50 protein-coding genes and 1 tRNA gene are annotated in these 56,833 nt (G+C 61.9%); 28 read left to right on the forward strand and 23 right to left on the reverse strand.

The window, feature by feature from the left end; genetic code table 11:
• Nucleotides 1–28: 28 nt before the first annotated feature.
• The 3 genes from TR61_RS04345 to recA all read right to left on the reverse strand — a co-directional run bounded on the left by TR61_RS04345 (nucleotide 29) and on the right by recA (nucleotide 4,189).
• Nucleotides 29–316, reverse strand: coding sequence for a DUF1330 domain-containing protein (locus tag TR61_RS04345; protein WP_050928355.1), 288 nt, complete (start codon nucleotides 314–316; stop codon nucleotides 29–31).
• Nucleotides 317–318: 2 nt separating this feature from the next.
• Complete coding sequence (gene alaS / locus TR61_RS04350) at nucleotides 319–2,973, reverse strand: alanine--tRNA ligase (RefSeq protein WP_050928357.1); 2,655 nt, start codon at nucleotides 2,971–2,973, stop codon at nucleotides 319–321.
• Between the two features lie 145 nt (nucleotides 2,974–3,118).
• Complete coding sequence (gene recA / locus TR61_RS04355) at nucleotides 3,119–4,189, reverse strand: recombinase RecA (RefSeq protein ID WP_050928360.1); 1,071 nt, start codon at nucleotides 4,187–4,189, stop codon at nucleotides 3,119–3,121.
• Between the two features lie 195 nt (nucleotides 4,190–4,384).
• Between recA and TR61_RS04360 the strand changes: the two genes are divergently transcribed.
• Nucleotides 4,385–4,981, forward strand: a complete 597-nt coding sequence (locus tag TR61_RS04360) for a sulfotransferase family 2 domain-containing protein (RefSeq protein ID WP_050928363.1) — start codon at nucleotides 4,385–4,387, stop codon at nucleotides 4,979–4,981.
• Here the strand turns inward: TR61_RS04360 and TR61_RS04365 are convergent.
• The 3 genes from TR61_RS04365 to guaB all read right to left on the reverse strand — a co-directional run bounded on the left by TR61_RS04365 (nucleotide 4,978) and on the right by guaB (nucleotide 9,984).
• Nucleotides 4,978–7,284 carry an ATP-binding response regulator gene (locus TR61_RS04365; RefSeq protein WP_050928365.1) on the reverse strand — a complete coding sequence of 769 codons (2,307 nt, stop codon included), beginning with the start codon at nucleotides 7,282–7,284 and terminating at the stop codon, nucleotides 4,978–4,980. The two genes, TR61_RS04360 and TR61_RS04365, sit on opposite strands and share 4 nt — an antisense overlap.
• Nucleotides 7,285–7,381: 97 nt before the next feature.
• Entirely contained in the window at nucleotides 7,382–8,536 is a 1,155-nt protein-coding gene (locus TR61_RS04370) for an RsmB/NOP family class I SAM-dependent RNA methyltransferase (protein WP_050928367.1), read from the reverse strand.
• Nucleotides 8,536–9,984, reverse strand: a complete 1,449-nt coding sequence (gene guaB, locus TR61_RS04375) for an IMP dehydrogenase (protein WP_050928369.1) — start codon at nucleotides 9,982–9,984, stop codon at nucleotides 8,536–8,538. The genes TR61_RS04370 and guaB overlap by 1 nt, the downstream gene beginning before the upstream one ends.
• A gap of 165 nt (nucleotides 9,985–10,149) precedes the next feature.
• Between guaB and TR61_RS04380 the strand changes: the two genes are divergently transcribed.
• From TR61_RS04380 to TR61_RS04400, 5 genes are all read left to right on the forward strand, one after another.
• Nucleotides 10,150–10,590, forward strand: coding sequence for a hypothetical protein (locus TR61_RS04380; RefSeq protein WP_050928370.1), 441 nt, complete (start codon nucleotides 10,150–10,152; stop codon nucleotides 10,588–10,590).
• 236 nt (nucleotides 10,591–10,826) lie between these two features.
• Nucleotides 10,827–12,875, forward strand: coding sequence for an ASKHA domain-containing protein (locus TR61_RS04385; RefSeq protein WP_050928371.1), 2,049 nt, complete (start codon nucleotides 10,827–10,829; stop codon nucleotides 12,873–12,875).
• Nucleotides 12,876–12,934: 59 nt separating this feature from the next.
• Nucleotides 12,935–13,777: a class I SAM-dependent methyltransferase gene (locus TR61_RS04390; protein WP_050928373.1), complete on the forward strand. Its 843-nt coding sequence runs from the start codon at nucleotides 12,935–12,937 to the stop codon at nucleotides 13,775–13,777.
• Entirely contained in the window at nucleotides 13,774–14,340 is a 567-nt protein-coding gene (locus tag TR61_RS04395; protein WP_050928376.1) for a carboxymuconolactone decarboxylase family protein, read from the forward strand. Before TR61_RS04390 ends, TR61_RS04395 begins: the two co-directional genes overlap by 4 nt.
• 19 nt (nucleotides 14,341–14,359) lie before the next feature.
• Complete coding sequence (locus tag TR61_RS04400; protein WP_050928379.1) at nucleotides 14,360–14,734, forward strand: hypothetical protein; 375 nt, start codon at nucleotides 14,360–14,362, stop codon at nucleotides 14,732–14,734.
• Here TR61_RS04400 and TR61_RS04405 read toward each other — a convergent pair.
• A complete protein-coding gene (locus TR61_RS04405; RefSeq protein WP_050928381.1) occupies nucleotides 14,731–15,315 on the reverse strand; it encodes a hypothetical protein in 585 nt (194 codons plus the stop codon). The genes TR61_RS04400 and TR61_RS04405 overlap by 4 nt on opposite strands.
• Nucleotides 15,316–15,349: 34 nt before the next feature.
• On the reverse strand, nucleotides 15,350–16,012 hold the full coding sequence (locus TR61_RS04410; protein ID WP_157440820.1) for a hypothetical protein: 663 nt from the start codon (nucleotides 16,010–16,012) through the stop codon (nucleotides 15,350–15,352).
• Nucleotides 16,013–16,331: 319 nt separating this feature from the next.
• On the opposite strand from TR61_RS04410, the gene TR61_RS04415 reads away from it, so the two are divergent.
• Nucleotides 16,332–16,405, forward strand: a tRNA-Gly gene (locus TR61_RS04415).
• Between the two features lie 28 nt (nucleotides 16,406–16,433).
• Here TR61_RS04415 and TR61_RS04420 read toward each other — a convergent pair.
• From TR61_RS04420 to TR61_RS04445, 6 genes are all read right to left on the reverse strand, one after another.
• On the reverse strand, nucleotides 16,434–17,273 hold the full coding sequence (locus TR61_RS04420; RefSeq protein WP_172676931.1) for a hypothetical protein: 840 nt from the start codon (nucleotides 17,271–17,273) through the stop codon (nucleotides 16,434–16,436).
• Nucleotides 17,274–17,382: 109 nt separating this feature from the next.
• The gene (locus tag TR61_RS04425) at nucleotides 17,383–18,363 is read right to left on the reverse strand and encodes a 2-dehydropantoate 2-reductase (RefSeq protein ID WP_050928387.1); all 981 of its coding nucleotides are present in this window, start codon (nucleotides 18,361–18,363) and stop codon (nucleotides 17,383–17,385) included.
• Between the two features lie 115 nt (nucleotides 18,364–18,478).
• A complete protein-coding gene (locus TR61_RS04430; protein WP_050928389.1) occupies nucleotides 18,479–20,008 on the reverse strand; it encodes an acyl--CoA ligase in 1,530 nt (509 codons plus the stop codon).
• Between the two features lie 32 nt (nucleotides 20,009–20,040).
• On the reverse strand, nucleotides 20,041–21,561 hold the full coding sequence (locus TR61_RS04435; RefSeq protein ID WP_050928390.1) for a tripartite tricarboxylate transporter permease: 1,521 nt from the start codon (nucleotides 21,559–21,561) through the stop codon (nucleotides 20,041–20,043).
• A gap of 12 nt (nucleotides 21,562–21,573) precedes the next feature.
• A complete protein-coding gene (locus TR61_RS04440) occupies nucleotides 21,574–22,062 on the reverse strand; it encodes a tripartite tricarboxylate transporter TctB family protein (protein WP_157440821.1) in 489 nt (162 codons plus the stop codon).
• A gap of 96 nt (nucleotides 22,063–22,158) precedes the next feature.
• Nucleotides 22,159–23,142 (reverse strand): tripartite tricarboxylate transporter substrate binding protein, encoded by a 984-nt coding sequence (locus TR61_RS04445; protein ID WP_050928393.1) that lies wholly within the window; start codon nucleotides 23,140–23,142, stop codon nucleotides 22,159–22,161.
• 166 nt (nucleotides 23,143–23,308) lie between these two features.
• Here TR61_RS04445 and TR61_RS04450 point away from each other — a divergent pair, with 166 nt between their 5' ends.
• Both TR61_RS04450 and TR61_RS04455 read left to right on the forward strand, forming a co-directional pair.
• Nucleotides 23,309–24,715 (forward strand): helix-turn-helix domain-containing protein, encoded by a 1,407-nt coding sequence (locus TR61_RS04450; protein WP_050928396.1) that lies wholly within the window; start codon nucleotides 23,309–23,311, stop codon nucleotides 24,713–24,715.
• A gap of 56 nt (nucleotides 24,716–24,771) precedes the next feature.
• Nucleotides 24,772–25,854: a pyridoxal phosphate-dependent aminotransferase gene (locus TR61_RS04455; protein WP_050928398.1), complete on the forward strand. Its 1,083-nt coding sequence runs from the start codon at nucleotides 24,772–24,774 to the stop codon at nucleotides 25,852–25,854.
• A 15-nt stretch (nucleotides 25,855–25,869) separates the two neighbouring features.
• Here the strand turns inward: TR61_RS04455 and TR61_RS04460 are convergent, their stop codons facing one another.
• Both TR61_RS04460 and TR61_RS04465 read right to left on the reverse strand, forming a co-directional pair.
• On the reverse strand, nucleotides 25,870–26,850 hold the full coding sequence (locus tag TR61_RS04460) for a 3-hydroxybutyryl-CoA dehydrogenase (RefSeq protein WP_050928400.1): 981 nt from the start codon (nucleotides 26,848–26,850) through the stop codon (nucleotides 25,870–25,872).
• Nucleotide 26,851: 1 nt separating this feature from the next.
• Nucleotides 26,852–27,931 carry an NAD/NADP-dependent octopine/nopaline dehydrogenase family protein gene (locus TR61_RS04465; protein WP_050928536.1) on the reverse strand — a complete coding sequence of 360 codons (1,080 nt, stop codon included), beginning with the start codon at nucleotides 27,929–27,931 and terminating at the stop codon, nucleotides 26,852–26,854.
• Between the two features lie 233 nt (nucleotides 27,932–28,164).
• Between TR61_RS04465 and dctP the strand changes: the two genes are divergently transcribed.
• From dctP to TR61_RS04480, 3 genes are all read left to right on the forward strand, one after another.
• The gene (dctP, locus tag TR61_RS04470) at nucleotides 28,165–29,202 is read left to right on the forward strand and encodes a TRAP transporter substrate-binding protein DctP (protein WP_082181844.1); all 1,038 of its coding nucleotides are present in this window, start codon (nucleotides 28,165–28,167) and stop codon (nucleotides 29,200–29,202) included.
• Nucleotides 29,203–29,291: 89 nt separating this feature from the next.
• A complete protein-coding gene (locus TR61_RS04475; protein ID WP_050928402.1) occupies nucleotides 29,292–29,792 on the forward strand; it encodes a TRAP transporter small permease in 501 nt (166 codons plus the stop codon).
• A gap of 11 nt (nucleotides 29,793–29,803) precedes the next feature.
• Nucleotides 29,804–31,141 (forward strand): TRAP transporter large permease, encoded by a 1,338-nt coding sequence (locus TR61_RS04480; RefSeq protein ID WP_050928404.1) that lies wholly within the window; start codon nucleotides 29,804–29,806, stop codon nucleotides 31,139–31,141.
• Between the two features lie 55 nt (nucleotides 31,142–31,196).
• Here the strand turns inward: TR61_RS04480 and TR61_RS04485 are convergent, their stop codons facing one another.
• From TR61_RS04485 to TR61_RS04500, 4 genes are all read right to left on the reverse strand, one after another.
• Nucleotides 31,197–31,970: an aspartate/glutamate racemase family protein gene (locus TR61_RS04485; RefSeq protein ID WP_050928407.1), complete on the reverse strand. Its 774-nt coding sequence runs from the start codon at nucleotides 31,968–31,970 to the stop codon at nucleotides 31,197–31,199.
• A 73-nt stretch (nucleotides 31,971–32,043) separates the two neighbouring features.
• Nucleotides 32,044–33,591, reverse strand: a complete 1,548-nt coding sequence (locus tag TR61_RS04490) for an indolepyruvate oxidoreductase subunit beta family protein (protein ID WP_082181845.1) — start codon at nucleotides 33,589–33,591, stop codon at nucleotides 32,044–32,046.
• Nucleotides 33,588–35,738 (reverse strand): thiamine pyrophosphate-dependent enzyme, encoded by a 2,151-nt coding sequence (locus TR61_RS04495; protein WP_050928410.1) that lies wholly within the window; start codon nucleotides 35,736–35,738, stop codon nucleotides 33,588–33,590. The genes TR61_RS04490 and TR61_RS04495 overlap by 4 nt, the downstream gene beginning before the upstream one ends.
• A gap of 21 nt (nucleotides 35,739–35,759) precedes the next feature.
• Nucleotides 35,760–36,257 (reverse strand): MarR family winged helix-turn-helix transcriptional regulator, encoded by a 498-nt coding sequence (locus TR61_RS04500; protein ID WP_050928412.1) that lies wholly within the window; start codon nucleotides 36,255–36,257, stop codon nucleotides 35,760–35,762.
• A 137-nt stretch (nucleotides 36,258–36,394) separates the two neighbouring features.
• On the opposite strand from TR61_RS04500, the gene TR61_RS04505 reads away from it, so the two are divergent.
• Nucleotides 36,395–37,330 (forward strand): 2-hydroxyacid dehydrogenase, encoded by a 936-nt coding sequence (locus tag TR61_RS04505; RefSeq protein WP_050928414.1) that lies wholly within the window; start codon nucleotides 36,395–36,397, stop codon nucleotides 37,328–37,330.
• 18 nt (nucleotides 37,331–37,348) lie between these two features.
• On the opposite strand, the gene TR61_RS04510 is transcribed toward TR61_RS04505, so the two are convergent.
• Nucleotides 37,349–37,816 (reverse strand): MarR family winged helix-turn-helix transcriptional regulator, encoded by a 468-nt coding sequence (locus TR61_RS04510; RefSeq protein WP_050928417.1) that lies wholly within the window; start codon nucleotides 37,814–37,816, stop codon nucleotides 37,349–37,351.
• Nucleotides 37,817–37,896: 80 nt separating this feature from the next.
• Between TR61_RS04510 and TR61_RS04515 the strand changes: the two genes are divergently transcribed.
• From TR61_RS04515 to TR61_RS04565, 11 genes are all read left to right on the forward strand, one after another.
• Entirely contained in the window at nucleotides 37,897–38,835 is a 939-nt protein-coding gene (locus TR61_RS04515) for a PDR/VanB family oxidoreductase (protein WP_050928419.1), read from the forward strand.
• 21 nt (nucleotides 38,836–38,856) lie between these two features.
• Nucleotides 38,857–40,191, forward strand: coding sequence for an aromatic ring-hydroxylating dioxygenase subunit alpha (locus TR61_RS04520; RefSeq protein ID WP_050928422.1), 1,335 nt, complete (start codon nucleotides 38,857–38,859; stop codon nucleotides 40,189–40,191).
• Complete coding sequence (locus tag TR61_RS04525; protein WP_050928423.1) at nucleotides 40,188–40,670, forward strand: aromatic-ring-hydroxylating dioxygenase subunit beta; 483 nt, start codon at nucleotides 40,188–40,190, stop codon at nucleotides 40,668–40,670. The genes TR61_RS04520 and TR61_RS04525 overlap by 4 nt, the downstream gene beginning before the upstream one ends.
• Nucleotides 40,667–42,289, forward strand: coding sequence for an AMP-binding protein (locus tag TR61_RS04530; RefSeq protein WP_216595361.1), 1,623 nt, complete (start codon nucleotides 40,667–40,669; stop codon nucleotides 42,287–42,289). The genes TR61_RS04525 and TR61_RS04530 overlap by 4 nt, the downstream gene beginning before the upstream one ends.
• Nucleotides 42,289–43,458, forward strand: coding sequence for a thiolase family protein (locus tag TR61_RS04535; RefSeq protein ID WP_050928425.1), 1,170 nt, complete (start codon nucleotides 42,289–42,291; stop codon nucleotides 43,456–43,458). Before TR61_RS04530 ends, TR61_RS04535 begins: the two co-directional genes overlap by 1 nt.
• Entirely contained in the window at nucleotides 43,455–44,708 is a 1,254-nt protein-coding gene (locus tag TR61_RS04540; RefSeq protein ID WP_050928428.1) for an SDR family NAD(P)-dependent oxidoreductase, read from the forward strand. Before TR61_RS04535 ends, TR61_RS04540 begins: the two co-directional genes overlap by 4 nt.
• Complete coding sequence (locus tag TR61_RS04545) at nucleotides 44,705–45,478, forward strand: cyclase family protein (protein ID WP_050928432.1); 774 nt, start codon at nucleotides 44,705–44,707, stop codon at nucleotides 45,476–45,478. Before TR61_RS04540 ends, TR61_RS04545 begins: the two co-directional genes overlap by 4 nt.
• A complete protein-coding gene (locus TR61_RS04550; protein ID WP_050928434.1) occupies nucleotides 45,475–46,191 on the forward strand; it encodes an SDR family NAD(P)-dependent oxidoreductase in 717 nt (238 codons plus the stop codon). Before TR61_RS04545 ends, TR61_RS04550 begins: the two co-directional genes overlap by 4 nt.
• 117 nt (nucleotides 46,192–46,308) lie before the next feature.
• The gene (locus tag TR61_RS04555) at nucleotides 46,309–47,337 is read left to right on the forward strand and encodes a TRAP transporter substrate-binding protein (RefSeq protein WP_050928436.1); all 1,029 of its coding nucleotides are present in this window, start codon (nucleotides 46,309–46,311) and stop codon (nucleotides 47,335–47,337) included.
• Between the two features lie 6 nt (nucleotides 47,338–47,343).
• A complete protein-coding gene (locus tag TR61_RS04560) occupies nucleotides 47,344–47,865 on the forward strand; it encodes a TRAP transporter small permease (RefSeq protein WP_050928438.1) in 522 nt (173 codons plus the stop codon).
• Nucleotide 47,866: 1 nt separating this feature from the next.
• Nucleotides 47,867–49,159 carry a TRAP transporter large permease gene (locus tag TR61_RS04565; RefSeq protein ID WP_050928440.1) on the forward strand — a complete coding sequence of 431 codons (1,293 nt, stop codon included), beginning with the start codon at nucleotides 47,867–47,869 and terminating at the stop codon, nucleotides 49,157–49,159.
• A 64-nt stretch (nucleotides 49,160–49,223) separates the two neighbouring features.
• Here the strand turns inward: TR61_RS04565 and TR61_RS04570 are convergent, their stop codons facing one another.
• Nucleotides 49,224–49,982 (reverse strand): 2-keto-4-pentenoate hydratase, encoded by a 759-nt coding sequence (locus tag TR61_RS04570; RefSeq protein WP_172676932.1) that lies wholly within the window; start codon nucleotides 49,980–49,982, stop codon nucleotides 49,224–49,226.
• 76 nt (nucleotides 49,983–50,058) lie between these two features.
• Between TR61_RS04570 and TR61_RS04575 the strand changes: the two genes are divergently transcribed.
• The 3 genes from TR61_RS04575 to TR61_RS04585 are packed head-to-tail and all read left to right on the forward strand — an operon-like array spanning nucleotide 50,059 to nucleotide 53,337.
• The gene (locus TR61_RS04575; protein ID WP_050928444.1) at nucleotides 50,059–51,780 is read left to right on the forward strand and encodes a dihydroxy-acid dehydratase; all 1,722 of its coding nucleotides are present in this window, start codon (nucleotides 50,059–50,061) and stop codon (nucleotides 51,778–51,780) included.
• The gene (locus TR61_RS04580) at nucleotides 51,773–52,639 is read left to right on the forward strand and encodes an NAD(P)-dependent oxidoreductase (protein WP_050928447.1); all 867 of its coding nucleotides are present in this window, start codon (nucleotides 51,773–51,775) and stop codon (nucleotides 52,637–52,639) included. The genes TR61_RS04575 and TR61_RS04580 overlap by 8 nt, the downstream gene beginning before the upstream one ends.
• A complete protein-coding gene (locus TR61_RS04585; protein ID WP_050928449.1) occupies nucleotides 52,636–53,337 on the forward strand; it encodes an arylmalonate decarboxylase in 702 nt (233 codons plus the stop codon). The genes TR61_RS04580 and TR61_RS04585 overlap by 4 nt, the downstream gene beginning before the upstream one ends.
• Nucleotides 53,338–53,397: 60 nt before the next feature.
• Here TR61_RS04585 and TR61_RS04590 read toward each other — a convergent pair whose 3' ends face one another.
• The gene (locus TR61_RS04590; protein ID WP_050928451.1) at nucleotides 53,398–54,270 is read right to left on the reverse strand and encodes an NAD(P)-dependent oxidoreductase; all 873 of its coding nucleotides are present in this window, start codon (nucleotides 54,268–54,270) and stop codon (nucleotides 53,398–53,400) included.
• Nucleotides 54,271–54,353: 83 nt separating this feature from the next.
• On the opposite strand from TR61_RS04590, the gene TR61_RS04595 reads away from it, so the two are divergent.
• A complete protein-coding gene (locus TR61_RS04595) occupies nucleotides 54,354–56,819 on the forward strand; it encodes a penicillin acylase family protein (RefSeq protein WP_050928453.1) in 2,466 nt (821 codons plus the stop codon).
• The last annotated feature ends 14 nt before the right edge of the window (nucleotides 56,820–56,833 follow it).

Consider the following 56,833-nt stretch of genomic DNA (forward strand, 5'->3'; position numbering starts at 1 on the left):
ATTTAGGGCAAGAAGAAGCTGTGGAGGCTTATTCGCTGGTTTCCACGATCAGCAACTCTCGTTCCGAGGCATCGCGGGCGTGGTTCAAGGCGCGCTGGTAAGTATCTGAGTTGTAACAGGTTTCCGCCGCCTCGACCGAAGGGAATCGCGCCACCACGTTGCGCGGGCGCGCCTGGCCTTCCAGTTGAACGAAGCGCCCACCCCGCGCGATGAAGACGCCGCCATGTTCGGCAATGGCCTCGGTCGCGAGGGCTGCGTATTTCGCATAGGCCGCCTCGTCCGTGACGGTCACATGTGCAATCCAGAGTGCGCCCATTCTTACCCCTCCAAAACCTGTTCGGCGGCCTTGATTGCCGCATCTGCATTGGCCGCGTCCTTGCCGCCGCCCTGCGCCATGTCAGGCCGACCACCGCCGCCCTTGCCGCCAAGCTGGGCCACAGCCGCTTTGACCAGATCAACAGCCGAGACGCGGTCTGTCAAATCCTGCGTGACACCTGCGGCAACGGCGGCCTTGCCGCCTGCGTCAGCGATCAGGAGGACTGCGCCCGTGCCGAGGCGGGTTTTATGTTCGTCGATCAGCGCGGGAAGATCCTTGCCCGTAACGCCAGAGAGCACCTGAGCAATGAGCTTTACGCCATTGATTTCCCTGGCATCTGGTTGCGACGCAGCACCACCTGCCATGGCGAGTTCACGGCGGAGCTGGGCCACCTCGTTCGACAGCGCCTTGCGTTCGTCCATCAACGCCTTGATCCGGTCCGGCACATCGGCGGGTTGGGCTTTGAGGGTCGAGGCGACCTCGGCCATAGTGCGTCCCTGTTGCGCGAGATAGTCAAAGGCGGCCGCACCGGTCAGCGCCTCGATCCGGCGGACGCCGGCGCTGGATGCGCTGTCGCCCAGTGTTACGAACACACCGATATCGCCGGTCTGGCGCACATGGGTGCCGCCGCAAAGCTCGATCGAATAGGTCTGGCCGTCATTGCCTTTGCCCGAGCCCGCTTGCCGGCCCATCGACACCACGCGCACTTCATCGCCGTATTTCTCACCAAAGAGCGCCTGAGCGCCGATCTCGCGCGCGTCATCGGGGGTCATGATCCGGGTCTCGACGGGCGCGTTCTGGCGGATATAGGCGTTCACTTCGGCCTCGACCTGCGCCAGTTCGGCAGGATCCAGCGCCTTGGTATGGCTGAAATCAAAGCGGAGGCGGTCGTCTGCATTGAGCGAGCCGCGTTGGGCCACGTGATCACCCAGGGCTGCGCGCAGGGCTTCGTGCAAGAGGTGCGTCGCGGAGTGGTTGGCGCGGATGGCGGTGCGGCGGGTGTGATCCACCTCCAGCACGGCAGCGTCGCCTTTGGTGAGTGTGCCTTGGGTCACTTCGCCGAAATGGATGAAGACGCCGGCGGCTTTGCGGGTGTCCGTGATGGTCACCGTCGCGCTGTCGGTTTTCAACGTGCCGCTGTCGCCGACCTGGCCACCGGATTCGGCGTAGAATGGCGTCTGGTTCAGGGCGATCTGGATGCTGCCGCCTTGCGCGGCGCTGTCGGTCAGCGCGCCGTCCTTGACCAGCGCGACGATCTGGCCTTCGGCGGTTTCGGTGTCATAGCCCAGGAAATCGGTGGTCCCGGACTCTTCGGCGACGTCGAACCAGACGGTTGCATCGGCTGCTTCGCCCGATCCGGCCCAGGCCGCGCGGGCCTTGGCTTTTTGTTCGGCCATAGCGGCGTCGAACCCGTCGGTATCGACTGCGCGGCCCTTTTCTCGCAGGGCGTCCTGCGTCAGGTCCAGCGGGAAGCCGTAGGTGTCATAGAGCTTGAACGCCGCTTCACCGGGGAGATTGGCACCCTCGGGAAGGTCGGCCAATTCGTCGTCGAGCAGCTTGAGGCCGCGATCCAGCGTCTGTTTGAACCGGGTTTCTTCCAGCTTCAGCGTCTCTTCAATCAGCGCCTTGGCCCGGCCCAGTTCCGGATAGGCCGCGCCCATCTGGCCCACCAGCGCGGGCACCAGACGGTGCATCAGCGGATCTTTCGCGCCCAGCAGATGCGCATGCCGCATGGCGCGGCGCATGATGCGGCGCAGGACATAGCCGCGCCCGTCATTGGAAGGCATCACGCCATCGGCGATCAGGAAGGACGTGGAACGCAAGTGATCCGCAATCACCCGGTGATGGGTCTTGCCCGGCCCGTCCGGATCGGTGGAGGTCGCGTCAGCCGACGCCTCGATCAGCGAGCGGATCAGGTCGGTGGCATAGTTGTCATTCGTGCCTTGCAAAAGCGCCGCAACCCGTTCGATGCCCATACCGGTGTCGATGGATTGCGCGGCAAGATCGCGGCGAGTGCCGTCTTCGAACTGCTCGAACTGCATGAAGACGAGGTTCCAGATCTCGACAAACCGGTCGCCATCTTCTTCCGGAGAGCCCGGAGGGCCGCCCCAGTATTGCTCCCCATGGTCATAGAAGATCTCGGTACAGGGGCCACAGGGGCCGGTGGGACCCATCATCCAGAAATTGTCATTGGTGGCGATGCGGATAATCCGGCTTTCCGGCACGCCGGTTTTCTTCCAGATGTCCACCGCTTCGTCATCGGTGTGGTAGACCGTGACCAGCAGCTTGTCCTTGGGGATATCAAGCTCACGCGTGATCAGTTCCCAGGCATAGGGGATCGCCTCGGCTTTGAAGTAATCGCCAAAGCTGAAATTGCCCAACATCTCGAAAAACGTGTGGTGGCGCGCGGTATAGCCCACATTGTCGAGGTCGTTGTGCTTGCCCCCTGCCCGCACGCATTTCTGCGCGGTCGTCGCGCGGGTGTAGTCGCGGTGTTCGACCCCCGTGAACAGGTTCTTGAACTGCACCATGCCCGAGTTGGTGAACATCAGCGTCGGGTCATTGCGCGGCACCAGGGGCGAGCTGTCGACCACCTCATGCCCGTTCTTGGCGAAGTAGTTCAGGAAGGTGGACCGGATATCATTCAATGAAGGCATGGGGCGTGACCTTGGACGGCATTTTCGGTTCGACGTGAAATAGCCTTATGGGTGCGGGCTGTCCACAGGGGGAATGGGTTGGAAACGCGACAGGGCGACCAAAGGGCCGCCCTGCTGTGTGAATCGCTGCCGATAGGGGCGCGGATCACGCCTCGAGAATGTCGTCGGCATCCTCGCCGGGATGGTCCATGTCGAATTCCAGTCCGTGAGCCGCCCGGATCTTGTCTTCGATATCGAGCGCGATAGCGGGATTGTCTTTAAGGAATTGCTTCGCGTTTTCGCGGCCCTGCCCGATCCGTTCGTCACCATAGGAGAACCAGGCGCCGGATTTTTCGACCACGCCGGCTTTGACGCCCAGGTCCAGCAGTTCCCCGGTTTTGGAGATGCCTTCGCCATACATGATGTCGAATTCCACCTGTTTGAACGGCGGCGCGACCTTGTTTTTGACCACTTTCACGCGGGTCTGGTTGCCGACAACCTCATCACGGTCCTTGATCGCGCCGATGCGGCGAATATCCAGACGGACGGAGGAATAGAATTTCAGCGCGTTGCCGCCGGTGGTGGTTTCGGGGCTGCCGAACATCACGCCGATCTTCATGCGGATCTGGTTGATGAAGATCACCATGCAGTTCGAACGGCTAATGGAGCCGGTCAGCTTGCGCATCGCCTGGCTCATCAGGCGGGCTTGCACGCCGACCGAGCTGTCGCCCATATCGCCTTCCAGTTCGGATTTGGGTGTCAGCGCCGCAACCGAATCGACGATGACCATGTTCACCGCGCCCGAGCGCACCAGCGTGTCGGTAATCTCAAGCGCCTGTTCGCCGGTGTCGGGCTGGGAGATCAGAAGCTCATCCAGATCGACGCCCAGCTTGCGGGCATATTGCGGATCCAGCGCGTGTTCGGCATCGACGAAAGCGCAGACGCCACCTTTTTTCTGCTGTTCGGCCACGCAATGCAGCGTCAGCGTGGTTTTACCTGACGATTCAGGGCCATAGATCTCGACAATGCGGCCCATGGGCAGGCCGCCGATACCCAGCGCGATGTCCAGACCCAGCGATCCGGTCGAGCTTGCCTCGATCTCCTGAATGGCGTTTTCGCCGCCCAGTTTCATGATGGAGCCCTTGCCGAACTGCCGTTCGATCTGGGCCAGCGCGCTGTCGAGCGCCTTTTGTTTGTCTGCTGATTTCTTGTCGTTCATTGTCAAAAGATCTGCCATTGGCCTGTTGTCCTGTCCTTTATTGTCACAAGGGGCACCCCGCGACAATCGCTGCTTTGTTCACCTCTTGTTCCTTATGAGACCAAAAAGAGAACATTTCAACAAAATTTTCCGCATCTCCACTGTTTCGCACTCTGGTTAAAGAGTAGTTTACGCCCAATGCTTGGCTGGCGGAAAAAGGTGCAAGGCGCGTAAATGCTTGTTTTTATGAAGGAAAGGCTGGTGTTTCTGTCGGTTCCGAAAACCGGGACCACCGCGTTTGAAAGCGCGCTGGCGTCGCGGGCCGATATCGTGGTGTCGAATCCCCCCGAGCTGAAACATGCGCCGCTTTATCGCTATAACCGCTTCTTCCGGCCGATGTTCGAGAAAGGCTGCAAGATCGAGGACATGGAGACGCTTGCGGTGATGCGCGAGCCCATCGACTGGCTGGGCAGTTGGTATCGGTACCGGCAGCGGGATTTCATGAAGGGCAAGCCCAACGCGACCCATGGGATCAGCTTTGACGACTTCGTCCGCGCTTATTGCGCCGAGACGCGGCCCGGGTTCGCCAATGTCGGCAGTCAGGCGAAGTTTCTGGAGGCGCGGCCCAATGGCACAGCCGTCACCCATCTGTTCCGCTACGAGGATCAGGCGCGGCTGATCGGGTTTCTGGAAAACCGGCTGGGGCTGAGGCTGACGCTGGGGCGGGAAAACGTTTCGCCAAAAATGGCGCTGTCGCTGTCGCCGGAGGTCGAGGCGCTGCTGCGATCAACCTGCGCAGAGGAATTTGCGCTTTACGACAGTATCGCCTAGGCGGTGGCGGCCAACTGGTCGTGAACAACATCTGTCAACTGATTGAGAGAAAACGGCTTTTGCAGGAACACCGATTGCGGAATGTGAGAGGACGCGCCGTCAAATGCCCCCTCGGCATAGCCTGACACGAAGACAACGCGCACATCGGGGCGGGCTTCAAGGGCCTTTTTGACCCAGGTGGGCCCGTCCAACCCGGGCATGACGACGTCGGTGACGAAGACATCGACACTCAGCGATCTGTCTTCCAGCGTCTGAAGGGCGGATTCGGCCGAATCCGCTTCGATGACCGTATAGCCACGCAGGCGCAATGCGCGCGAGGCGAAGGCGCGCACGGGCGCCTCATCCTCCACCAGAAGGACAACGCCATTGCCGTGTTTGGGCACGCGGCGCTCTGGCGTGGCGGGCACATCAGGCTGGGCGGGTGTTGCCTGTTTGCGCACCGGGAAGATCAGAAGAAAGGTCGTGCCCTGCCCCTGAACGCTGTCGGCGAAGATGTATCCGCCTGTCTGTTTCACGATGCCATAGGCCGTCGACAAGCCCAGCCCCGTGCCTTCGCCCGTGCGTTTGGTGGTATAGAACGGCTCGAACACCTTTTGCAGCAGATCGGGCGCAATGCCGGTGCCCTGGTCAATCACCTTGACGGAGACATAATCGCCCGGCGGCACGCTGACCCGGTTGCGTTTGAGCGCTTTTTTCAGTTGCAGCGCTTCGGTCACGATGCGGATTTCACCGCCCTCGGGCATGGCGTCGCGGGCGTTCACCACGAGGTTCATCAGCACCTGTTCCAGTTGCCGCTTGTCCGCCCGGATCGCCCCCAGCACGGGATCGTGGCTGAGCGTCAGGGTCACCTTTTCGCCCACCAGACGGTTCAGCAGATGGGTCAGGTCGGACAGCGTGTCACGCACATCAAGGATTTCAGGCCGCAGCGTCTGTTTGCGCGAAAAGGCCAGCAGCTGTCCCACAAGTGAGGCCGCGCGATTGGCGTTTTCGTTGATCTGCATGAGGTCGGCGTAATCCTCATCCCCCTGATCATGGCGCAACAGCAAAAGGTCGCAGTGCCCCGAAATCGCCGTCAGCAGGTTGTTGAAATCATGAGCCACGCCGCCCGCAAGCTGGCCGATGGCCTGCATTTTCTGGCTTTGCACGAATTGCGCTTCGAGGGATTTGAGCTCGGTCGCGTCGTTCAGCACCGCCACAAGCCGGGTTTCCCCCTGTTGCACAATCGCGTTCAGCGTGACCTGCAGGAACATCTCAAGATCCGACCCCTTCAAGCGCAGAACCTCGGATTTCTGAGATTTCCGGCCCGAGGCGGTGTCTTCCAGCCAATCGGCGATCGGGCGGCCCAGCCCTTCCATCAGCTGGGCGATCTGCTGGCCCTTGACATCGGATTTTCCCAGCAGCTGGCGCGCGGCGCTGTTGGCATCCAAAATCTCTCCGTTCAGGTCCAGGTGTAGAAGCGCCACCGGCAGGGTTTCCAGGGTCAGGCTTTCATCCGCGGGGGCCGTTTGCGGCAGCAGGATAATTTCGCGGCGCCCGGCATTCAGGCTGTGTTCCAGCACGCCATAGAATTCGATGCCATTGGCGGTCAGAACCGTGTTCAGCTCGCCCCGGCGGAGAGGGAGATCAGGGAAAATCCGGTGCAGGGCGGTCACCCGTCCACCTGCCATGTCGCGGGCGGCGTCATTCATCGACAGGATCGCACCGGATTTGCTGGCGGTCATGACGGGGATCGGCAACGCCTCTGTCGAGCGGCGCGCGCCGGAGTGTTCCGGAATCGCCTCGATCCGCCAGAGGAACTGGTGATCCTGCAGCTTCTGAACCGACAGCCGAACCGGACCGCCGCGCGTGACGATATCTTCGCGCGCAGAGCCTTTCTGTTCCGCCAGCCCCTGCAGCCGGAAAAGGATCGGCGCGGGATCGGCGAACGTCCCGCGCAGGGTCGCGGTCAGCGTGTCACCGAAGGTGGGCTGGAACTTGAGCCGGGCCGCCGGATTGCCGGAAATAAGCGCGCCGTCGGTATCGGTAACGAAGGACGGGGCCGCGTCATTTTCAAAGAACCGCGCCAGCAAAAAGGCCGCGCGTCTGGCAACCAGGGCACGGGCCGCATCCATTGCAAGCAACCCAATAGCCAGCAGCGCAAGACTGCCGCCCAGTGTCAGTGCCCAGATCGACGATGGAGCCTTATCCCAGAGCAGCGCATAGGTGAGGCATGTCGCAGCCAGGACCGCAATCAGCACAAGCCGCCCGGCCCGAGGCAAACGGGCGGGACGCAAGCTGCGCGCATCGGTCGAAGCCAGGGTCACGGGCCTTCCTCCGGTATACTTGCCCCGAAGAATGACGCCGAAGGGTTAAACGGGGATTAACTGAGATGCAATTCTACTTCAGGTTGCATAACAATAGCTAGACTCTTCTGAGGATGGCGAGGAAAAACCCGTCCCCTCCCCCTGCAAGCGGCCAGCGATGAGAGGCCTCCTGCCGCCAATCCGGCCGATCCGACAAAAAGGCGGCCACACGATCCTCGTTTTCACGGCTCAGCACGGAGCAGGTCGCATAGGCCAGCACCCCGCCAGGCGCCACAAGCGCGGAGGCCGCGCGCAGGATCTGGTCCTGGGTCTGGGTCAGCGCTGTCAGACGCTCGGGCGTCAGGATCCATTTGCCATCGGGCGCGCGCCGCCACGACCCGCTGCCGGAACAAGGCGCGTCACACAAGATCAAGTCATACCGGCTGTTCGGCTCAATCTGCTGCAGGATCGAGACCGCGATACCCGCCCGCGCGGCGCGATCGGGCAAATCGCGCATGCGCTGGGGGTTGGCATCATGAGCGGCAAGCTGCAGATCGGCGCGCGCGCCCATGGCCAGGGTCTTGCCGCCACCGCCCGCGCAGTAATCCAGAACCGTCATGCCCATGGCCAATGGCAGGGCATCGGTTACGGCCTGGCTGGCGGCGTCCTGCAGTTCGAACAGACCGTCACGGAAGGTCGGCGTGTTGCGCAGCTGCCGTGCGCCCTGGGTCACCTCAAGCGCTGTTGGACTGTGGTCATGGGGAATTGCCGTGATGCCGTCGGACTGAAGCCGCGCGATCAGATCCGCACGTGAGGTCTTGCGCAGGTTGGCGCGCAGGAAGACCGGCGCGCGGTTGCGCAGATAGGCGGCACCCTCCTGCGCATGCGCACCGAGGGAACGTTCAAATTCGGGCCAGAGCCAGTCGGGGATATCCCCTGCATCGGCGCCAGCCGCAGGCTCGCGCCCCTGTTCTTCGGCGCTGACCGGAGCGGGGCCATAGCCCGAGCCGTCAAAAAGCGCCTCAAGATCCGCCCCCTGCGCACGGGCCGCGCCGATCATCAGGCCCCTGCCCGTTTCCGACCCGCCCAGCGCGGCAAAGGACCGGCGGCAGCGCAGGGCGTCAAAGACATGGTCGCGGACCGCGGCGCGGTCTTTCGATCCCGCAAATCGCGCCTTGCGGGCCCAACCGGTCAGGGCCTGTTCGGCCGGCTGACCGGCCAGAATGTCATCCAGAAGACCGATGGCCGCCTGAACGCGGGCGGCGGGCGTCATTACATGATCCGGTAATTCGGGCTTTCGCGGGTGATCTGCACGTCATGGACGTGGCTTTCCTTCAACCCGGCGCCGGTGATCTTCACGAACTGGCAATTCTTGCGCATCTCGTCGATGGTGGCGCAGCCGGTATAGCCCATGGCCGCGCGCAGACCGCCCACCAGCTGGTGAATGACCGTCCCGGCAGAGCCCTTATAAGGCACCTGTCCTTCGATCCCTTCGGGCACCAGCTTGTCACTGGCGGCGTCCTTCTGGAAGTAGCGGTCGGCCGAGCCGCGCGCCATCGCGCCCAACGATCCCATACCGCGATAGGATTTGAAGCTGCGGCCTTGATACAGGATCACCTCGCCCGGGCTTTCATCAGTGCCCGCAATCATGGACCCCACCATGGCGCAGGAGGCGCCCGCCGCAATCGCCTTGGCGAAATCGCCCGAGAACTTGATGCCGCCATCAGCAATCACCGGCACGTCACCCGCAGCGGCAGCGCAATCCATGATGGCGGTCAGTTGCGGCACGCCCACACCGGCCACCATCCGCGTGGTGCAGATCGAACCCGGGCCGATCCCCACCTTGATTGCATCGGCACCTGCCCCGATCAGGGCGCGCGTGGCCTCGCCCGTGGCGACGTTACCCGCGACCACTTGTACTTCGTTCGAGAGCTTCTTGGCGCGCTCCACCGCATGCGCCACGCCTTCGGAATGGCCATGGGCGGTGTCGATCACGATCATGTCGACGCCCGCATCCACCAGCGCTTCGGCCCGTTCAAAGCCCGCATCGCCTACGGTCGAGGCCGCAGCCACCCGCAGCCGGCCCAGCTGATCCTTGCAGGCGGTGGGGTTCAGAACAGCCTGTTCGGTGTCCTTCAGCGTCAGAAGACCGGTCAGCTGGCCGTCGGCATTGGTCACGAGCAGCTTTTCAATGCGCCGTTCCTTCATCAGGCTGATCGCCTCGTCCCGGTCGGCGGGTTCGCGCAGGATCGCCAGATCGGTTGAGGTCATCATCACCTTCACCGGCGTGGCATCGTCCGAGGCAAAGCGCATGTCGCGGTTGGTCACAATGCCCATCACGCGGCCCTTGTCATCGACCACGGGGAACCCGGTGACGTTATAGCGTTCCTGCAGAACCTTCGCATCGGCCAGCGTCTGGTCGGGTTTCAGCGTGATCGGATTATAGACGATCCCGCTTTCAAACCGTTTGACGCGGCGGACTTCCCTGGCCTGCTGTTCGATATCCAGATTGCGGTGCACCACGCCGATGCCGCCGGCCTGCGCCATGGCGATGGCCATGCGCGCCTCGGTCACTGTGTCCATGGCCGAGGACAGAAGCGGGATGTTCATCGCGATCTGTCGAGTGACGAATGTGCGTGTATCGGCGGTGCTTGGCAGCACGTTGGAGGCCTGGGGGACCAGCAATACATCATCAAAGGTAAGTGCCTCGCGAATCTCCATGGCTCGACCTCGTCTCGGGAGTTTCATTTGGCAGTTTCCTATTTCACGCCCCCCCCGAAAAGAAAAGAGGCAATTGCCCTCTTTCCCCTGCTGTCGTTAGGATTTGTGAAAGGATGGGAGGCAGATATGCGTGTATGGCATGGGTTGGTGGCTTTATCTTGTGTGATGGGAGCACCGGCCGTCGGCGCGGAAGAGGTGCGATATTACGCCAATGGCTGGCCCATCGCGCTGGTGGAAGCGGCCTGTTCGGGCGATGAGGGCTGTCTGACGCTGTTTGCCAATTGCCCGCCGGGCACGGATGGGACCTGCACGGCGCAGGTGGCCTGGTGCAGCCTGACCGAACATGGGCTGGAGGTGATGCGCAGCTTGTGCGTAAGCCGAACCAGAGGCAGCACGCCGGATATAAGTACAGATGTGATGATGCCGTCGGGCGGGTCCTGGAACATCTCGCGCAATGGCGCAGGGATGGTGCAGGTCAATGCGGAGGATGCGCAGCTGGATGCGGACGGGTGCGTGACCACGCCCTACCCGCCGCGCCGTTATTGCGTGGAGCCTGTCACGGACAAGGAGAGTTTCGAACGCTGGGCGAATGCACCGGATCAATAGGCAGGCCAAAGCACGTTCAGCGCAGAAGATCAGGAGTGGTTTTCGCCCCGGATCGCGTTTGCTTGGGAAGGCTTACCAAGCATGGCCAGGCATCAGGTCCGGGCCCCGGTATTTTTGCGAAAATTCTGGCGCTGCACGGATCATGTGCCGCTTGCGATCATCATTATGACGAGTTTGACATGGTATCGCGCCGTGATCCGTTTATGTAACGCATCCAAAGCTAATCCGGAGCGTCCATGTCCACCGATCCTCTTGTCGTTTTCACCCCATCCGGCAAACGCGGGCATTTCCCCGTTGGCACCCCGATCCTGACGGCGGCGCGCCAATTGGGGGTCGATCTGGATTCCGTCTGCGGCGGGCGGGGGATCTGTTCGAAATGCCAGATCACGCCCAGCTATGGCGAGTTTCCAAAGCATGGCGTGACCGTCCATGACGGGGCGCTGTCGGAATGGAACGCGGTGGAGGAACGCTATAAATCCAAACGCGGGTTGAAAGAGGGCCGCCGCCTGGGCTGCCAAGCCACGGTGCAGGGCGATGTGGTGATCGACGTGCCGCCTGAATCACAGGTGCACCGGCAAGTGGTGCGCAAAGCGGCAAGCGCCCGGGCAATCATGATGGATCCGGCGACCCGGCTTTACTTTGTTGAGGTGGAGGAGCCCGACATGCACTCCCCCACCGGGGATCTTGAGCGGGTGGAGCGTGCGCTGCGTGACCAATGGCAGATTAAGGAGGTCACCGCCGATCTGTCCCTGCTGGCCAAGCTGCAGACCACGCTGCGCAAAGGCAAATGGCAAGTGACCGTGGCGCTTCATGTCGATCATCGCGGCGGCACGCCCCGGGTGATCGACATCTGGCCCGGCCTGCATGAGGGCGGGCTTTATGGACTGGCGATTGATCTGGGATCGACCACGATCGCCGCGCATCTGACCGATCTGGACACGGGCGCAGTGATTGCGTCGTCGGGCCTGATGAACCCCCAGATCCGCTTTGGCGAAGATCTGATGAGCCGCGTGTCCTATGCCATGATGAACCCCGGCGGCGACAAGGAAATGACCCGCGCGGTGCGTGAGGCGATCAATGATCTGACCACCTCGATTGCCGAGGAAGGCAAGATTGACCCCTCGCTGATCGTGGAGACGGTCTTTGTCTGCAACCCCGTGATGCACCACCTGCTGCTGGGTCTGGACCCGGTGGAGCTGGGCCAGGCGCCCTTTGCGCTGACCACGTCGGAATCCATCACCCTGCCCGCGACCGAGATGGATCTGACCAACATGAACCCCCGCGCGCAGGTTTACATCCTGCCCTGCATCGCGGGCCATGTGGGGGCTGATGCGGCGGCTGTGGCGCTGTCGGAAGAGCCCGGCAAATCCAAAGACTTGGTGCTGGTCGTCGATGTGGGCACTAACGCGGAAATCCTTCTGGGCAATACCGAACGCGTTCTGGCCTGTTCGTCGCCCACCGGCCCTGCCTTTGAGGGCGCGCAGATCAGCTCGGGCCAACGGGCGGCCCCGGGTGCCATCGAACGGATTGAAATCGACCCGGTTACCAAAGAACCCCGCTTCCGCGTGATTGGCAGCGATCTGTGGTCCGATGAGGACGGCTTTGCCGAGGCGACAGCGGTCACAGGCATCACCGGCATCTGCGGGTCGGGCATCATCGAAGCGGTGGCCGAGATGCGCATGGCGGGCCTGCTCGATGAAAGCGGGTTGATCGGATCGGCGGCGCAAACGGGCACTGACCGCTCCGTCCCCGAGGGGCGCACCCATGCCTATCTGATCCACGATGCCAGCGCCGAAGGCGGCCCGCGCATCACCGTCACCCAGGGCGATATCCGCGCGATCCAGCTGGCCAAATCCGCGCTTTACGCCGGTGCGCGACTTCTGATGGACGAAATGGGCGTGGACCGGGTGGACCGCGTGGTACTGGCCGGAGCGTTCGGCGCGCATATCTCCACCAAACACGCGATGGTGCTGGGCATGATCCCTGACGCGCCCTTGGACAAGGTCACGTCTGCGGGCAACGCAGCAGGCACCGGCGCACGCATTGCGCTGTGCAATATCAGCGCGCGCACAGAAATCGAACGCGTCGTGCGCGAGATCACCAAGGTCGAAACCGCGATCGAGCCAAAGTTCCAGGAGCATTTCGTCGCCGCCAACGCGATCCCCCACAAAACCGACCCGTTCCCGGATCTGGCCAAGGTGGTCACCCTGCCCCATGTCAGCTTCAACACCGGCGGCGGGGACAGTGCGGATGGTGGCGGCAGACGGCGGCGCAGACGGGCCTGACGCCCCTATACGCCCTGCGCGCAATGCCCTAGCGTGGCCTCACCTGACGGAGGGGCCACATGGACAATCGCGATCAAAAAGACTTCTGGACCGATATCGCCGGGCCCAAATGGGTCGAGCAGCAACAGGCGATGGATGCGCTGATGCAGCCGGTTCTGGACAGCGTGATCGCGCGGGCGGGTCTTGGAACTGGCGCGCACGTTCTGGATATCGGCTGTGGCACCGGTGCCAGCCTTCTGGCGGCGGGCGAGGCCGTTGGACCTGAGGGCCACGTGCTGGGCGCAGATATCTCGGCCCGCCTGCTGGATCTGGCACGAACTCGCACAGCCGATCACCCCCAGATCGCAGTGATGGAGGCCGATGCCGCCACCCATGCCTTCCCCCTTGCTGCCTTCGACCACCTGATCTCCCGCTTCGGGGTGATGTTCTTTGAACGCTCCGAGGCCGCCTTCCAGAACATGGCCCGCGCCCTGACACCCGGCGCAACCCTCAGCTTTGCCGCCTGGGGCGATATCCCGGCCAACCCCTTCTTCACCCACGCCGCCCAAGCCGCCCGCGACGTCCTGGGCCCGATGCCCAAATCCGACCCCGATCTACCCGGCCCTTTCGCCTTCCGCGACCCGGCCCGCATCACAGGGGTCCTGGATGCCGCCGGGTTCTCGAACATCACAGTCGACGTGCAGGACATCCACTTGCGCCCCGCAGGCACGCTTTCCGACCTTGCCACCCAGATGATGGCCATCGGCCCCGCCGAAGCCGCCCTGAAACATTTCGAGGCGGATGAAGCCCAACACGCCGCCGTCCATGCCTCCCTCATGGCCGTCTTCGCCGATTTCCAAACCGACACGGGCCTCGCCATCCCCGCCCGCATCAACTTTGCCACCGCACGGGTGCCCGCATGAAACGCCTCTTCACCTCCCTCCCCGACACCGCGCATTTGGCGGATGTTTTCAAAGCCTTCCCCGCCACCGTCCGCCCGCTGATGGAGTTCCACGACATCCTGATGCGCGGCGAGAGCGATCTGAGCGTGGCCGAACGGGAACTGATCGCGGCCTATGTCTCGGGCCTGAACGCCTGCAGCTTCTGCTTTGGCGCGCATAAACTGATGGCCCGCGCCTTTGGCGTGGACGAGGCCCTGATGGACGCGCTGGTCGCGGACATCGACACCGCCCCGGTCGAGGCCAAACTGCGCCCGCTTCTGGCCTATGTCGCCAAGCTGACCCGCAGCCCGTCCATGCTGATCGAAGCCGATGCGCAAGCGGTCTATGACGCGGGCTGGTCCGAAAGCGCGCTTTATGACGCCATCCAGACCTGCGCGCTTTACAACCTGATGAACCGCATCGTCGAAGGCACGGGCGTCGCCCCCTACCCCGAAATCCCCGAGAACCGGATCGAAGACGAGCTATCGGCCCGCCGCACCCGCACCTATATGGATTTCGGCCGATCCATCGGCGCCATCGACTGAAGAAGGGGGCGAACGTCAGATGACAGACGAAGACTTCGTCAAGCTGGCGATCTTCGCCCTCCCGGACCACATCACAACGACGGCGGCGGCTTGCCTGATGGCGCAGATTTTTAGAGGCGAGCGGCTGACCCCGCGTGAGATCATGGACGTCTGCAAGGCCCTCGGAGTCACTGGCAGCGACAGGACGCCCGCCCTCAACCTCTTGAGTTACACATTCAGCGAAGCATCACGACCGAACCGTCACGTCTTCTGGGACTTATTCAACCTTCCGCGCTCTGTGAGGCCCTTGATCGACCTAAGAGATCGAAACGGCCTCCTAGCTCTAGGTGTTATCCGGATTCTGATTAAGCTCTCTCCAGTCCAAAACTACTCCCGTCAACTGCCGTTCACTTAAGCCGTGTTGCCCGCATTTCTGGAGTTCAAAGTAAAACCAAGCAGATTCAATGAGACCTGCATCGCGAGAAGGATGTGCCACATCCAGATCACTCCAACTAGCACCGAAAACCGGCTCATCCCTCCTAACCAACCTCTGGGAGGTGCGTGTTCAATTACAAGTCTCATTTCTTCGTTGAAACGGACAAGATATCCGAAATAGACCCCATGCAAAGAAAGAGCGGAGCAGAACGCCACCGCCATCACCACAGAAAAGAAGTAGGGTAAAACGGCATACGCTGAAGCGACAAGAAGACCGGGCAAATCACTTGCATCGGTGATAACCCAGTAGTCTTCGTCGTTTGGATCAGCGATTTGTTCTACGGCTCGGTGGAGTTGCCAAAGCACGAATAAGAGAAACAGCGGCGCGACGTGCAATATGAAATTTAGCGGAGCGTTAACCCCAGCAAAGCTCGCATCACTCGCCTTCTTTTCAAACAGATCATTTACGGCTGCCTGCAAGTCAGACCCTTTGTATTTCCCGCCAGTATAAACTGAAAATGATCTAGCTAAGGCGTTTTTGAGTGCGGACGCCGACGTCATAACGCCATCCTCCAAAGGCGCGAATAACGCGGCCTCACCCCCCCCTGCTTTTCTCAATTTGTCCGGTGCTATCCTCAAAAAGCGGGGTCTCAATAAGCCTTTCGGGGAACAAGAGACTTGGCAGGTCTTCTAACCAAGAGATTGGCAGAACGAAAAAGTGCTCTTCTTCATTTTCTGAGTGGACAATAACTCCGGAAAGCTGACCTCGGTAACCAGAAACACAACTTGATGCGTCGAAAAATGTCGCCTTCGCGTTATCAAACAACAGAAATCGCTCACCCGACATAGTAGGAGCAAATGCGCCATACTGACCGTCTATGTCCCGTTGAATCATCAAGACTGCACATTCAATTCTGGGGTGACTCCGGAGTTCCAAAGCTGCGACAGTGCCACCCGGAATTGGATCGTCCGTGAAACCGAGTTCGGCATATTGGGATGCGGTGGGCAGAACGGGCTGGTCGCTCAGGCTGTCTGCTATCCTACGACCCTCGCTAGTGCGTCCGAAAAGATCGTTACGAGATAGCGCGACAGCGTCCATTTTCTCCCAATCCACTAACTCCACCAGCAATTCAGATTTTTCGGAGAATACCTTTATTTGTTGGTGTGACAGCAGCTGATACGAGACAAGAAAGAAAGCCAAAGATAGGACAAGATAGTAGTTTTGCAGCTTCTTTATGCTCGATACGCTCGATCCCAACGCAACACCCCTACCGATTGTATATCCGCGTAGCCCCCACACAAAAGCATACACAGAATCATCTCAAAACGAACGCCATCGGCTAGCAAATGAGACGTTCATTGAAATAAGGCAGATGGTATAGTCAAGGAACCAGCTAGTCGAGTAGCGCGGCTAGTAGATCTCGCCTGGGTTCTCCCTATTGATCCTAGTTTGGACACCCTTGAAGTTCGAGTGTCGGAGGCGTATCGATTATTAAAGCATGTAGTTTCTCATCAGTTTCTCGCAAGACACTAGCTTGAGGAACAACGTGCAATTTTTCCACTGATGTCAGTGGATTGCGGGTATGGTGAAAAGGTATCACGCGAGCTTCCCAAGCTTAAGTTACGGGTTCGATTCCCGTTACCCGCTCCAAAATCCCCAAATGTCCGGTGTTCACCGATCAGCCCAGGATCAGGGCCAGCGGCGCAAGGCTGTCCCGGTCATAGACAATCCAGACCGGCTGGACAGGGTAAACTGCTGTGGCAGGCACATATCCGCATCCGCCGAACGGCAGGCACAGCGCGCGGTCTTTTTCCGTCAGTCCGGTGGGCGCGAACCAGTCTGGCCGGCCCACGGTCAAACGGTCGCCAATCGGCTCCACCGGGTGCGGATCATCATAGGTCGCGGGCGGGGCCAGCGTGAGCACCGCCGCGCTGTCGAGCGGCCAGTAGAGCGCAGGCTCCGCACCCTCCGGCGAGGACGGAAACCCCATGGCAAGGGTGCTTGCACTGCCCGCCACACGCATATCGCGAGCCGATACGGCCTGCGCCAGCACGCGCAAGGCAGACACCGCTTGCGCGCGGTGCGTTGGGTCATCCGGGTCGAACCGCCAGGACCAGTCCCGCGCCGCTTCGACCTTCAGACCGTCCGCCAACAGCTTCTCAAGCGCAGTTTCCGGGTTGGCATCCAACTCCGCCCGAAAGGCCAGTTGATAGGCCAAGGGCAAGTCACCCCCAGGCTCAGGTTCGGTGCGCAGGTTCTCGATGCGGTCCTTCAACGCCTGCCAGCCCGCGTCATGCGCGGTTGAGGTCGCATAGATCACCTCAAGCGCACCGGTCTGATTGTCCTGTGCATAGATCCCGTCTGGCAGGATCAGCAGGCGCGCATCCGCAGGAATGTCCTGCCCGCGCGCGGTGTCGCCTTCCATCAACCGGTAAGACCCGTCCTGCACCTCAAGCCGGAACTGCAGATCGTTATAATCGATCTCTCCAGCTTGCGCTGCAGGGGTCAATGTCGCCATGAAAACGAACGCGGCAAACCGGGTCTTATGCGATGCCATGCGGAGCCTCTGACAAGGGCGAGTTTGCCCGCACCCTAGCAAGAATTGTCCCGCAGTCCAGCCAGCGCCCTTAGCCGTAAAGCCCCGCCACCCGTCCACGTAACTGGATCAGCGACAGCACCGTATCAATCGTAGGCGTCGGCGTGTCGGTCACACGACCCAGCTCCTGCACCGAGCCCACCAGCGCATCGATCTCCATCGGGCGCCCCTGATCCAGATCCTGCAGCATGGACGTCCGGTGCGCGCCCACGGCCGCACCGCCATCAATCCGGCGATCCACGTCGATGGGGAATTTCACGCCCAGCTTTTCGGCAATCTCCTGCGCTTCCACCATCATCCCACGCGCCACGGCCCGCGCGCCGGGATCGGTACACAGCACATCCAGCGTCGCATGGGTCAGCGCCGAGATCGGGTTGAACGACAGGTTCCCCCACAGCTTCACCCAGATCTCATCGCGCAGACGCGGGCGCACAGGCGCTTTCAGCCCGGCGGCACTCAGTGCCTTCGACAAAGCCATGGCGCGGTCTGATTTCGTCCCGTCTGGTTCGCCCAGCGAAAAGCGATTGCCCTCGATATGCTTGATCACACCGGGTTCCGGCACCTCTGCCGCCGGATAGACCACACAGCCCAGAACCCGATCCGGCCCAAACCCGTTCCACTGCGCATCGCCCGGATCGACGGAGGCCAGACGTGTGCCCTCCAACTCCCCACCGATCTTATGGAAATACCACCACGGCACGCCATTCACGCCCGAGACAATCGTCGTCTCCGGCCCGATCAGCGGCTGCATCTTCTCGACCACCGGCGGCACCGAATGCGCCTTAAGCGTGACGATCACGTAATCCTGCGGTCCCAGATCCGCCGGGTTATCCGAAGCCGTCACCGGCACCGTCACCGGATCCGCGCCGTCCTCATGCAGCGTCAGACCCTTCTCCTGCATCGCCGCCAGATGGGGCCCGCGCGCCACAAGGCTCACATCCGCCCCGGCCTGCGCCAGCTTCACCCCCATATAGCCGCCGATGGCGCCCGCCCCGAACACACAGATCTTCATTGGTCTTCCCTTCGCGCAGACGTCACCCTGCCGGGTGCGCCCCCATCTTCTTCTTGCTCAAAATACCGGCCGCCGGAGGCTCCCGCAGTCCACACACGCGCCTCCGCCCGTTGGATCAGGCTGCCGCTTCCACAAGCCCCAGCTTTTCCGCCAGCCCAATGCGCTGCATCTTGCCCGTGGCGCCTTTCGGGATCTCATCGAGAATGATCACCTTCCGCGGCACCTTGAAATCAGCCATGCGTTCAGCAGCAAAGGCGCGGATGTCTTTCTCGGACGCCTCGGCACCTTCGGCCAAGACAACCGCCGCTGCGACTTCTTCCCCCAGCTTGGGATGCGGCAGCGCAAAGGTCACGACCTGCACGATGGCCGGGTGATCCAGCAGCACGCCATCCACCTCCAGAGGGCTGATCTTTTCGCCGCCGCGGTTGATGATCTCTTTCAACCGACCTGTCAGATGCAGATAGCCATCCGCATCAAAGGCCCCCTGATCACCCGTGCGGAACCAGCGATGGCCTTCAGCCTCGAAGAAGTTCTTCTCATTGGCTTCCGGGTTGCCCTCATAGCCCGGTGTCACGTTCGGTCCGGAAATCGCGACCTCGCCCGTGCCGTCCACCAGACGGTTCTCGGTCTCATGGGCGATGCGCACCATGGGGCCCGCCTCTACGCCGACCGAGCCGGGTTTTTGCAGATCCATCCGGTTGCAGCACATCTGATGGGCGGCCTCGGTCATGCCATAGGCCTCGATCACCGGCGCGCCGAAGGTCTCGTTCAGCTGCGTCATCACCTGCGCAGGCAGCGAGGCCGAGGAGGACCGCAAGAAGCGCAGTTTCGTGGCCGCGATCACGTCCGCATTACGGCCCGCGCGCGACAGGATCGCCTGATGCATGGTGGGCACGGCAGTGTACCAGGTCGGTTTGGCCTCGGTCATCCAGCCGAAAAACCGCAGCGCGTCAAAGCCCGGGGCGCACCAAATCGAGGCGCCCGCCGACAGCGACGCGGTGACCGCCGCAACCAGACCGTGGATGTGGAACAAGGGCATCACGTTCAGGCAGCGGTCCTCGGACGTCAGGCTCAGCGAATGCGCGATATTTTCGGCCGAAGCAGCGACGTTTGATTGCAACAACGGCACGATCTTGGGCCGCGACGTGGTGCCCGAGGTGTGCAGGATCAGCGCGATATCATCCGCCGCAGGTGCCGCATCATCCGCCTGCCCCGCTGATCCTTCCGCCGTCAGATCAAACGTACCCGCAGGAGCACCTTCCGGCACCGACAAGCGCAGAACGGTCAGGCCAAACCGCTGGGCCGCAGCCAATGCGGGACCGTCATAGCCATCCTCCAGCAAAATCGCCTTGGCCTTCAGATCTTCGAGGTAGAACGCAAATTCATCCTCGCGGTAAGCCGGGTTAAGCGGTGCGGTAGTGGCCGCCTGCGCGATGGTGACAAAGGCCACGGCCATTTCCGGGCCGTTGGGCAGCACGATCGCCACACGGTCGCCGCGCCCGACGCCTACGGCGTGCAACTGACCCGCGACCTTGGCCGATTGAGCGCGCAGCCCCTCATAGCTCATCCAATCGCGGCCTGGCGCACCGATGGCGGGCGCCTCACCGGGATGAGCGGCCAGCAATGCCTGAATGGTCGTCTCCATCGTCGTCTTCCTTCCTTTATTGGGGTCCCCGATCATTCCGCCGGGGCAACCTTATCTTTGGATATGTTTTTGCGCAGAACCTTCAACAGGGGCAACAGGAAGAACAGAAGCGCGATGGCCATGAAGCTCGCAGAAAGCGGGCGTTCGAAAAAGGCCATAACATTCCCCTGTTCCGAAATCAGCGTCTGGCGGAAGCTTTTTTCCATCAACGGGCCAAGAACTAGCGCCAGAACCAGCGGGGCCAATGGGTAATCGGCCTTGCGCAGCAGATAGCCCGCAACCCCAAAGCCCAGGATCAGCCAGACATCATGCAGTTTCTGGCTGGGCGCATAGCCACCCACAAGGCACAGAACCAGTACCAGCGCACAAAGCACGGTGAAGGGCATCCTGAGCGCCCAGACAAACAGCGGGATCAGCGCCAGATTGATCGCAACGGCCGCGAAATTCGCGGTGTAGAGCGACGAGATCAGGCCCCAGACGAAATCGGGCTGTTCGATGAAGAGCATCGGACCCGGCACCAACCCCCACATCACCATACCGCCCAGCAGCAGTGCGGTGGTCGGCGAGCCGGGAATGCCCAGCGTCAGCATCGGCAAGAGCGATCCGGTGGAGGCCGCGTTGTTGGCCGTCTCGGGAGCCGCGACCCCTTCGATATTGCCCTTCCCGAAGGTCTCGGGCGATTTCGAGGTGGTTTTCGCCATGCCATAAGCCATCAGTGCGGCAGGCGTCGCCCCTGCGGCGGGCAGCATGCCCACGAAAAACCCAAGGAAGGATCCCAGCGACATGGTCTTCCACAGCCGGTTGATGGCTTTCATGCCCAGCCACAGCTCTTTGAAGGTCAGCTTCGCGGGCGTCACGCTGGGCGATTTGCGTTGGGTTTCGATGGTGTAAAGCACCTCCCCCACGCCATAAACGCCGATGGCCAGCACAAGGAAAGAGATGCCGGAATAAAACCCGGGTTCATCGAAGAAGATCAGCCGCGGCTGGCCGGAGATCAGATCAAGGCCGACCGTCGACAGAACCAAACCAAGGCAGATCATGATCAGCGTTTTCAGGACATCATCGCCACCCAGCCCCACGAAAGTGGTAAAGGCCAGGAGGACCAGCGCGAATTCCTCCGCCGGGCCAAAGGCCAGCGCCAGATCGGCCAGCGGGACGGCGAAAACGGTGAAGAGAACCACGGAAATCGTCCCACCAATGAACGACGCCATCGCCGCCGCGATCAGCGCCAGACCCGCCTTGCCCTGTTGCGCCATGGGCCGGCCGTCAAAGGTGGTCGCCACCGCCGTCGACGATCCCGGTATTCCCAACAGAACCGACGAAATCGCCCCGCCATACATCGCGCCATAGTAAATCGCACAGAGCAGAATGATCGCCGAAGACGGCGGCACGATAAAGGTCAGCGGCAGCACAATCGCCACACCATTCACGGACCCCAGCCCCGGCATCGCGCCGATGAAAAGGCCCGCCGTGACCCCAAGGATCACGATCATCAGGTTCAGGGGCGACAGAGAGGTCGCGAACCCGTCAGCAAGAAGTGCAAGAACGTCCATGACCCAGACCTCTTAGAAGAAGGTTGCGTAAAGCGGGATGAAGAGCGGCTCGGTCCAGCCTTTGGGCAGCAGGATCTTGAGCGTGACTTCGAAGAAAAAGAACAGAAAGACCGGCGTCGACAGTGTCAGGATGCCCGTCAGGACCCAACCATGACGGCCATAGATCTTGAGATACCAGAACATGAAGAGCGGGATCGCGATATAGCTGCCCGCGTAGGGCATCAGCGCGATCGTCACCGCCACCGCCACCGTCACGGCAATGACCGATCGCAGAGTGACGTGATCGAAAAACGCCTGCTGGGTGCGGTCCTGCAGGAAGCTGCGCACCAGAACCCCGCCTGCCGCCAGCGCCATGATCAGCGACAGCCAGAACGGAAACGCGCCGCCACCCGGGCCGCCGGTTTCGCCGTTCCACCCGATGGGCAGGGCCACGGCGTCGCTCATGAAATAAAGGCTCATCCCGATGATGGAGAGCGCAATCAGGCGATCAGCAGCTTGCAACGGCTTGCTCCCGGTGAAGTGTGAAAGGGTCAGGAGGCAGAGGGCAGGCTCGATCACACGAACCCGCCCCGCTGCATCAGGAGATCAGGGCCTGCCTCAGGAGCTTTCGCCCATCATGTTCAGGATCTCGGCGTGTTTCTCACGCTCTTCCAGGAAATAGGCCTGCAGCTCATCGCCGCTCAGGAAATCGGCCATCAGGGCTTTTTCCTTGGTATAGGTCTGCCATTCCTCGGTCTGCGACAGCGCGCGGAAGAGCTCGGTGTAATAGGCCACCGCTTCGGCAGGCATGTCCTTGGGGCCTACGAACGAGCGCTGCATCCAATAGACGATGTCATGGCCCAGCTCACGTGCCGTGGGAACATCAGGGAACGCTTCCAGACGTTCGGGTGTGAAAGCCGCGATGGGGCGCGCTTTGCCCGCGTTGTAAAAGCCCATCTGCTCGGAGGGGTTGTTCACGGTCGAATCGATATGGCCGCCCACCAGGTTCTTGGCAACATCTCCGCCGCCCTTGAAGGGGACATAGGTGATTTCGATGTCAAACTCGTTTTCCAGCATCGCGGTAACAAGGCTGTCTTCCTGACCGGTGCCGGTGCCGCCCATTTTCCAGGTGCCGCCCGAGGCTTTGACCGCCGCGACCCAGTCATCCAGCGTTTGGATGTCACTGTCTGCGTTCACCCACAGAACAAAGGTGTCCAGCGCCATGCGGGCGATGGGGGTGAATTCTTCGATATCGACGCCGATATCGGTGCGCAGGGGCGTGGTGTAATAGCTGTTCAGCGTCGCCATGATCTTGTGATCATCGCCGCCATTATCTTTCAGATAGCGCAGCGCCTCGGCCCCCGAACCGCCGCCCTTGTTCACGGGCAGAACCGGCATGGTGGCCAGTTTTTCCTTCTGGATGATCGACTGGAACAGCCGCGCAAGGCGATCCGCGCCACCGCCCTGACCGGCCATGATGACCATTTCGATGGGTTTGTTGGGCGCCCAGTCGGACGCGGCGGCGGGCAGAGCCGCACCTGCAGTGAGCAGAGCGGAAGCGGCCAGCGCCATTGCCGAACGGCGAGTGAAAATGTTGATCATGTGTGTCCTCCCAATGATGCCCACTGCCGAAAGCTGACAAAGAATGCGATCAAACCGGCACTGGTACTGGGGGGTTTTAGCGCCCACGACAGATTATTCCCCCAAAATCGGGTTGCTTAGTAGAAAATTACCTTTACATTATTTACAATTGTAAAGGTGTAATGCCATGAGCAAGACATTTGTCGGTCCGCAGCTGCGCCAGTTGCGCCGCACCCATGGGGAAACCCAAGCCCGCATGGCCGAACGTTTGGGTATCAGCCCGGCCTACGTCAACCTTTTGGAAAGCAATCAAAGATCGCTGTCAGTACAGGTTCTGGTGGCGATCACCGAAACCTATGGCGTGGACTGGCGCGACCTTCTGCGCGAGGGCGAAGAAAACCGCGTGCCCGAGCTGCGCGCGGCGATGCGCGATCCGATCTTTCCCGGCGAGCCGCCGGATGTGCAGGAGCTGCGCGCGGCCCTTGATCATGCGCCGCGCGTGGTCGATCGGTTCCTGCAGCTGTACCAAAGCCACACGGCCCTGACCGACCGGCTGAACCGCATGTCCGGCACCGGCGACGCGATGGATCTGCTGGCCACCTCTCCCGAAACGGCGATCCATGACGTGTTTCGCGACCGCGGGAATTACTTCGACACGCTGGAGCGTGTGGCCGAGGATTTCCGCGGGCGGATCGGGGGCGCGGCGGATGACATGTATGCCTCGATCAAGCGGTTCCTCAGGGTCGAGATGGGCCTGACCGCACAAATCGTGCCGCCCGAACAGATGCGCGATACGCTCCGCCTGTTCGATCGCGACCGCGGGGAAGTCTTGCTGTCGCAAGCCCTGGATCATTCGAACCGCGTCTTTCAGCTGGCCCATGTGCTGGGGCTTCTGGTCTGTTCAGACCATGTCGAAACCATCGTGACCCAATCCGCAATTGCCGATCCCGATGCGCGGGCCCGGCTGGCGGTGGAACTGACCAATTACTTCGCGGGCGCAGTGCTGATGCCTTATGAGGCCTTCCTGACCCTTGCCGAGGAAACGAAATATGATCTGGACCGGCTTGCCGCCGCCTTTGGAGTAAGTTTCGAGCAAGTCTGCCACCGCCTGACCACCTTGCAGCGCGACGGACGAAAGGGTGTGCCGTTCTTCTTTCTGCGCGTGGACCGGGCGGGCAATGTCACCAAACGCTTCAACGCCACGCCGTTTACGCTGGCCGAACGTGGTGGATCCTGCCCGGTCTGGGATATTCATCGCGCATTGCGCACCCCCGGCGTCATGATCCCGCGCTTTGTCGAATTGCCCGACGGCGGGCAGTTCTTCACGCTCTGCCGGTCCACGGACAGGCCCGTGTTCAGCCGGGGCACGCAGGATCGCAGGCTTGCGGTGGCGCTGGGATGTGAACGCGCCCATGCGGAGCGGATCTGCTATGCCGAGCCATTCAACCTGAAAGATCCCGAGATCTTCCATCCCATCGGCATTTCCTGCCATGTTTGTCCGCGCAAGGCCTGTACCCAGCGCGCGCACCAGCCGCTGAACATGAAACTTGGGCTGGATGCGGACAGGCGTGGATCAACCCGGTACGAAAGCTGACTTGCACCGGGGCGGGTTTTGCGCCCAACTGGCCTGCGCAGGACAAAGGACAGGCGATGCGACCCCAACCCTATCTGAACCCGATGCCGGTGCGCGGCCGGATCGACACGGCCCAACCTCTGGGCCTGCCGGTCATCAACATGGCCTTCAACGAATTGCCCTGGGCCCCCGCCCCCGCGGTGGCGCAGGCCCTGGCCCAGGCCAGCACGGGCGCGCAACGCTATGGCAGCCCGTCCTGCGACCGCTTGCGCGCTGCATTGGGAGAGGCCCATGGCCTGGATCCCGACCGGATCATCTGCGGCAACGGGTCGGAAGATCTGCTGGACGTGATCGCACGCGTCTTTGCCCGTCCGGGCGATGAGATCCTGATCAGTCAGTTCGGCTATATCCAGTTCGCGCTGACTGCAAACAGGCTGGGCGCGGATCTGGTGAAAGCGCCCGAGTCTGATTACCACACCGATGTCGACGCGCTGCTGGCGGCGGTGACAGATCGCACCAGGGTTCTGTTCCTGGCCAATCCGAACAACCCCACAGGCACCTATATCCCGGTGGAGGACCTGGCTCGGCTGGCCGATGGGCTGCGCGAGGATGTCGTTCTGGTGCTGGATCTGGCCTATGGCGAATTCGCGCCGGACGGATATTGCGCGCAAACCCATCAGCTTGTGGACCGGCATGAAAATGTGGTGGTGACGCGAACCTTCTCGAAAGCCTTTGGTCTTGCGGGCGCGCGGGCGGGTTGGTGCCACGGGCCCGCCTGGATCATCCCGGTGCTTTACGCCGCGCGCGCCATGGGGCCTGTGAATGCGCTGGCGCAGGCGGCTGCAATTGCCGCGCTGTCGGATATGCAGACCGTGCATGAGCGCGTGGCCGCCATCCAGTCAGAGCGCGCGCGCCTGACAGGCGTTCTGACCCAGCGCGGGTGTCATGTATTGCCCAGCCACGCGAATTTCCTGCTGTTGAGCCCGCCGGACCGCGACCCGGCCAGTACCGAGGCGCTGATCGTGCATCTGTTCGACACCGCCGGGCTGATCGTGACACGCACGCGGGAGGCCGGGCTTGAGGAGTTCTTGCGCGTCTCGATCTCTCTGCCCGAGCATAACGACCTGTTTCTGGAAGCCGTCGATCGCTTTCTTGCCTGATCGGGCCCGCGCGGCCTAGCCCTTGACCGGCATCTTGTCCAAATGCCGAAGCATCGCGGCAAAGGCGTCCAGCCGGCCCTGCTGATAGGCGGCGAGGTCCATTCCCTCGTAGTTCAGGAACCCCTGCCCGTCGCGCAGGCCGGTGCGGCCTTTCTCCATATTCTCTTCAATGATCGCGGCGGCGGCAAAGCGGTCATGCCCGGTGGCCTGCGTCATGTAGCGGCTGGCGTAATAGAGGATATCGCCCCCGCCCCAGTCGATGAACTCCAGAAGACCAAGCACCGCAAAACGGAAGCCAAAGCCGTATTTCGTGGCCTTGTCGATGTCTTCGGCGGTCGCGACCCCTTCTTCCACCATGCGGGCGGCCTCGTTCATTGCAAGCATCTGGATGCGCGGCACGATATAGCCGGGACTGGCTTTGCAGACCACGGGCACCTTGCCGATGCGTTCCAGCAGGTCTTTCAGCGCTTGTGTCACCGCCGGATCGGTCGCGTCGCCCGGAGACACCTCGACCAGCGGGACCAGAAAGGCGGGGTTCAGCCAATGGGCATTCAGGAAGCGTTCCGGACGGGTGACAAGCGGCTGGAGATCATTCGACAGGATGGTCGAGGTGGTCGAGGCGATGATCGCAGCCGGATCGGCATGAGCGCAGACGCGGGCGAAGGCGTCTTTCTTGGCCTCGATCGTTTCGGGAACGCCTTCGAAGATGACGCTGGCGCCATCCAGCCCCTCGGCCAGTTGGTCGTTAGAGAACAAACGCACGCGGTCGGCGACCGTCCCAACTTCGGCCAGGTCCAGAAGGCCTAAGCCCGCCATCATGGTCAGCGTCGCTGTCAGCTCGGACCGCGCTTCTTCGGCCAGGGTTTGTGCGGCCTCCGCATCGCGTGGCTTGGCGTCGATCAGATGCACCGGGTGGCCGGAATAGGCGAAGGCCACAGCCATGCCGCGCCCCATGCGGCCCGCACCGACGCAGGCGATGGTTTCCTTGGCCGCCATGTTACGCCCCTTCCCTGAGCATCGTCTGAAGCTGGTCGCGGCTCATCCCCGCAAGACCCAGATTGTCCAGCGTCCGCCCACCGGCGCGGAAATCGCCGTCGCAAATCGCCGACCCGATGGCCAGAAGCCCCGTCGCGGTGGGTGCGGGCACCCCTGCCCAATCGGCGACTGAGACGAGGAAGGCCAACCCCGTCTCGACATCCTCGCGCATGTAACGATGTTCGGTCAGCACCAGATGTTCGCGCCAGTCTCCGCTATCGGTCAGCTTGTCATGGGCGGCGTTGCCGTACATCCAGTCGGACGTGTTGTAGTGATCGGCCAGCGGGAAATGCGGCGCGCCATAGCCCAGAGCCTCGCGCACCGCCATGCGTTCATTGTCAAGCCGCGTGGTGACCCGGCGGATGGCAGGTTGCGTGCCTTCGTTGTGGATGTCCCAATGGTCGAAATGCTCGATGGGGCCTGCATTCATGATGATCAGCGGCGGGTGGATGATGGGGCCTGCATTCATCAGCGCGCCAGACAGTGCATCATCGGCCGGTTCAACCGATGGATAGGCCTGGGTGATGACGGCATGTGCGTGGTTTGCATTCTTATAGGGGTAAACGCCTGTCGGAAGTCGCGTGGCGCGGGTGGTGATGGCGACCGTCTCCAGCCCGTGCATACGCGTGAGATATGGAAGCGTGCCCGCTTCGGCCCAACTGACATCGGCGGTGTTGCCCGCTTTGCGCACGATGTCGGCCATGATCCAGCTGCCGAAACTGCCCGGCGGCAGGAAGACGACCTGCCCGTCCGTCAGGTGGGGCGCCAGGGACGCGGCGATGTCACGTTGCGCGGTGGCGGGCGTGGGGCAGACGATCAGATCCGCGCCCGTCACAGCCTCGGCGATATCGGAGGTGACGATGGGAATACGGATCGGCCTTTCGCCCTGAAAGTCCTTGAGGATCAGTGTGTTGTCGCGGTCTTGCAACGCCCCTTGCGCAGCGGCGTTGCGCCGCCAGAAGCGCACGTTGTGACCCTGTTCAGTCAGATCGACCGCGGCGGCTGTTGATCCGTTTCCGCCACCCAATACTGCAACTTCCATCATCTCCCCCTTTCCCGGGGTGGCTGTGACCAACCCGGATTTGCATGAAATTTCATATTTATCCAAATGTTGATCGCAATTGCAATTGCGTCAAGCTTTTCATATGCAAATGCATAGAAATTTTGACCGGGCATCTTGCAACCCTAACTGAGTGGTGCAAGATGACTGCGGCAAAATTGCCCGGCCCGGCTGTTCGCAGCCGCAATAAAGAAGACATATCAGGGAGACGAAGCATGTCCATTTTCACCCGCCTTTCCACAAAGGCAGCAACAGTCCTGCCCGCGCTTGGGCTGGTCATGGGTCTGGGGGCGTCCGCCGCTCAGGCCGAAGACCGGATCTCCGCGGTTCACGCATTCCCCGAGTTCCTGGTCTATACCAAGACCTTCCTGGCGATGGTGGAAGACATCAACGCGCGCGGAGAAGGCATCGTGCAGATCGAAGTGCGCGGCGGCCCTGAAGCAATCGGCATGTTCGAACAACCTGCTGCAGTGCGCGACGGCGTGATCGACATGGTTCACACGCCCGGGTCGTTCTATGGCGCCAACGTGCCCGAAATCGACGCTATGGTCGCCGCCCGTGTGACACCGATGGAAGCACGCGCCAATGGCGGTGCCGCCGTGATGGACGAAGCGCATCGCGAGCGGTTCAACGTGACCCACCTGGGTTGGATCGACGGGGGCATCAAGTTCCACATCTTCATGAACAAAGCGCCCGTCTTTGACGAAAACGGGGTTCTGGACCTGACAGGTGTGAAACTGCGCGACAACCCGATCTATAACGCGTTCTTCACCGCGCTGAACGCCTCCACATCGTCGATGCCTGCGACCGAAGTGTATTCGGCGTTGGAAAAAGGTGTGGTGGATTCGGCCGCCTGGACGCAGATCGGTATTCCGCAGCTGAAATGGAACGAGTTCCTGACGCATCGCGTGGACCCGTTCTTCTACAACACCGACCTGGGTGTAATCATGAACCTGGATGCCTGGAACGCCTTGAGCCAGGAAAGCCGCGACCTGATCACCACCGTGGTGCAGGAATGGGAAGAGAAATCCTATAACGACCGTCAGGCCGATGTTGTGACCGACAACCAGATCCTGGCCGAAGGCGGGATGGAGTTCGTGTCCCACCCCACCGAGGAAGCGGGTGCCGCTTACCAGAAGCTGGCCGATGACGCAGCCTGGGCGCGCATGAAAGAGCGGATCGGTGGCACCGACGCAGGCATGGCCCGCTATAACAAACTGCGTGAGCTTTACGCAGGCGACAGCGGCAGCTGAAACTGACACTGGGCGTCACCCCCATCCGGGGTGGCGCCTGACGCCCCCGAAAAGAGGGGTTTGAGGCACGGGGTGCAGGGGGAAAATACATGCGCGTGATTGATCGCATCTGCGATGTGCTGGCGGTGATTGCCGGGCTTTACCTTGTCTGGATCATGCTGGCGATCGTGGTCAGCGCGCTGGCGCGAACGCTTTATCTGTCAGGCACGTGGTCCAGCCACCTCTTTACCTTTTCGGAATTCGGGCTGCTTTACATCGTGATGGCGGCCTCGCCCTGGCTGGTGCGTCTGCGCGGCCACGTCTTTATCGAGCTTCTGACGGCCTTCCTGCCCAAACGGATCCAGTCGGGGTTCAGCCGCTTTGTGGCCGCCCTGTGCGTTCTGATCTGCGCGATCCTCACGTATTTCTCGTTGGTGGCGACGATCCGCGCCTATGAGTTCGGCGACGCGCTGATGCGCAGCCTGGATATGCCGAAATGGTTGATTCTGGGCGCCATGCCCATCGGCTTCGGGCTGATGGGGCTGCAGTTCTGCCGTTTCGTCTTTGGCCCTGAAACCCTGCATACCGGCCAAGCCGGCGTGCACGAGTAGGAGCGGCTCAGATGGAATGGTTCGAGGCGCTCTTCTTCCTTTTGGGCATGATCTTGTTTTTCATGGCGCTTGGCGTGCCCGTGGCGCTGGCGTTTCTCGCCGCCAACGTGATTGGGGCTGCCTATTTCATGGGCGGGCGCGGCGACATCGTCTCGCAGATGACGCGGGGGATCGGGGCGTTGGTGAACAACGCGATCCCGACGATCACGTCGTTCAACCTGATGCCGGTGCCGATGTTCCTGCTGATGGGGGAGATATTCTTCTTCACAGGCCTAGCAAACCGTATGTTCGGTGCGGTTGATCGGCTGATGGGCAAATTGCCGGCGCGCCTGTCTTTCGTGACGGTGGCAGGCGGCACGGCTTTTGCAACGCTGTCGGGTTCGTCCATGGGTTCCACGGCGCTTTTGGGCTCGCTCATGGTGCCGGAGATGCAAAAGCGCGGCTACAAAAAGCACATGGCGATTGGGCCCATTCTGGGCACTGGTGGTCTGGCGATGCTGATCCCACCCTCGGCTTTGGCGGTGCTTTTGGCGACGCTGGCCGAGCTGGATATCGGGGCGCTGTTGATTGCGGGCATTTTGCCGGGTTTGATCCTTGCGATCATGTATGCGGTGCTGATCCTGCTGATGGCGCTTTATGATCCGTCTGCGGCCCCGGCTTACGAGCTGGATCCCATCTCGGCGGGAGAGAAGCTGAGGCTCTTTTTCATCGACATCCTGCCGATGGTCTCCATCGTGATCGGGGTGATCCTGCTGATAATGTTCGGCATCGCGACCCCGTCAGAAAGCGCGGCCTTTGGCTGTCTGGGTGTGATTGTGCTGGCCGCCCTTTATCGGTCGCTGACCTGGGATGGGTTGGTGAAATCGGTAACCGGCGCGCTGAAAGTGACGACCATGGCGCTGCTGATCATCTTTGGATCGGCCACGTTTTCAGCGCTGCTGGCGTTTTCGGGGGCCTCATCAGGTCTGATCCGCTGGGCCACAGGGTTTGAGCTGGATCCGATCACGATGCTTCTGATCATGTTCGGCATCCTTTTGATCCTCGGCATGTTCATGGACCAGCTGTCGATGATGCTGCTGACCGTGCCGATCTTCTTCCCGCTGGCCCAGACACTGGGATTTGATCTGATCTGGTTTGCCGTGATCGTTCTTCTGGCGCTGGAGATCAGCTTTACAACACCTCCCTTCGGGCTCTTGCTGTTCGTGATGAAGGGGGTGTCGCCACCCGATACGAAGATGCGGGATATCTATATCTCGGCCATGCCCTTTATCGGCTGTTCCATGCTTCTGGTTGTTATGCTGATCTTCCTGCCCGGCATTGCCACCTGGTTGCCGAGTTTGGGTCAGTAGCGCCCAAGCATTTTCGAAAATGCTTGGGCCAAGGCGCTTCGAAGCGCCTTGGTGCTCAGAGCCCTTTGGGGTGCGTCATGAATTCCTCGATCACCCAGTCCGGCGCTTTGGTGTAATCGCCCACGCGGCTGACGCCTTGTCCGGTGATGGATTTCAGGCGCACGGCCATTTCAGCCATTTGCACTGCGATCGGGATTCCGTTCACGACGGGTGCGCCGTCGATTTGGTGGTCGTGGAATTGGGAAAAGAGCAGCATGGGGATACCGCCGCCAGGGATCAGAACATCCGTGCCGTCGGCGATCATCGGGCGGCCCTGCTCTTCGAAGAGCAGTTTGACCTGTTCTGCCTTTTCATCGTCTCCATAGGCCTCGAGGATCTGACCCGGTTCAAAGGTCATGGAATGGACGCCCGTGACGCGTTCCTTCAGCCCGTATTTGCCGATCTGGTGGTGGAACCAGGGGATGAAGCGCGGGTTGATGGTGACGATGCCCAGCCGTTGGCCCATCTGGCAGCACCAGAGCATCGTGGCCTCTCCCAGCCCGATGACGGGGATGTCGACGACAGACCGGGCCTCGTAGAGGCCTGCGTCCTGGAAATGGCCGACGATGAAGGCGTCATAGCCTTCGCGTTCGGCGCGCACAGCGTTGCAGATCATCTCGCGCGCGCAGCGCCATTCCATCAGCGGGTGGGCGTAGCTGTCAAAAGGCGTGATGCCGCGGATATCGACCTGGGTGTCGGGGGATGACACGGCGTTCAGATGCGGGCCCAGCATGTCCCAATAGGACGCGCCATTTTCGTAATCGACATAGGATTGGTACCAGATTTTCATGCGCGGTCCCTTTGGCGGATGTGGGATTGGGTATTTTTTGCCAGAAAGAAGCAGGGGAGTGGTCCCGGCTGGATCATGATGTGAAAGACCGGATGGTTTGGAGCGCGCCTTCGAGGGTTTTGCCCGCTTCGTCCTTGAGCGCGGCTTCACGCAGGCGGCGCGCCCAGTCGGCGGCGTCGTCGCGGCCTGCGACGAGGGCCATGCCGTCAATCACACGGTCGAATTTCGACAGGCCCCGCGCGTGGGTGTCGGAGTAGCCCTTGATCAAGCGGCGGCAGCGCAGGGTTTCGACGGCGAGCGCGTAGTCGGTTGTGAGGTGGTGGGTGACGGTGGTGAGCCAGGCGTCGAGATGGGCGGCCTCTACCGCGTGGCGGCGGGTTTTGAGGCGCCAGCGGCGCAGGCCGCCGATAATGTAGAGCGGGATGAAGCCGCGCAGCGTGTCGGTGCGGATGCGGCGGCCCTTGTTGAACCAGCGATCGAGCCGCGCCATCCATTTGGGGGAGTTTTCGATTTTCGCGCCCAGTTTGGCGGGGAGGAGACCGGCGATTTCTTCCGCGCGGGGATGGAAGAATTCGGTGAGTTGGAGGACTTGTGCCTCCCCCTTGCCCATTTCGCCGTCAATCCGGGCGCTGCGCGCGCCGCGGGTTTTGCGGTCGGCCACACGGATCACGTCGTCATAGGCCATTGCGTTGGCGATGTATTTGGCGGCCTCTTTGGTCAGCTCGAACCCATGGGCGTCGTTGTCTTTGGCGGCGAAGCGGTCAAGGCGGTCGAGATAGGTTGCGCCATAAGCCGCGTCCTGGAAATCGACGACCTTTTGTAGGCCAGCGGCGGCCATGTCTCGGGCGGGTTCTGGCAGGGCGGCGATGCGCGCGGTCAGCGCCTCCCACGTGGTTTGGGCGTTTGTGGGACCTGTGATCGCGGTTTGAGGCTTGGGGGCTTCTGGCGCGGCTTCGACCTTGGTTGGCTCGGTGACCGCGGCGAGGCCTGCCTCGAAGGCGCGCAGGCTGGCCTCCACGCCTTTGCCGGAGGCGCGGATGGCGTCGCGGAAGGCCTCAGCCTTGAACGGCAGCGCGCCGGATCCGGCGATGGCGCCAAGAAGGCTGGCGGAGATGACGGAGCCCTGGTCGACGGCCAGCTTCTCCATATCCGCCACCAGCAGGCGTTGGGCGGCGATTTCGGCGGCGGCCATAACCTCTTCGGCGCTGGCGATGCCGTTGCCGGGCTCCATCTTTTCCGACACGGCCAGGGCGCGGTGGGTGGAGGCGATGAGCGTGGTGCGGTCGGGCGTGACGAACCCGCGTTGGATCGCGCGGCCCGCTTCCATCCACTCGGCGGCGACGAGGACGTCGACGTCTCCGCCTGCAGGGGCCAGCGAAAAGATGGGCGCGTCGATGCCCTGTGGGCCGATTTCGATGTAATAGATCGTGGCGCCGGTGCGTTGGGCCACCCCCGCGACGGAGGTGGCTTGTACCGCGCGCCCCTCGGCCCGGGCCACGGCTTCGACCCAGTTGGTCAGGACGCCACCGCCCTGCCCGCCCACGGCCATGATCACCAGTTTCAGGATCGCCTGGGCGCTGTCATTGCCTTGGGGGGTAAAGAGCATCTCATGTCTGGTCATTGCGACACCTCCTGAAACTGGAGCTGTTTGGTGGCGCGACGGTTTTGCAGCCAGCCGATGACGGAGCGGCGGAAGCGGGCTTTACGCGCCTCCCACCCGGTGGGGTTATGGACCACATCGGCGCGGTAGAAGGAGGGGCAGAGGACGGCGGCATCCGCGACTTCCCCGCAATTGCCGCAGCCGACGCAGGTGTGATCGATGGAGGCCACGGGGTCGTCGCGCAGCGGATCGTCCAGCGTTTTCAGCGACAAGGACGGGCAGCCAGAGAGGCGGATACAGGCGTGATCGCCGGTGCAGATGTCCTCATCCACGCCGAACCGGGGCGCCTCGACCCGGCGGCCTTCGCTGATGGCCTTTTTGCGCAGAGGCTTTTCGCGACGCTGTTTGTTCAGCATGCACTCGGAGGACGCCACGATGACCTTGGGGCCGTTGTAATCGGTGGTCAGCGCTTCCTTGATCGTGTCGCGCAGTTTGCCGACCTCATAGGTGTTGTCGATCTGGCGGATCCATTTGACGCCGACGCCTTCCAAGGCTTTGGAGATGGGGTTGTTCGTGGCTTTCGTCGGGTTATCCGCGCGGGACGACATCAGATCCTGCCCGCCGGTGGCCGCGGAATAGTAGTTATCGACGATGATCGCGACGCTGTCGGACTGGTTGTAGACCATGTTCCCGATCGACGAGCTGAGGCCGTTGTGCCAGAACCCTCCATCGCCGAGGAACGAGACCGCACGGCGTTCGCCGCCCCCGTCGAAGGCCGCGTTAGAGGCCGGGCCAAGGCCGTAGCCCATGGTTTGTCCGCCGATTTCGAACGGTGGGAGGGAGCCGAAAAGATGGCAGCCGATATCGCCGGAGATCTGGTGTTTGCCCAGCTCCTGCTCGACCAGTTTCATGGATGCAAAGATGGGGCGTTCGGGGCATCCGGTGCAGAAGCCTGGTGGGCGGATCGGGACGGTTTCCGACAGATCCGGGATGTCGGGCGGGGGCGCATTGGGGGCGCGGACCTGGCCGGGGAGGAATTCGGGCGCGGCTTGTTTGAGGAAGGTCGTGACGGAATCGAGCATCACTTGGCCGGTATATTCGCCCGCCATGGGGAAGATGTCTTTGCCGTGGAGTTTCGTTGTGAGCCCTGAGCGGAGAAGATGCGTCGCCAAGTTCTGCTCGATGAATTCGGGCTGGCCTTCTTCAATGATCAGAAGCGCGTCTTTGCCTTTGGCGAAGTCCAGAAATTCGTCCTGCACCAGCGGATAGGTCACGTTCAGGCAATAGATCGGGATGGCAGAGCGGCCTTCGATATCCGCCAGACCCAACCGTTGCAGCGCGCGGATCACGCCGTTGAACATACCGCCCTGCACCACAAGGCCCACCGGGGCCGTGTCGGGGCCGAACATCTCATTCATGCCGTTCTCGCGGATGAATTTTTCGGCAGCAGGCCAGCGGTTGTCGATCTTGTCGTGTTCCTGCTTGTAGGAGAACGGCGGCAGCACCACGCGGGAGAAATCGGATTGCGGGTTCGACAGCGCGTCACGTACCGAGAGCGGCGGGATGACGTTATCTTCGGTGTCGAACTGGCCGGTCACGTGGCAGGACCGGATGCGGACCATCAGCATGACGGGGCTGTTGGAGGCCTCGGACAGCTCAAACCCCTGTTTCACCGATTTCACGATGGAGGGCAGATTGGGCCGCGGGTCGAGCAGCCAGAACTGGGATTTCATGGCAAACCCGTGCGAGCGTTCCTGCATGATCGACGAGCCTTCGCCGTAGTCTTCGCCGACGATGATCAGCGCGCCGCCATTGACGCCGGAGGACGAGAGGTTCGCCAAAGCGTCCGAGGCGACGTTGACGCCCACGGGGCCTTTGAAGGTCACGGCGCCCCGGATCGGGTAATGGACGGAGGCCGCGAGCATTGCCGCCGCTGCAGCCTCTGACGCGTTGGCCTCATAACGGACGCCAAGCTCGGTCAGCAATTCCTCGGCATCGGCCAGCACATCCATCAGGTGGGAAATCGGCGCGCCCTGATAGCCGCCCACATAACCCACACCCGATTCCAGCAGCGCCTTGGTGATGGCCAGGATCCCTTCTCCGGTGAAGGTATCCCCTTTGCCCAGCTTCAAATCTTCGACTTCCCGTTTGAACGATCTTTCGGCCATAAGCCCTGCCCCTGCCTGAATTTAGATCTCGTGTTTGCGGATATTGCTCAGCATCTTGCGCAGCGTCGCGATGAAGGCTTTTTGTTCGGCCTTCGGGATGCCTTTGAACATGGCGTCATGGCCGCCGATCATATGCGGCCAAAGCCTGTCGAACGCGGCCTGCCCCTGATCGGTCAGAAAGACGCGGCTGGCGCGCTGGTCTTTGGGATCGGCCTCGCGCCTGACCAGACCGTCGTTGACCAATGCGTCCAACGCGCGCGACAGGGTCGATTGCTCCACCACGGCAAAGACGCCAAGATCACCGATCTGCAGCCCGTCGCGTACAGACAGAATCGCCAAAGCCCGCATCTTCGCGGTGCTCAGCCCCAGGGCCGACATCTCGGATCGGAGATTGGCGTTATAGCGCCCCATGATCCGGTTCATCAGATAGGGCGCATAATTCTCGAGCCCTATCTCCTGAAAAGAAGCCGAGACCTGCAGGTCATCTTTGGTGGCCGAAACGGCGGAGGAGTTTGACATCTGTTACTCTTACTGTCGTTGTTGGAGGGGGTGCAGCAACGTTGGCAAATTTATATGCAAATGCAAGTAACCTGTCCAGCACTGGAAACCCGCTTTTTTCCCGTGCACAGTCGGAAAAATCCAGTGGACCCTGCCCCATGACCATCAGACTTCTTGCCCTGCGCCAGCCGCCGCCCCCGGTGATGGAGGCTTTGAACGGCTATCACGTGGAGGTGGTGCAGGATCCGACCGCGGCCTGGGAGGTCGATGCGCCGCAGGAAGTGCGCGGGTTGGTGAATTTCGCGGGCAGCCTGGACCGGGAAACGCTGGATCGTTTTCCGGCGCTTGAGATCGTGTCGCATATGGGCGTTGGGTATGACGGTGTAGATGTGCAGGCTGCGCTTGAGCGGGGCATTACCGTCACCCACACGCGCGACGTGCTGAATGCGGATGTGGCGAACTTCGCCTTTCTGATGCTTTTGGCGGCCAGCCGGGAATATGTACGTCAGGACACCCATGTGCGCAGCGGGGCCTGGGAACAGGGGCAGACGCAGCTGACCTGGTCCCTGGAAGGCAAGACGGTGGGCATCGTGGGGCTGGGCCGGATCGGGCGCAACCTTGCGGCCAAGCTTGAGGCGTTCAATGTCACGGTCCTGTATCACGGTCGTGGCAAACAGGATGTGCCCTATGAATACTGCCCCGATCTGGTTGAGATGGCCGCGCGCTGCCGGGCGCTTGTGCTTTTGCTGCCTGGCGGGCCTGAGACCGATCACCTGATCACGGCGGATGTGATGAATGCGCTGGGCCCCGAGGGCGGATTGGTCAATGCCGCGCGCGGATCCGTGGTGGATCAGGACGCGCTGATTGCGGCGCTGCAGGACGGGCGTTTGGGCTGGGCCGCGCTGGATGTCTTCGCCGATGAACCGCACGTGCCGCAGGTTCTGCGTGATATGCCCAATGTTCTGCTCAGCCCTCATGCGGCCAGCGCCACGGTGGAAACGCGCGGCGCGATGTTCGATCTGGTGGCGCAGAATATCCGATCATATTTCGAAACCGGCAAGACACTCACGCCTATTCCGGAATGCGATCCGTAGGGCGGGACAAGTCCCGCCCTACGGCTCCAGCCGTGCCAGAAGGCTTTTCAGAACCGGCTTGATCGCAGCGGCCTCTTCCTCGGACAAGCGGTCCATCAGGGATGCTTCATGTGCGCGTGCATCTGTCACCAGTTCGGTTGCAAGCTCCCTGCCCTTTTCGGTCAGAAACACGCGAACCCGTCGCGCGTCCTTGGGATCGGGCCTGCGTTTGACAAGACCCGCGCGCTGCATCTGATCCACGATCTTGGTCAGGTGCGATTGTTCCAGAAGAGAGATTCGCGCCAGTGTCGTAATCATGGCCCCATCTTCATCATGCAGTGTCGCCAACACCCGCCATTCCGGCACACGCACGCCCTTGGACCGCACATAGGCGTGGAACTGCCCGCTGGCGTGATGACTGACCGACGCCAGCAGATAGAGCAGATAGTTATCAACAAAACTGCCCTGTTTCGCGCCCTTGCGCAGAGGACTCATGTCATCAGGCATGCCCGCCTCACATCCGGAAAATTTCTCTTGACCGATATTATATGAAATTTCATATTAATCGCAACAGGGGGAGTTTCCCAATGCAACAATCGCTGGTCGTCACGGCGATCCATGATGAAACCGACCGCATCCGGGTCTTTGAACTGACCTCGGCAGAGGGCGGTGATCTGCCCGGGTATACCGCCGGTGCGCATCTGGCCTTTGATCTGGGGGATGTCGGCACGCGGTCCTATTCGCTGATCGATTGGCCCGGTGAGGACCGCGCGGGCCCCTATGTCATCGCCGTTCAGCGCGAGGATGACGGTGACGGCGGATCGAAGGCGATGCACAGCCTGAAAACTGGCGACACCATCACGGCCGAAGGCCCCAAGAACGATTTCGAACTGCGCGACCACGACGGCCCGGCCCTTCTGCTGGCAGGCGGGATCGGGGTGACGCCCATGATTTCCATGGCGACGGCGCTGCAAGCGGCGGGGCGGCCATATGATTTCGTCTTCGCGGCGCGGTCTGCCGAGGTGATGGGCTTTGGCGACAAGGCGGCAGATCAGCTTGGCGCGCGACGCTTTTACGACGATACCGACCCGCTGGACCTGCCCGCGCTGATGGGCGATCTGGCACCCGGCACACATCTTTATATCTGTGGCCCCAAAGGCATGATCGACGCCGCGCGGGCCGAGGCGGTGAAGGCAGGTCTGCCCGAAGATCGCATTCATATCGAGCTGTTCACCTCTACGGCCGAGGCCGAGGGCGACACTGCGTTCGAGGTCGAAATCCACGACAGCGGAGAGGTCTATACCATCCCGCCCGGCAAAACGATTATCGAGGTGCTGGAAGAAGCCGGTATGGATCTGATGTATGACTGCCAGCGCGGCGATTGCGGCATCTGTCAAACGGACGTGATCAGCGGCGTGCCCGATCACCGCGACGTGGTGCTGTCGGATGCCGAGAAAGCCTCGAACACGGTCATGCAGATCTGCGTCAGCCGCGCGAAGTCCGACCGATTAGTTCTTGATCTCTAACGGAAAAGAAGGAGCCAGCCCATGCCCGCTTATACCGTTGAAACTGCCCGAGACCTTGTGCAGGGCCATCAGGTCCACCGCGACATATACACCAGTGAAGAAGTATACCGGCTGGAGATGAAATACCTCTTCCGCAACACCTGGGTGTTTGTGGGCCACGAAAGCCAGACGCCGAACAAGGGCGATTACTTTACCACGCAGGTGGGTGATCAGCCGGTCATTCAGGTACGCCATTCGGATGGGGAGATCTACGTCCTCTATAACCGCTGCCCCCACAAGGGCACCAAGATCGCGATTGACCGGCAGGGCAACACCGGCAAGTTCTTCCGCTGCCCCTATCACGCGTGGTCGTTCAAGACGAATGGCTGCCTTTTGGCGATCCCTCTGAAGAAGGGCTACCAGGACACCTCGCTCAGCGAGACGGAGAACGGTCAGGGCATGAAATCGGTGGGCGCGGTGAAGAACTATCGCGGCTTTATCTTTGCCCGACTGGCCGAAAACGGCATCGGTTTCGAGGATTTCTTCGGCGACAGCCTATCGAGCATCGACAATATGGTCGACCGCTCTCCCGAAGGGCGGATGCAGGTGGCCGGCCCGCCGCTCAGATACATGCATCAGTGCAACTGGAAGATGCTGGTCGAAAACCAGACCGACACCTGCCACCCGATGGTGGCCCATGAATCCAGCGCGGGCACGGCTGTGCGGCTATGGGAGGAGATGGGCAACCCCGAACCCCGCCCCGCCGCGATGCAGATCATTGCGCCCTTCATGTCGGCCTATGAGTTTTTCGAAGACATCGGCATCCGCACATGGCCCAATGGCCATGGGCATACCGGCGTGAAGGGCTCGATCCATTCCGATTACGACGCGATCCCCGGCTATTTCGAAGCGATGAAAGAGGCTTATGGGGAGGAGCGGGCCAAGGCGATCCTGGACGAAAACCGCCATAACACAGTCTATTTCCCCAACATCATGGTGAAGGCGCCTTTGGGTCAGCTGCGCAACTTCATCCCGCTGGGTGCAAACAAATGCCTCGTGGAATCATACGTTTACCACCCCGTTGGCGCGCCCAAAGAACTGACAGCGCGGTCGGCCATGTATAATCGGATGATCAATGCGCCAACCTCGATCGTCGGCCATGACGATCTGGAAATGTACGAGCGCGCACAGGAAGGGTTGATGACCGACGGGCTGGAATGGGTGAATATCCAGCGCCTTTACGACCCGGACGAGGATTTTGACGAAGAGGCGGTGGAAAACGGCACGACCGAACGGCAGATGCGCAACCAGTTCCACGCCTGGGCCAAGTTCATGCACGAGGAACCTGCCCCGGCACAGGCGGAGGCCGCGGAATGAGCGCGCCCAGCAAAGACGACCTGATCGACTTCATCTATGCCGAAGCGCGGATGCTGGATGAGGGGCGGTTCAACGACTGGCTGGCCCTGTGGATGCCGGAAGGCCACTACTGGATGCCCTTGGATTACAAACAGGAGGATCCGCTGACCACGACATCGTTCCTCTACGAAGACAACTTCATGCTGCGGCTACGGGTGGAGCGGTTGGAAGGCGAACGCACCTTCAGCCAGAAACCCAAAAGCCGGTGCCATCACGTGCTGAACCGGCCTTTTGTCGATGAATATGACGTTGATGCGAACCGCTTCGTGACGAACACCGCGATGCATTATGTGGAAACCCGGCTGGATGAGCAGCAATTGCTGGCCATCACCGCAACGCATGAGCTGACCACCGTGGACGGCGCGATCCGCATCGCCAATAAACGCGTCGATCTGCTGAACTGCGATGCGGCCTTTGGGAATATCCAGTTGCTGCCATGATGTTGACCGATCTGCCCTCGATCCACGACGCGTTCCTGTCAGCCGCACGGCGCTGGCCGGAACGGCCGATGCTGAACGTGTTGCCGGGCACGGCGGATGTCTATGGCATCGATGCGGGCGAGATCACCTATGGCGCGGCAGAGGCCAAGATCAGCTATATGGCAGAAGCCTTTGCAGATGCTGGATATTTGCCTGGCATGCGGGTGGCGATGCTGTTGGAAAACCGCCCCGTTTTCTTCCTCACATGGCTTGCGCTGAACCGGTTGGGCCTGTCCGTTGTTCCCATCAACCCCGATCTGCGCGCATCGGAATTGGAATATCTTGTGGGCCATTCCGAACCGGCCCTTATCGTGACAGTCGCCGCCCGGCAGGAGGAGCTACGGGCAGCGGCACAGGCGGCGGGGCTTGCCATACCCGTGATTACGGAAGCCGACACCCCGCCGCCACCTCGGCCTTCGTCGGTTGTTGCCGAGGCGTTGGAGGGGGCCGCGCGTGAGGCGGCGGTGCTTTATACCTCCGGGACGACGGGCAAGCCCAAGGGTTGCGTGCTGTCGAACACCTATTTCCTGATGGCGGGCGATTGGTACCGCGATCTGGGCGGGATTGCGGAACTGACCGATGAGGGCGAGCGCATGATCACGCCCCTGCCGGTGTTCCACATGAACGCTATGGCGGCGAGCTTTATGGGCATGCTGTCGGTGGGCGGGTGCCTGACCGTGCTGGACCGGTTCCACCCGAAGACGTGGTGGGAGGATGTGCGCGCGTCGAAAGCGACTTGTTTGCATTACCTGGGCGTGATGCCGTCGATCTTGATGAAGATGGAGCCGACGGATCAGGACCGCGCGCATTTCGTGCGGTTCGGCTTTGGTGCCGGGGTCGATCCGAAGCTGCACGGGCCGTTTGAGGAACGGTTCGGCTTTCCGCTGTGTGAAGGCTGGGCGATGACCGAAACGGGGCTGGCGACGGCGATCACCAACAACGCACCGGATCGGTTGATCGGGCATTCGTCATTGGGCGTGCCGGGGCCGGAGATGGAGCTGCGGATCGTCACCGATGCAGGCGCTGACGCGGGGCCGGATGAACAGGGTGAGCTTTTGGTGCGGCGCGCTGGTGAGCGCCCGCGCGAAGGTTTTTTCTCTCATTACTACAAGGATCAAGCGGCCACTCTTGAAGCTTGGGAAGACGGCTGGTTCCATACAGGCGACATCGTGCGCCGCGATGCGGAGGGGCGTGTGTTCTTCGTCGACCGCAAGAAGAACGTCATCCGTCGGTCGGGGGAGAATATCGCCGCTGTGGACGTGGAATCGGTGTTGATGAAGCACCCCGATATCACCGCCGCAGGCGTCGCCCCCGTACCCGATCCGATTCGGGGCGATGAGGTTTTTGCCTGTCTCTGCGTCGAAGGTGGCGATGCGGACACGGCCCGCGCGATCACCGATTGGGCGCTGGAGCAGATGGCCTATTACAAAGTGCCGGGATATATCGCCTTCGTCGATGCCCTGCCCCTGACGCCCACGCAAAAGATCCAGCGGGCCAAGCTGAAACAGATGGCCGCCGATCTGTTGGCCGAGGGCCGCGCCTTCGACGTCACCCATCTGAAGAAACGGCAGGTGGCGTGATGGGGCGGCGCAGGCAGAGCTATGACGGTGTCGTGCTGGCCTGCCCGGTCTCGATCCCCTATCAGCGTTATTCGGTGGACACAGCGCATTGGTGGATTGCCACCGCCTTGCGTGAGACGCTGAAGGCCGCGAAACTGACGCCGAAGGAGCTCGATGGGTTTTCAGTGTCCTCCTTCACGCTGTTCCCAGACACACCCGTGGGTCTGACCCAGCATCTGGGCCTTTCGCCCCGCTGGCTGGATATGATCCCGATGGGTGGGGCGTCTGGCGTTGTGGCCTTGCGGCGGGCCGCGCGGGCGGTGCAGGCGGGGGATTCCGATATCGTGGCCTGCGTGGCAGGCGACACAAACCATATCGACAGTTTTCGCCGGATGCTGTCGTCCTTTTCGCGCTTTGCGATGGATGCGTCCTATCCTTACGGCTATGGCGGGCCGAACGCGAATTTCGCCCTTCTCACAGATCGTTACATGACGGAGTTCAACGCCACGCGAGAGGATTTCGGCCGCATCTGCGTGGCCCAACGCGCCAATGCGCTGAATTATCCCGGTGCGATCATGAAGAAACCTCTGACGCTAGAGGATTACATGAACGCCCGGCCCATCGCCGACCCCATCGCGCTTTTTGATTGCGTGATGCCGGTGGCGGGGTCGGAGGCCTTTCTGGTGATGACCGAGGATGAGGCGGTCCGTCGCGACCTGCCCTTCGCCCGGATCGGATCGGCCATCGAACGGCACAACGCCCATGCCGAAGACCCGATCCAGCTGCGCGGCGGGTGGACCGTTGATCTGGATGAGCTTTATGGCATGGCCCAGGCTGCGCCTACGGATATGGATCTGGTGCAGACCTATGACGATTACCCCGTGATCTCGATGATGCAGATCGAGGATCTGGGATTTTGCGGCAAAGGCGAAGGCCCCGATTTCCTGCGCGACAAGGATATGACCATCACCGGCGATTTCCCGCATAACACCAATGGCGGGCAACTGTCGGCGGGCCAAGCCGGGGCTGCGGGCGGGTTTATTGGTCTGGTCGAGGCGATCCGGCAGGTCACCGGGCAAGCCGGGCCAACGCAGGTTAAGGATGCTAAGAAGGCGCTGGTGTCGGGCTTCGGCATGATCAATTATGACCGGGGTCTGTGCACCTCGGCCGCGATTTTGGAGGCCGCATGACAACGCCCCTCCAACCGCCCCCCAAGAAGAACCCGCAAAAGCGCACTGTCAGCCCGACGCGGCCGCCGGAAATGCGCTCGCGGGCATCCTTGGGCTTGCAGGCTGCCGCCGCAGAGGGGCGGTTCGCGCTGCAGGTCTGTGCAGAGTGTCAGACGGTGCAATACCCGCCGCGTGATGCCTGTCAGAACTGCCTGTCGACCGATATGCCGTGGACGGACGTTTCGCCCGACGGCGAATTGCTGGCCGAGACGACGATCCGCACATCGACCAACCTCTATTTCCGGGAACGCAGCCCGTGGCGCACCGGGTCGGTGAAGTTGGACGCGGGCCCGGTGATCATCTGCCATGTGCATGGCGATTGCGCGCCGCGTTCGCGGGTGACGCTCTGGAACCTCCTTGACCGCGCAGGGCAAGCGACCCTGCTGGCGGTCCCGCAAGAAAGAACGCCCCTGATGGAAGATGACCCGCAATTGCGCCAGATGACGGCAGACCCGAAACATCGCCGCGTGCTGATCACCGATGCGCGCCATCCCGGCACGCCGGCTTTGGTCAAAGCGTTGAAAGACGCGGGCGCTGCGATGATCTTTGTGGGCGAAGCAGAGACCTGGCGGCCCTATCCCGGACGCGCCGCGCTGGAGGAGATGGGCGTGGATCTGCAGCCGCTGGATCTGACCGATACCGCATCGGTACAGAAACTGGCAGGCGAATATGGCGGCAAGACCGATATCCTGATCAACAACGCCCGCTTCATGCGCCCCGGTGGCGTGCTGGAGCGGGGCGATACCGCTTTTGCCAAAGAAGAGATCGAGGTGAATTACCTAGGCCTGATGCGTCTGGCGCAGGCCTTCGGGCCGGGCATGTGCGCGCGGGCGTCAGACGGAGTAAATTCGGCTGCGGCCTGGGTGAATGTGCTGAGTGTGGAGGCGCTGTCGAACGCGCCTGCCTATGGCTGTTTCAACGCCTCAAATGCGGCGGCCTTTGCGCTGAGCCAATCCTTGCGCGCTGAATTCCGGGGCGCTGGTCTGCGCGTGATGAACGTCTTTACCGGCCCGACGGAGGATGCCTGGTATCAGCCCTTGCCCCCGCCCAAGGTCACCCATGGCGCCTTGGCGAAATCCATCGTGGACGGTCTGCAGCGCGGGTTGGAGGATGTCTATTGCGGCGATGTGGCGAAGGATCTGCATGAACGGTTCCGCCGCGATCCCAAAGTGTTGGAGCGCGAACGCACCATGGCGGGGGATATGGCATGAGCGCGTTGACCCAACTGGCCACTGCGCTCAGCGCAGGCAAGATCGACGTGATCGACCTGACCCACACGCTGGACCCGGATTTCCCGGTGATCATCTTGCCGCCCGAATTCGGCCAATGCGCGCGGTTCCGGATGGAGGAGGTCAGCGCCTATGACCACCGCGGCCCTGCGTGGAAGTGGCACAATATCTCCATGTCGGAACACACGGGCACCCATTTCGACGCACCCTCGCACTGGATTTCGGGGCGGGATGTGCCTTTGGGATCGGTTGATGAGATCCCGCCCGAAAAATTCGTGGGCCCGGTTTGCGTCATAGACTGTTCGGCCGAAACGGCACAGGACGATGATTTCCTGATGACGCCCGACCATATCCGCGCCTGGGAGGCCGAACATGGTGAGATCCCGAAAGGCGCCTGGGTGCTGATGCGCACCGACTGGTCAAAACGCAAGGGCGCGGCCTATCTCAACATGAAGGAAGACGGCCCCCATTCCCCCGGCCCCGCGCCGGACGCGATCCGCCACCTGATCGAGGAACGCGATATCGTCGGCTTTGGCACCGAATGCGTGGGCACGGACGCGGGCCAAGGGATGCATCTGTCACCGCCATATCCCGCGCATTTCATTCTGCACGGGGCAGGCAAATACGGCCTGCAATGCCTGACCAATCTGGACAAACTGCCCCCCACCGGCGCGGTGCTGATGGCCGCCCCCTTGAAAATCAAGAACGGGACCGGCAGTCCGCTGCGCGTTCTCGCGATGGTGGAAACATGAACCTGACGGCTGTCATCACCGGGGCCAACAAGGGTATTGGCGGCGATCTGGCCGAACGGTTGCTGGCGCGCCATTACACCGTCATCAATATTGCGCGGAACCCGTCGGATAATCCAAACGTTATCAATGTTCTGGCCGACCTTCTTGATGCGGACGCCGCCGCGCAGGCCGCCAGCGAGATCGCTGAAAAGTACAACGTCACCCATTTCATCCATAACGCGGGCATCATCTGGCCGAACCTGATCGAAGATGCCACGCCCGACGACCTGGCCGGACTGACGCAGATACACCTGTCGGCCCCCTTGACGCTGCTGCAAGGGTTCCTGCCAGCAATGAAAGCCAATCGCTTTGGCCGCGTGCTGTTCAACGGGTCGCGCGCTGCACTCGGCGTGCCCACCCGCACCGCCTATTCCGCGACCAAGGCTGGGATCATCGGCATGGCGCGCACCTGGGCGCTGGAACTGGCGCCCCACGGGATCACGGTCAATGTGGTGGCCCCCGGCCCCGTGCGCACCGACAATTTCTGGGACATCATACCGAAAGGCAGCGACCGCGAGGCCGAGTTGGCCAAACGCCTGCCAGTGGGCCGCCTTGGGGAGCCGCGCGACATCTCGAACGCGTTTTTGTTCTTTTGCGACCCGGAAAACAGCTTTGTCACCGGGCAGACCCTTTATGTCTGCGGCGGGGCCAGCGTAGGGACGCTTCAATTGTGAACAACCGGAAGATGAAGACACGAATGAATGCTTGACGAGAAACGGCGCTATGCCACGGTAGGCGTACAAAGAAGAATAAAACACCAAACCAACAGAGACTTAACAGGGAGACTGATCATGTTTCACAAACTGATAACCGCAACAGCCGCCGGTGTGACTGCGCTGGCCATGACCGCAGGCGTCGCGCGCGCCGAGGTCGAGCTGACCTATTCCAGCTGGCTGCCCTGGTCGCACCCGGTGAACGAGGCGATCTATATCCCGTGGATGGAAGCGATCGAGGCTGAATCCGAAGGCCGCATCAAGTTCAAACGCCTGCCAAAGCCGGTCGCCTCCCCGCCCGCGCATCTGGACGCGATCCGCACCGGCCAGGCCGATGTGGCGTTTTCGGTGCACGGCTATTCGCGCAACCAGTTCACGCCCTACCTTTTCGGTGAATTCCCGATGCTGGGTGACAGCGCCGAGGCCACCTCGATCGCGTTCCAGCGCACCCATGACAAGTTCATGAGCGATATGGACCTCTACAAAGGTGTGCACCTGATCGGTGTGAACCTGCACGGCCCCGGTCAGGTTCACCATTCGAAGATGACCATGATCAAGCCGTCTGATTTCGAAGGTCAGAAGTTCCGGACCGGCGGCCCGATCCCCCTGGCCATGGTCGAAGCCTGGGGCGGCGTGTCGATCCGTCAGCCCGCGCCCAAATCGTTCGAAATCCTGAGCTCGGGCATTGCTGACGGGATCACCTTCCCGTTCGAATCCCTGCCCTCGTTCAAAATCACCGAACTGGTGCCCTACACCACCACGATGCCGGGCGGCTGGTACAACTCTTCCCACTATCTGGTGATGAACAAGCGCACCTATGACAGCCTGTCGGATGAAGACAAAGCGGTCATTGACAAGTTCTCGGGCGAAGCATTCGCCGCGCTGGCCGGCGCTGGCTGGGACACGATCAACGCAGCGGGTCTCAAAGCCGCCACGGAAGCCGGAAACACCATCGTCGAAGCCTCGGACGAGTTGAAGGCCGCTTTGATGGAGCTGAACGAACAGTTCACAGCGGACTACATTGAAGCGTCCAAGGAATTCGGTCTGGACGGTCAGGAAGTCATCGACTTCTTCAAGGCCGAGGCTGAAAAAGCCGCAGCGATGTAATCCGGGATGGAGTCATCTTCCACACATGGGTCCGCGGTGCATATCCGCGGCCTGACCCCGGCCAGCAAGGTTCTGGCCGGGATCGCCTGTCTCGTGCTGTTCGGCATGATGCTTTTGACCTTCATCGACGTCATCGGCCGCTATGTGTTTCTGGCGCCTTTGCCGGCGGCTTACGAGATCATCTCGCTGATGATGCCCGCGATCATCTTTTGCGCCCTGCCCCTGACGGTGCTGCGCGAAACGCACGTTACGGTCGACCTGCTGGATGCCTTCATCCCTGACGGGCTGGCCCGCATACAGGGCGTGGTCGTTAACCTGATCAGCGCCGTTGCGCTTGGGCTTGTGACCTGGCGGCTGGCGGTGAAAGGCCTTGAAGACCGGTATTATGAAACGGTCACGGACGAACTTCTTCTTTTGATCTGGCCCTTTGGTCTGGGGATGGCCGTGCTGTGCGCGATTGCCACGCTGGCGGCGCTTGTGAACGCCTGGACCTCGCTTGTGGGCATGAAAACGCGCGGAACAGCCTGATATGACCGAAGCCCTGATTGGCCTTGCGGCCCTTCTGATCCTTGCCTTCATGCGCATTCCCATCGCGATGGTGATGATCCTTGTCGGGTTTCTGGGCATGGCCTATGTGCTCAACCCCATTGGCGCGATGTATAACGTGGGCCAGACGGCCTATGACGCGGCCATCAATTACGAATTGTCGGTGGTGCCGCTTTTCGTGCTGATGGGCAATTTCGTCGCCCGCGCGCGGCTTGCGGCCGAGCTTTACAACGCCTCGAACGCCTTTCTGGGTCACCGCAAGGGCGGTCTGGCCATGGCCACTGTTGTGGCCTGCGGCGGGTTTTCGGCAATCTGCGGGTCTTCGCTGGCCACTGCGGCCACGATGTCGAAGGTTGCGATGCCATCGATGCGGCGGTTCAATTATTCCGACACGCTGGCCACGGGCTCCATCGCCGCTGGCGGCACGTTGGGCATTCTGATCCCGCCATCGGTGATCCTGGTGATCTATGGCATTCTCACCCAGCAAAGCATCGGCAAGCTGTTCGCGGCAGGTCTGATCCCGGGCCTTCTGGGCGTGCTGCTGTATCTGGGTGCGGTCCGTTATGTCATCTGGCGCCGGCCCGAGGCCGGACCCGCAGGCGAACGCCAGGACTGGTCCGAGCGTTGGCGCGCGCTGCGCAGCGTCTGGGGTGTCATCGTTCTGTTCGGCATCGTGATGGGCGGCATCTATGGCGGTGTCTTCTCACCGACCGAGGCGGCAGGGATCGGCGCCTTCGGCGCATTCCTCTTCGCGCTGTTCCGGGGTGCGCTGACATGGCAGGTGCTGTGGGAAGTTCTGGTGGAAAGCGTCGAGACCACCGCGATGCTGTTCACCGTGCTGATCGGTGCGCTGCTGTTTGCGAATTTCATCAATTACACCGATTTTCCGCAGGCTCTGTTGGGCTTTGCCCAGCAATTTGCCGACACACCCTGGCTGGTGATCCTGGCGATCCTTGCGATCTATGTGGTGCTGGGCTGCGTGTTTGAATCGCTGTCGATGATCCTGCTGACGGTGCCGATCTTCTTCCCGCTGGTGCGCGACCTGGGCTATGATCCGATCTGGTTCGGCATCGTCGTCGTTGTGGTGACCGAAATCAGCCTGATCACCCCGCCCGTGGGTCTGAACGTCTTTGTGTTACGCGGCGTGTTGCCGGATGTGAAGACAGGCACGATCTTCAAAGGGGTTACACCATTCTGGTGTGCCGATCTGGTGCGTCTGGCACTGATCGTGTCGATCCCGGCACTATCGCTCTGGCTACCGAGTTTTGTGGTCTAGCGCGACAATCCCCTCGAACATTCCGCCCGGCCGTCTGAGCCGGGCGGGCTCAATTGTTCAGGTCTCAATCGGTCAGGGAAAATCCAACCGATCCCAGGCCCGACATCGTGATCTCGACCTGGCGGACGTGATCTTCCAAAAGCCGGATCGGCACATGTGTGCCGCACATGACGACCATCCCAGGCTCAAGCGGGACTCCGCGTGCAACACATTGGTTGATCAGCCATTGCACCGCCTCGATCGGTTCCTGCGGATAGGCGCCGGTGACATCGGCCACAAGCTCCCCGTCCAGCGCCAGCGTGGTGCGGATCGCATCCGCATCAAGTTCTTCCGGCGTGACCGAAGCCGCGCCCATCACGATGCCTGCGTTAAAAACATTCAACCCGATGGCCTGCTGCAATGTCAGCTGCGGGACCGCGTATCCCCGCTGGTCGATCAACTCGATTGCGGCATGAAACCGGTCGATACAGGCAATCGCGCCGGCGCGGTCGACCGGCCCGGTTCCCGCAACGTGATCGCTCAGAACGGCACACAGCTCCGGCTCCACGCAGACGGATTCGAAACCCACCTGTGGCAGCGCAACACCGTCCCGGTAAATCTCGTCGGCGAAAACACGAGCCGAGGCCCCCTCGCTTACCCCGAAATGGGCCATCTGCGCCGCGCCATTGATGGCCAGCTTGTATCCGCCAACAGGCTTGCCCACCGCCGCCACATAGGCGTCTTGCAGCCTGTACGCATCGTCGGTGCTCATCTCGCCCGGCAAGTCGAAAGTGCCCACCGAGGCACGAGCGCTGGCCGTGCGTGTCACCCAGTCTTGATCCATGAAAACCACTCCCCTTTTTCTGCGCGCAGCCTGCCAAAGCGCGCCTGCAAAATCCATGACTTAAACGGAGCCCGCCATGCCTGATCCGAAAAAACTCCGCTCCCGCATCACCACCGACGGGCTGGACCGCGTCCCCCACCGCGCCTTCATGCGCGGACAGGGTCTGGATGATGACGCGATCTCAAGGCCCATGATCTGCGTTGTGTCCACGCAATCGGAGACATCGCCCTGCAACATGGGCCTGCGCGACCAGGCCATGCATGCCTATCGAGGCGTGCAGGAGGCCGGGGGCACCCCGCGCGAAAGCACGACGATTTCCGTCTCAGACGGGCTGAGCATGAACCATCAGGGGATGAAGGCCTCGCTGATGTCGCGCGAACTGATCGCGGATTCGGTCGAGCTTCTGATGCGTGGGCATGCCTATGACGGGATCATCGGCTATGGTGGTTGCGACAAGAACCTGCCTGCGATGATCATGGGCATGGTGCGGATGAACGCACCGTCGGTCTTTATCTATGGCGGATCGACCCTGCCGGGGATGTACAAGGGCAAGGTCATTTCCATTCTCGACACCTATGAGGGCGCAGGCGCGGTGATGACCGGGGATCTGAGCCAGGAAGAGCTGGACGAGATGGAACGCGCGGCGATGCCCACGGTCGGTTCCTGCCCCGGCCAGTTCACGGCAAATACCATGGGTATGGTGGCCGAAGTTCTGGGGATCACGCCTTTGGGCACCGCGCTGATCCCCGCGGTCTATTCCCAGCGCGCGGCCGTGGGGCGCAAGGCGGGGCATATCGTTATGGATATCCTTGAAAAAGGCGGGCCTTTGCCGCGCGATCTGGTCACCCGCAAGAGCCTTGAGAATGCCTGCGCGATCATCGCGGCCACCGGCGGGTCGACCAATGCAGGCATGCATCTATGCGCCATCGCGAACGAGGCCGGCATTCCCTTTACCATGGACGATGTGGGCGCAGTCTTTGAACGCACGCCGCTGATCGGCAACCTGCGCCCCGGCGGGCAGTATTACGCGCTGGATGTGCACCGGCTGGGTGGGGTTCCGATGATCGTGAAGGAACTGATCGCCAGCGGTCATATGCATGGCGACACGCTGACCCTGACCGGCGAGACGCTGGAAGAGGCCACGCGGGACGCGCCCGCCCCCGATGGCGATGCGATCCGGCCGGTATCGAACGCCATCGACAGCTCGGGCGGGGTGATCGTGATCAAGGGATCGCTGGCCCCCGAAGGCGCCTTCATCAAGGTCGCGGGCCTGAAACGGCGTGTGCATGAGGGCCCCGCGCGGGTCTTTGACAGCGAGGAAGAGGCGATGGCCGTCATCCGCAAGCGCGGCTATGGCGAGGGCGACGTGCTGATCATCCGCAACGAAGGGCCCAAGGGTGGACCCGGCATGCGCGAGATGCTGGGGCCCACCGCCGTGATCTATGGTCAGGGCATGGGCGAAAAGGTGGCGCTGGTCACCGATGGCCGCTTCTCGGGCGCGACACGGGGGATGTGTATCGGGTATCTGTCACCCGAGGCGGGCGCCGGCGGTCCGCTGGCGCTGGTGGAAACCGGCGATCCGATCCGCATCGACACGACCGAAGGCGTGCGCGCGATCGACCTTCTGGTGGATGAAGCCACCCTGGCCCAACGCCGCGCTGCTTTGGCCGAACGCCCGCCACGCAAGCTCGCCGGCGCGATGGAGAAATACGCGAACGCTGTTCAAAGCGCCTATTATGGCGCAATCACCCATTCCGGCAGTGCCGAATGGCCGTTCGAGGAGCCCGACAATGGCTAAGCGTATCGGATATCTCGGCACCGGGCTGATGGGTCTGCCCATGGTGATGAACCTGATCAGGGCCGGGCATGACGTGACCGTCTGGAACCGCTCAGCCGACAAGGCTGCGCCGGCGGTTGAGGCCGGTGCGACACAAGCGGCAACCCCTGCCGATCTGGCGCGTGACTGCGATGTGGTGATGATGTGCCTGACCAATGCCACCGCGGTCGAGGCCGTTGTCTTCGGCGATGACGGGATCGCGTCGGTGACCGGGCCGAAGCTTCTGGTCGATTTCTCCTCGATGGATCCGGAGTTGACCAAGACCTATGGCGAGCGTCTGCGCGCCGCCAATGGCATGGGCTGGGTCGATGCGCCCGTCTCAGGCGGTACGCCCGCGGCCACCGCAGGCACGCTGACGATCATGGCCGGCGGAACCGAGGAAGACTTTGCCACCGCACTCCCCCTGATGGACGCGCTGGCCAGCCAAGTGACCCATATGGGGCCTGCAGGGGCGGGTCAGATGACCAAGCTGGTGAACCAGATCCTGTCCGGCGGCATCATGGCGCTGACGGCCGAGGCGGTGAATTTCGCCCGTGCGGCCGGAGTGGACGCCACCCGCCTCACCGAGGCGTTGGCGGGCGGGTTTGCCGACAGCAAGCCGTTTCAGCTTCTGGCCCCACGCATGGCGGTCGAGAATTTCGAAAACCCGCTGGGCACGGTGGCGATGATGCTGAAAGACCTCGACACCGTGGCCCAGGTCGCAGAGGGCCGCGCACCCCTGCCGATGACCACATCCGCCCGCGCATTGATGCGGCAGGCCGCTGATATGGGCCATGCGGAACACGACATCTCGACCATCATCCTGCCGCTGAAATCATGACGACCATCGGCATGATCGTTCCGCCCGCAGATGGCGCAGTCCCGCCGGAACCGCCGGTGCTTTACCCCGATCTGCGTTTCATCGCGCGCGGTCTCGCGCTGCCGGAACTGACGCCTGAAGGCTACGATTCCGTGATCGATCACGTGGCCGATCTGGCGCGGCAGCTGAAAGACGAAGGGGCCGACGCCGTATCCCTGATGGGCACATCGCTCAGCTTCTATCGCGGGCCGGAAGGCAATGCGCAGGTGCTGGCGGCGATGCGGGAGGCAACCGCCCTGCCCGTCACCACGATGACCGATTCCGTGCTGGAGGCGCTGGCCGCATTCGGCGCGAAACGCATCGCGGTTGCCACGGCCTATACCGACGTGGTCAATGACCGGCTGCGCAGCTATCTGGGCGCCGAAGGGTTGGAGATTCTGTCGCTTGAGGCGCTTAGCCTGACGGATGTGAAAACCATCCAGTCGGTGGGTGACGCCGATCTGATTACCCTGGGCAAACGTGCCGCCAAAGCCGCACCAGAGGCAGAGGCGCTGTTTATCTCCTGCGGGGGCCTGCGGACATTGCCGGTGATCACACCGCTGGAGGATGCTTTGGGCGTGCCGGTCATCAGCTCGGCCACGGCCGGGGCCTGGGGTGCCGTCCGCCTGAGCGGCCATCCCGGCCGCGCCCGGGGATATGGTCGTTTGTTCGAGCTTTGAGCCGCGCGGAATTTTCCAAAAATTCCGAGCCGGAAACTGGGTCAGTTTCCGGCCCCCGGCTTATCCCGCTTCCATCAGCCGCTTGAACAGGCTCGATGTATCCCAGCGCCCGCCGCCCATCTTCTGGACATCCTTGTAGAACTGATCGACCAGAGCCGTCACAGGCAGGCTGGCCCCCACCTCATCGGCGGTCGACAGACAAATCCCCAGATCCTTGCGCATCCAGTCCACGGCAAATCCGTGATCCCATTTGTCGTCCAGCATTGTCTCGTACCGATTGACCATCTGCCAGCTGCCTGCAGCTCCGCCGCCGATCACATCGACGACCGCGCGGCCATCCAGCCCCGCTTTCTGTGCGAAATGCAGCCCTTCGGACAGGCCCTGAACAAGACCTGCGATACAGATCTGGTTGACCATCTTGGTCAGCTGCCCGGCGCCGCTTTCCCCCAGGCGCACGCATTTCTTGGCAAAGGCCTCAATCACCGGCTCGGCCTTGGCATAGGCGTCGGCATCGCCACCGCACATCACCACCAGTTGGCCATTTTCGGCCCCCGCCTGACCGCCGGACACGGGCGCATCGACGAAAGACACACCGATCTCCTGACCAGCCGCATACAACTCGGCCGTGACCTTGGCGGACACCGTGGTGTGATCAACAAAGATCGCACCGCTTGTCATTCCGGCGAAGGCGCCATCATCGCCCAGGCAGACCGACCGCAAGTCATCGTCATTGCCCACGCAGGCCATCACAAACTCGGCCCCCTCGGCCGCCTCGCGCGGTGTCGTCGCCATCGCGCCGCCGTGCTGGGCGACCCAGGCCTCGGCCTTCGCGCCCGTGCGGTTATAGACGGTCACCTCATGGCCCGCGGCCTGAAGATGGCCCGCCATCGGATAGCCCATCACACCCAAACCCAGAAACGCCACTTTCGCCATGTGCTTTCTCCCCGTATGCACTTGTCTTACCAATGCGCTGTACCTAACAGGCACGCAGGCAACGTCAAATCAAAGGAGCGCTTATGCGCCAGGTTTTCAAATGGCTGATCCGGCTGACAGGGGGCGCGATCCTCCTGGCGATGGCGGCTGTTTTCCTGGCCTATTATTTCGCCTCCGGGTCGTTGCCCGATTATGACAAGCGTATCCCGGTCACCGGTCTGACCAACCCGGTGGAAATCGTGCGCGACAATGCCAATGTGCCCCATATTCTGGGTGCGACCGACGAAGAAAGCTTCTTCGGGCTGGGATATGCCCATGCGCAGGACCGACTGTGGCAAATGACGATGCTGCGCCGCACCGTGCAGGGCCGCCTGTCGGAGGTCTTTGGCGCGCGTACCCAGCGGATCGACACGCTGATGCGGCGCTTCGATCTCTATCGTCTGGCCCAGCAATCGGTCGAGGCGCAGGACGCCTATACCAAACGAGCGTTGGACGCCTATGCTGCGGGCGTCAACGCCCGGCTGGAAGAGATCAACCGCGACGCGCTGGGACGCGGCGCGCCCGAGATGTTCTTTTTCAACGCCCCTGTCGCGCCCTGGGTGCCGGCCGATTCCCTTGCGGTGATCAAACTGCTGGGCGTCCAGCTTGCAGGCCATCTTGAGGCCGAGGTGCTGCGCGCCCGCACCGCGCTGGCCCTGCCCGACCAGGACCGCCTGCCCGATATCCTGCCCGATGCACCAGGCACCGGCATCGCCGCGCTGCCGGAATATGCCGATCTGTTCCCCGGGCTGCCCCGCTTTGCCCAGGCCAGCCCCATGCCCGATCACCCGCTGTCGCCCTTCAACCCGCATGAATTGGCCGGGGCGTCGAACGCCTTTGCCGCCGCGCCCGACCGTTCAGCCGCCGGCGGCACGCTTCTGGCCAGCGATCCGCACCTGGGCTTTTCCGCGCCCGCCGTGTGGTACCTGGCGCGCCTGCGCCTGCAAAACGGCGATGTGATCGGCGGCACGGTTCCCGGCGTACCGGCCGTGATGATGGGGCGCAGCGATCGGCTGGGCTGGGGGCTGACCTCGTCCTATATCGACGATCAGGACGTCTATATCGAACGGCTGAACCCGGAAAATCCGGAAGAATACCTCACTCCCGACGGGTACAAACCCTTCCGCACCCGCCAAAGCATTATCGAAATTGCCGATGCCAGCCCGGTCACAATCACCCTGCGCTGGACCGAAAATGGCCCCGTTCTGCCGCCCAGCACCTATGCGTTGGGCACGATCACGCCGCCGGGGCATGTGGCCTCTCTGGCCTGGACCGTTCTGAACGGACAGGACACAAGCCTGACTGCCGCCATGGGCATCATGCGTTCGGACACGGTGCAGGAAGCCATCGCGCGGTCCGAGCTGTTCGTGGCCCCGGCCCAGATGATCACCCTGGCCGATCGCGAGAATATCGGGCTGAAGCTCATGGGCCATGTGCCGCGCCGCAATGCCGCGCATCAAAGCCGGGGTCGGTTTCCCTCACAGGGATGGCGTGCGGAAAACCGTTGGGAGGGGCGGATGCCCTATGCGTCCAACCCCGAATTCATCAACCCGCGTGGGGGCATCCTGGGCAATACCAACAACAAGATTGTGGAACGCCCCTTCCCCAATCACCTGTCCTATGAATGGGGCGATACGCAGCGGGTGAACCGCTGGCAGCGCCTGATGCAATCGCGGGAAGTTCACACCCGCGACAGCTTTATCGAGGCGCAGTTGGATCCTGTCTCCTTCACCGCGCGGTCACTTCTGCCGCTGGTCGGCGCCGATCTGTGGTTCACAGGAGAGGCCGCCCCAGCAGGCACGCCCGAACGCCAGCGCCAGCGCGCGCTGCAACTTCTGGCCGACTGGAACGGCGAGATGAACGAACACCTGCCCGAACCACTGATCTATGCCGCCTGGCTGCGCGCGCTTCAGGACCGGCTGATCCGCGACGAATTGGGGCCGCTGGCGGACGAATTCACCCATGTCGAGCCTTTGTTCATCGAACGTGTCTATCGTGACATTGACGGTGCATCGGCCTGGTGTGACGTGCTGCAAAGCGCACCGGTCGAAACCTGCACCGACATGGCGCGCCTGGCGCTGGATGACGCGTTGGTCTGGATCGGTGAGCGATACGGCACTCAACTGGAATCCCTGCGTTGGGGCGATGCGCATCAGGCCACCCATGATCACCCGACACTGGGAGAAGTGCCGCTGCTGCGGTACTTCGTGAATATCCGGCAATCGACCTCGGGCGGGGACAACACGCTGCAACGGGGCCTGAGTTCGGGCAAGGATCCCGACCCGTTCTTCAATGTGCATGGGGCGGGATATCGCGGGGTCTATGATTTTGCCGATCCCGACAGTTCGGTCTTCATCACCTCGACCGGCCAGTCCGGGCATTTCCTGTCACGCCACTATGACGATCTGGCGCAGCTCTGGCGGCGTGGGGAATACATTCCGATGAGCCTGGATATCGACCTGGCCCGCGCCGGGGCAGTTGGTGTGACAGTGCTGGAACCAGCCGAGTAAGGGAAGCCCCCCTT

Source organism: Aestuariivita boseongensis, from assembly GCF_001262635.1.
Classification (GTDB): Bacteria; Pseudomonadota; Alphaproteobacteria; order Rhodobacterales; family Rhodobacteraceae; genus Aestuariivita; species Aestuariivita boseongensis.

Bases quoted from the DNA above. Each gene is read 5' to 3' on its own strand.
- TR61_RS04345 (WP_050928355.1), bottom strand. From the start codon at position 316: ATGGGCGCACTCTGGATTGCACATGTGACCGTCACGGACGAGGCGGCC.
- alaS (WP_050928357.1), bottom strand. From the start codon at position 2,973: ATGCCTTCATTGAATGATATCCGGTCCACCTTCCTGAACTACTTCGCC.
- recA (WP_050928360.1), bottom strand. From the start codon at position 4,189: ATGGCAGATCTTTTGACAATGAACGACAAGAAATCAGCAGACAAACAA.
- TR61_RS04360 (WP_050928363.1), top strand. From the start codon at position 4,385: ATGCTTGTTTTTATGAAGGAAAGGCTGGTGTTTCTGTCGGTTCCGAAA.
- TR61_RS04370 (WP_050928367.1), bottom strand. From the start codon at position 8,536: ATGACGCCCGCCGCCCGCGTTCAGGCGGCCATCGGTCTTCTGGATGAC.
- guaB (WP_050928369.1), bottom strand. From the start codon at position 9,984: ATGGAGATTCGCGAGGCACTTACCTTTGATGATGTATTGCTGGTCCCC.
- TR61_RS04380 (WP_050928370.1), top strand. From the start codon at position 10,150: ATGGGAGCACCGGCCGTCGGCGCGGAAGAGGTGCGATATTACGCCAAT.
- TR61_RS04385 (WP_050928371.1), top strand. From the start codon at position 10,827: ATGTCCACCGATCCTCTTGTCGTTTTCACCCCATCCGGCAAACGCGGG.
- TR61_RS04390 (WP_050928373.1), top strand. From the start codon at position 12,935: ATGGACAATCGCGATCAAAAAGACTTCTGGACCGATATCGCCGGGCCC.
- TR61_RS04395 (WP_050928376.1), top strand. From the start codon at position 13,774: ATGAAACGCCTCTTCACCTCCCTCCCCGACACCGCGCATTTGGCGGAT.
- TR61_RS04400 (WP_050928379.1), top strand. From the start codon at position 14,360: ATGACAGACGAAGACTTCGTCAAGCTGGCGATCTTCGCCCTCCCGGAC.
- TR61_RS04405 (WP_050928381.1), bottom strand. From the start codon at position 15,315: ATGACGTCGGCGTCCGCACTCAAAAACGCCTTAGCTAGATCATTTTCA.
- TR61_RS04420 (WP_172676931.1), bottom strand. From the start codon at position 17,273: ATGGCGACATTGACCCCTGCAGCGCAAGCTGGAGAGATCGATTATAAC.
- TR61_RS04425 (WP_050928387.1), bottom strand. From the start codon at position 18,363: ATGAAGATCTGTGTGTTCGGGGCGGGCGCCATCGGCGGCTATATGGGG.
- TR61_RS04430 (WP_050928389.1), bottom strand. From the start codon at position 20,008: ATGGAGACGACCATTCAGGCATTGCTGGCCGCTCATCCCGGTGAGGCG.
- TR61_RS04435 (WP_050928390.1), bottom strand. From the start codon at position 21,561: ATGGACGTTCTTGCACTTCTTGCTGACGGGTTCGCGACCTCTCTGTCG.
- TR61_RS04445 (WP_050928393.1), bottom strand. From the start codon at position 23,142: ATGATCAACATTTTCACTCGCCGTTCGGCAATGGCGCTGGCCGCTTCC.
- TR61_RS04450 (WP_050928396.1), top strand. From the start codon at position 23,309: ATGAGCAAGACATTTGTCGGTCCGCAGCTGCGCCAGTTGCGCCGCACC.
- TR61_RS04455 (WP_050928398.1), top strand. From the start codon at position 24,772: ATGCGACCCCAACCCTATCTGAACCCGATGCCGGTGCGCGGCCGGATC.
- TR61_RS04460 (WP_050928400.1), bottom strand. From the start codon at position 26,850: ATGGCGGCCAAGGAAACCATCGCCTGCGTCGGTGCGGGCCGCATGGGG.
- TR61_RS04465 (WP_050928536.1), bottom strand. From the start codon at position 27,931: ATGGAAGTTGCAGTATTGGGTGGCGGAAACGGATCAACAGCCGCCGCG.
- dctP (WP_082181844.1), top strand. From the start codon at position 28,165: ATGTCCATTTTCACCCGCCTTTCCACAAAGGCAGCAACAGTCCTGCCC.
- TR61_RS04475 (WP_050928402.1), top strand. From the start codon at position 29,292: ATGCGCGTGATTGATCGCATCTGCGATGTGCTGGCGGTGATTGCCGGG.
- TR61_RS04480 (WP_050928404.1), top strand. From the start codon at position 29,804: ATGGAATGGTTCGAGGCGCTCTTCTTCCTTTTGGGCATGATCTTGTTT.
- TR61_RS04485 (WP_050928407.1), bottom strand. From the start codon at position 31,970: ATGAAAATCTGGTACCAATCCTATGTCGATTACGAAAATGGCGCGTCC.
- TR61_RS04490 (WP_082181845.1), bottom strand. From the start codon at position 33,591: ATGACCAGACATGAGATGCTCTTTACCCCCCAAGGCAATGACAGCGCC.
- TR61_RS04495 (WP_050928410.1), bottom strand. From the start codon at position 35,738: ATGGCCGAAAGATCGTTCAAACGGGAAGTCGAAGATTTGAAGCTGGGC.
- TR61_RS04500 (WP_050928412.1), bottom strand. From the start codon at position 36,257: ATGTCAAACTCCTCCGCCGTTTCGGCCACCAAAGATGACCTGCAGGTC.
- TR61_RS04505 (WP_050928414.1), top strand. From the start codon at position 36,395: ATGACCATCAGACTTCTTGCCCTGCGCCAGCCGCCGCCCCCGGTGATG.
- TR61_RS04510 (WP_050928417.1), bottom strand. From the start codon at position 37,816: ATGCCTGATGACATGAGTCCTCTGCGCAAGGGCGCGAAACAGGGCAGT.
- TR61_RS04515 (WP_050928419.1), top strand. From the start codon at position 37,897: ATGCAACAATCGCTGGTCGTCACGGCGATCCATGATGAAACCGACCGC.
- TR61_RS04520 (WP_050928422.1), top strand. From the start codon at position 38,857: ATGCCCGCTTATACCGTTGAAACTGCCCGAGACCTTGTGCAGGGCCAT.
- TR61_RS04525 (WP_050928423.1), top strand. From the start codon at position 40,188: ATGAGCGCGCCCAGCAAAGACGACCTGATCGACTTCATCTATGCCGAA.
- TR61_RS04530 (WP_216595361.1), top strand. From the start codon at position 40,667: ATGATGTTGACCGATCTGCCCTCGATCCACGACGCGTTCCTGTCAGCC.
- TR61_RS04535 (WP_050928425.1), top strand. From the start codon at position 42,289: ATGGGGCGGCGCAGGCAGAGCTATGACGGTGTCGTGCTGGCCTGCCCG.
- TR61_RS04540 (WP_050928428.1), top strand. From the start codon at position 43,455: ATGACAACGCCCCTCCAACCGCCCCCCAAGAAGAACCCGCAAAAGCGC.
- TR61_RS04545 (WP_050928432.1), top strand. From the start codon at position 44,705: ATGAGCGCGTTGACCCAACTGGCCACTGCGCTCAGCGCAGGCAAGATC.
- TR61_RS04550 (WP_050928434.1), top strand. From the start codon at position 45,475: ATGAACCTGACGGCTGTCATCACCGGGGCCAACAAGGGTATTGGCGGC.
- TR61_RS04555 (WP_050928436.1), top strand. From the start codon at position 46,309: ATGTTTCACAAACTGATAACCGCAACAGCCGCCGGTGTGACTGCGCTG.
- TR61_RS04560 (WP_050928438.1), top strand. From the start codon at position 47,344: ATGGAGTCATCTTCCACACATGGGTCCGCGGTGCATATCCGCGGCCTG.
- TR61_RS04565 (WP_050928440.1), top strand. From the start codon at position 47,867: ATGACCGAAGCCCTGATTGGCCTTGCGGCCCTTCTGATCCTTGCCTTC.
- TR61_RS04570 (WP_172676932.1), bottom strand. From the start codon at position 49,982: ATGGATCAAGACTGGGTGACACGCACGGCCAGCGCTCGTGCCTCGGTG.
- TR61_RS04575 (WP_050928444.1), top strand. From the start codon at position 50,059: ATGCCTGATCCGAAAAAACTCCGCTCCCGCATCACCACCGACGGGCTG.
- TR61_RS04580 (WP_050928447.1), top strand. From the start codon at position 51,773: ATGGCTAAGCGTATCGGATATCTCGGCACCGGGCTGATGGGTCTGCCC.
- TR61_RS04585 (WP_050928449.1), top strand. From the start codon at position 52,636: ATGACGACCATCGGCATGATCGTTCCGCCCGCAGATGGCGCAGTCCCG.
- TR61_RS04590 (WP_050928451.1), bottom strand. From the start codon at position 54,270: ATGGCGAAAGTGGCGTTTCTGGGTTTGGGTGTGATGGGCTATCCGATG.
- TR61_RS04595 (WP_050928453.1), top strand. From the start codon at position 54,354: ATGCGCCAGGTTTTCAAATGGCTGATCCGGCTGACAGGGGGCGCGATC.